50 protein-coding genes, 1 tRNA gene and 3 pseudogenes are annotated in these 52,097 nt (G+C 53.4%); 43 read left to right on the top strand and 11 right to left on the bottom strand.

Going from position 1 to position 52,097, the window contains the following annotated elements:
• On the bottom strand, positions 1-1,361 hold a 1,361-nt coding region (locus PPOP_RS18480), incomplete at its 3' end, for a hypothetical protein (protein WP_148278016.1).
• A 45-nt stretch (positions 1,362-1,406) separates the two neighbouring features.
• On the opposite strand from PPOP_RS18480, the gene PPOP_RS18485 reads away from it, so the two are divergent.
• From PPOP_RS18485 to PPOP_RS18570, 20 genes and pseudogenes are all read left to right on the top strand, one after another.
• Complete coding sequence (locus PPOP_RS18485; RefSeq protein ID WP_042230073.1) at positions 1,407-1,736, top strand: WIAG-tail domain; 330 nt, start codon at positions 1,407-1,409, stop codon at positions 1,734-1,736.
• 196 nt (positions 1,737-1,932) lie between these two features.
• Positions 1,933-2,228, top strand: a pseudogene (locus tag PPOP_RS26230) (IS1182 family transposase); the annotation flags it as partial.
• A gap of 320 nt (positions 2,229-2,548) precedes the next feature.
• On the top strand, positions 2,549-3,349 hold the full coding sequence (locus PPOP_RS18490) for a glycosyltransferase family 2 protein (RefSeq protein ID WP_199899004.1): 801 nt from the start codon (positions 2,549-2,551) through the stop codon (positions 3,347-3,349).
• Between the two features lie 127 nt (positions 3,350-3,476).
• On the top strand, positions 3,477-4,553 hold the full coding sequence (locus PPOP_RS18495) for a glycosyltransferase family 2 protein (RefSeq protein ID WP_042230075.1): 1,077 nt from the start codon (positions 3,477-3,479) through the stop codon (positions 4,551-4,553).
• 113 nt (positions 4,554-4,666) lie between these two features.
• On the top strand, positions 4,667-5,398 hold the full coding sequence (locus PPOP_RS18500; protein WP_006288210.1) for a sugar phosphate nucleotidyltransferase: 732 nt from the start codon (positions 4,667-4,669) through the stop codon (positions 5,396-5,398).
• Positions 5,395-6,387 carry a dTDP-glucose 4,6-dehydratase gene (rfbB, locus tag PPOP_RS18505; RefSeq protein WP_006288212.1) on the top strand — a complete coding sequence of 331 codons (993 nt, stop codon included), beginning with the start codon at positions 5,395-5,397 and terminating at the stop codon, positions 6,385-6,387. The genes PPOP_RS18500 and rfbB overlap by 4 nt, the downstream gene beginning before the upstream one ends.
• Positions 6,388-6,457: 70 nt before the next feature.
• Positions 6,458-7,504, top strand: a complete 1,047-nt coding sequence (locus tag PPOP_RS18510) for a GT-D fold domain-containing glycosyltransferase (protein WP_052516661.1) — start codon at positions 6,458-6,460, stop codon at positions 7,502-7,504.
• 24 nt (positions 7,505-7,528) lie between these two features.
• Positions 7,529-8,896 (top strand): glycosyltransferase family 2 protein, encoded by a 1,368-nt coding sequence (locus PPOP_RS18515; protein WP_006288214.1) that lies wholly within the window; start codon positions 7,529-7,531, stop codon positions 8,894-8,896.
• A 161-nt stretch (positions 8,897-9,057) separates the two neighbouring features.
• Complete coding sequence (locus PPOP_RS18520; protein WP_006288215.1) at positions 9,058-9,345, top strand: hypothetical protein; 288 nt, start codon at positions 9,058-9,060, stop codon at positions 9,343-9,345.
• Between the two features lie 20 nt (positions 9,346-9,365).
• Positions 9,366-9,716 (top strand): alpha-helical endospore appendage domain-containing protein, encoded by a 351-nt coding sequence (locus tag PPOP_RS18525; protein ID WP_006288216.1) that lies wholly within the window; start codon positions 9,366-9,368, stop codon positions 9,714-9,716.
• Positions 9,717-9,722: 6 nt separating this feature from the next.
• Complete coding sequence (locus PPOP_RS18530) at positions 9,723-10,022, top strand: hypothetical protein (RefSeq protein WP_006288217.1); 300 nt, start codon at positions 9,723-9,725, stop codon at positions 10,020-10,022.
• A 5-nt stretch (positions 10,023-10,027) separates the two neighbouring features.
• Positions 10,028-10,297 carry a hypothetical protein gene (locus PPOP_RS21390; RefSeq protein WP_234399901.1) on the top strand — a complete coding sequence of 90 codons (270 nt, stop codon included), beginning with the start codon at positions 10,028-10,030 and terminating at the stop codon, positions 10,295-10,297.
• Positions 10,298-10,515: 218 nt separating this feature from the next.
• The gene (locus tag PPOP_RS18535) at positions 10,516-11,655 is read left to right on the top strand and encodes a CgeB family protein (protein WP_006288218.1); all 1,140 of its coding nucleotides are present in this window, start codon (positions 10,516-10,518) and stop codon (positions 11,653-11,655) included.
• Positions 11,656-11,747: 92 nt separating this feature from the next.
• Complete coding sequence (locus PPOP_RS18540; RefSeq protein ID WP_234399902.1) at positions 11,748-13,274, top strand: glycosyltransferase family 4 protein; 1,527 nt, start codon at positions 11,748-11,750, stop codon at positions 13,272-13,274.
• 149 nt (positions 13,275-13,423) lie between these two features.
• Positions 13,424-14,581, top strand: a complete 1,158-nt coding sequence (locus tag PPOP_RS18545) for an ABC transporter ATP-binding protein (protein ID WP_006288220.1) — start codon at positions 13,424-13,426, stop codon at positions 14,579-14,581.
• On the top strand, positions 14,574-15,287 hold the full coding sequence (locus tag PPOP_RS18550) for an ABC transporter permease (protein WP_006288221.1): 714 nt from the start codon (positions 14,574-14,576) through the stop codon (positions 15,285-15,287). The genes PPOP_RS18545 and PPOP_RS18550 overlap by 8 nt, the downstream gene beginning before the upstream one ends.
• 4 nt (positions 15,288-15,291) lie before the next feature.
• Positions 15,292-16,677 (top strand): GldG family protein, encoded by a 1,386-nt coding sequence (locus PPOP_RS18555; RefSeq protein ID WP_006288222.1) that lies wholly within the window; start codon positions 15,292-15,294, stop codon positions 16,675-16,677.
• A complete protein-coding gene (locus PPOP_RS18560) occupies positions 16,674-17,666 on the top strand; it encodes a DUF4340 domain-containing protein (RefSeq protein WP_006288223.1) in 993 nt (330 codons plus the stop codon). The genes PPOP_RS18555 and PPOP_RS18560 overlap by 4 nt, the downstream gene beginning before the upstream one ends.
• A 252-nt stretch (positions 17,667-17,918) precedes the next feature.
• Positions 17,919-19,040, top strand: a complete 1,122-nt coding sequence (locus tag PPOP_RS19675) for a YhcN/YlaJ family sporulation lipoprotein (protein WP_006288224.1) — start codon at positions 17,919-17,921, stop codon at positions 19,038-19,040.
• Positions 19,041-19,275: 235 nt separating this feature from the next.
• On the top strand, positions 19,276-19,500 hold the full coding sequence (locus tag PPOP_RS18570; protein ID WP_006288225.1) for a helix-turn-helix domain-containing protein: 225 nt from the start codon (positions 19,276-19,278) through the stop codon (positions 19,498-19,500).
• Between the two features lie 330 nt (positions 19,501-19,830).
• Here PPOP_RS18570 and nagA read toward each other — a convergent pair whose 3' ends face one another.
• The 4 genes from nagA to PPOP_RS18590 all read right to left on the bottom strand — a co-directional run bounded on the left by nagA (position 19,831) and on the right by PPOP_RS18590 (position 23,605).
• Positions 19,831-21,015 (bottom strand): N-acetylglucosamine-6-phosphate deacetylase, encoded by a 1,185-nt coding sequence (gene nagA / locus PPOP_RS18575; protein ID WP_006288230.1) that lies wholly within the window; start codon positions 21,013-21,015, stop codon positions 19,831-19,833.
• Positions 21,008-21,736 carry a glucosamine-6-phosphate deaminase gene (gene nagB / locus PPOP_RS18580; RefSeq protein ID WP_006288232.1) on the bottom strand — a complete coding sequence of 243 codons (729 nt, stop codon included), beginning with the start codon at positions 21,734-21,736 and terminating at the stop codon, positions 21,008-21,010. The genes nagA and nagB overlap by 8 nt, the downstream gene beginning before the upstream one ends.
• Positions 21,737-21,746: 10 nt before the next feature.
• A complete protein-coding gene (locus PPOP_RS18585) occupies positions 21,747-22,604 on the bottom strand; it encodes a MurR/RpiR family transcriptional regulator (protein ID WP_042230079.1) in 858 nt (285 codons plus the stop codon).
• Between the two features lie 143 nt (positions 22,605-22,747).
• Entirely contained in the window at positions 22,748-23,605 is an 858-nt protein-coding gene (locus PPOP_RS18590; RefSeq protein ID WP_006288237.1) for an AraC family transcriptional regulator, read from the bottom strand.
• Between the two features lie 206 nt (positions 23,606-23,811).
• Here PPOP_RS18590 and PPOP_RS18595 point away from each other — a divergent pair, with 206 nt between their 5' ends.
• From PPOP_RS18595 to PPOP_RS18615, 6 genes and pseudogenes are all read left to right on the top strand, one after another.
• Entirely contained in the window at positions 23,812-24,570 is a 759-nt protein-coding gene (locus PPOP_RS18595) for a sugar phosphate isomerase/epimerase family protein (RefSeq protein ID WP_006288239.1), read from the top strand.
• Between the two features lie 106 nt (positions 24,571-24,676).
• A complete protein-coding gene (locus tag PPOP_RS18600) occupies positions 24,677-25,759 on the top strand; it encodes a Gfo/Idh/MocA family protein (protein WP_042230082.1) in 1,083 nt (360 codons plus the stop codon).
• A gap of 59 nt (positions 25,760-25,818) precedes the next feature.
• Positions 25,819-26,787, top strand: coding sequence for a sugar phosphate isomerase/epimerase family protein (locus tag PPOP_RS18605; protein WP_006288242.1), 969 nt, complete (start codon positions 25,819-25,821; stop codon positions 26,785-26,787).
• 123 nt (positions 26,788-26,910) lie between these two features.
• Positions 26,911-27,140: pseudogene (locus PPOP_RS21395) on the top strand (ThuA domain-containing protein); the annotation flags it as partial.
• 236 nt (positions 27,141-27,376) lie between these two features.
• Positions 27,377-28,111, top strand: a complete 735-nt coding sequence (locus tag PPOP_RS18610) for a class I SAM-dependent methyltransferase (RefSeq protein WP_042230084.1) — start codon at positions 27,377-27,379, stop codon at positions 28,109-28,111.
• Positions 28,112-28,238: 127 nt separating this feature from the next.
• The gene (locus PPOP_RS18615) at positions 28,239-29,255 is read left to right on the top strand and encodes an MBL fold metallo-hydrolase (protein ID WP_006288248.1); all 1,017 of its coding nucleotides are present in this window, start codon (positions 28,239-28,241) and stop codon (positions 29,253-29,255) included.
• A gap of 125 nt (positions 29,256-29,380) precedes the next feature.
• Here the strand turns inward: PPOP_RS18615 and PPOP_RS18620 are convergent, their stop codons facing one another.
• Entirely contained in the window at positions 29,381-29,947 is a 567-nt protein-coding gene (locus PPOP_RS18620) for a phosphatidylglycerophosphatase A family protein (protein ID WP_006288253.1), read from the bottom strand.
• 239 nt (positions 29,948-30,186) lie between these two features.
• Between PPOP_RS18620 and PPOP_RS18625 the strand changes: the two genes are divergently transcribed.
• The 4 genes and pseudogenes from PPOP_RS18625 to PPOP_RS21400 all read left to right on the top strand — a co-directional run.
• Entirely contained in the window at positions 30,187-31,257 is a 1,071-nt protein-coding gene (locus PPOP_RS18625; RefSeq protein ID WP_042230086.1) for a GerMN domain-containing protein, read from the top strand.
• A gap of 85 nt (positions 31,258-31,342) precedes the next feature.
• On the top strand, positions 31,343-32,116 hold the full coding sequence (gene rph / locus PPOP_RS18630) for a ribonuclease PH (RefSeq protein ID WP_042230088.1): 774 nt from the start codon (positions 31,343-31,345) through the stop codon (positions 32,114-32,116).
• Positions 32,113-32,772: an XTP/dITP diphosphatase gene (locus PPOP_RS18635; RefSeq protein WP_006288256.1), complete on the top strand. Its 660-nt coding sequence runs from the start codon at positions 32,113-32,115 to the stop codon at positions 32,770-32,772. Before rph ends, PPOP_RS18635 begins: the two co-directional genes overlap by 4 nt.
• Positions 32,773-32,827: 55 nt before the next feature.
• Positions 32,828-33,043 (top strand): annotated as a pseudogene (locus PPOP_RS21400) (PLP-dependent transferase); the annotation flags it as partial.
• Between the two features lie 43 nt (positions 33,044-33,086).
• Here the strand turns inward: PPOP_RS21400 and asnB are convergent.
• Positions 33,087-34,934, bottom strand: coding sequence for an asparagine synthase (glutamine-hydrolyzing) (gene asnB / locus PPOP_RS18640; protein WP_042230091.1), 1,848 nt, complete (start codon positions 34,932-34,934; stop codon positions 33,087-33,089).
• 197 nt (positions 34,935-35,131) lie between these two features.
• Between asnB and PPOP_RS25265 the strand changes: the two genes are divergently transcribed.
• The 3 genes from PPOP_RS25265 to PPOP_RS23605 all read left to right on the top strand — a co-directional run bounded on the left by PPOP_RS25265 (position 35,132) and on the right by PPOP_RS23605 (position 35,892).
• Entirely contained in the window at positions 35,132-35,257 is a 126-nt protein-coding gene (locus PPOP_RS25265; protein ID WP_267879092.1) for a hypothetical protein, read from the top strand.
• Positions 35,258-35,327: 70 nt separating this feature from the next.
• Positions 35,328-35,675, top strand: coding sequence for a hypothetical protein (locus tag PPOP_RS18645; RefSeq protein WP_006288259.1), 348 nt, complete (start codon positions 35,328-35,330; stop codon positions 35,673-35,675).
• A 76-nt stretch (positions 35,676-35,751) separates the two neighbouring features.
• Complete coding sequence (locus PPOP_RS23605) at positions 35,752-35,892, top strand: hypothetical protein (protein ID WP_006288260.1); 141 nt, start codon at positions 35,752-35,754, stop codon at positions 35,890-35,892.
• A gap of 153 nt (positions 35,893-36,045) precedes the next feature.
• Here the strand turns inward: PPOP_RS23605 and PPOP_RS18650 are convergent, their stop codons facing one another.
• Both PPOP_RS18650 and PPOP_RS18655 read right to left on the bottom strand, forming a co-directional pair.
• Complete coding sequence (locus PPOP_RS18650) at positions 36,046-36,786, bottom strand: hypothetical protein (RefSeq protein ID WP_042230094.1); 741 nt, start codon at positions 36,784-36,786, stop codon at positions 36,046-36,048.
• Between the two features lie 585 nt (positions 36,787-37,371).
• Positions 37,372-37,448 (bottom strand) — tRNA-Arg (locus tag PPOP_RS18655).
• Between the two features lie 468 nt (positions 37,449-37,916).
• On the opposite strand from PPOP_RS18655, the gene PPOP_RS18660 reads away from it, so the two are divergent.
• The 5 genes from PPOP_RS18660 (at position 37,917) to ispG (ending at position 43,682) form a co-directional block, all read left to right on the top strand.
• Positions 37,917-38,855 carry a hypothetical protein gene (locus PPOP_RS18660; protein ID WP_006288263.1) on the top strand — a complete coding sequence of 313 codons (939 nt, stop codon included), beginning with the start codon at positions 37,917-37,919 and terminating at the stop codon, positions 38,853-38,855.
• Positions 38,856-39,061: 206 nt separating this feature from the next.
• Positions 39,062-40,345 carry a trigger factor gene (gene tig, locus PPOP_RS18665; protein ID WP_006288264.1) on the top strand — a complete coding sequence of 428 codons (1,284 nt, stop codon included), beginning with the start codon at positions 39,062-39,064 and terminating at the stop codon, positions 40,343-40,345.
• Between the two features lie 341 nt (positions 40,346-40,686).
• The gene (gene clpP, locus PPOP_RS18670) at positions 40,687-41,283 is read left to right on the top strand and encodes an ATP-dependent Clp endopeptidase proteolytic subunit ClpP (protein WP_006288266.1); all 597 of its coding nucleotides are present in this window, start codon (positions 40,687-40,689) and stop codon (positions 41,281-41,283) included.
• 12 nt (positions 41,284-41,295) lie between these two features.
• Positions 41,296-42,543 (top strand): ATP-dependent protease ATP-binding subunit ClpX, encoded by a 1,248-nt coding sequence (gene clpX, locus PPOP_RS18675; RefSeq protein WP_006288267.1) that lies wholly within the window; start codon positions 41,296-41,298, stop codon positions 42,541-42,543.
• A 41-nt stretch (positions 42,544-42,584) separates the two neighbouring features.
• Positions 42,585-43,682, top strand: a complete 1,098-nt coding sequence (ispG, locus tag PPOP_RS18680; protein WP_042230096.1) for a flavodoxin-dependent (E)-4-hydroxy-3-methylbut-2-enyl-diphosphate synthase — start codon at positions 42,585-42,587, stop codon at positions 43,680-43,682.
• Positions 43,683-43,744: 62 nt separating this feature from the next.
• Here ispG and PPOP_RS18685 read toward each other — a convergent pair whose 3' ends face one another.
• Both PPOP_RS18685 and PPOP_RS25390 read right to left on the bottom strand, forming a co-directional pair.
• Positions 43,745-44,158 carry a bactofilin family protein gene (locus tag PPOP_RS18685; RefSeq protein ID WP_042230099.1) on the bottom strand — a complete coding sequence of 138 codons (414 nt, stop codon included), beginning with the start codon at positions 44,156-44,158 and terminating at the stop codon, positions 43,745-43,747.
• A gap of 36 nt (positions 44,159-44,194) precedes the next feature.
• A complete protein-coding gene (locus tag PPOP_RS25390) occupies positions 44,195-45,211 on the bottom strand; it encodes a M23 family metallopeptidase (RefSeq protein ID WP_042230101.1) in 1,017 nt (338 codons plus the stop codon).
• Positions 45,212-45,493: 282 nt separating this feature from the next.
• On the opposite strand from PPOP_RS25390, the gene lonB reads away from it, so the two are divergent.
• From lonB to PPOP_RS18715, 5 genes are all read left to right on the top strand, one after another.
• Complete coding sequence (gene lonB / locus PPOP_RS18695) at positions 45,494-47,224, top strand: ATP-dependent protease LonB (RefSeq protein WP_042230103.1); 1,731 nt, start codon at positions 45,494-45,496, stop codon at positions 47,222-47,224.
• Between the two features lie 89 nt (positions 47,225-47,313).
• Positions 47,314-49,650, top strand: a complete 2,337-nt coding sequence (gene lon / locus PPOP_RS18700; protein WP_042230107.1) for an endopeptidase La — start codon at positions 47,314-47,316, stop codon at positions 49,648-49,650.
• Positions 49,651-49,993: 343 nt separating this feature from the next.
• Positions 49,994-50,650, top strand: coding sequence for a hypothetical protein (locus tag PPOP_RS18705; protein WP_042230109.1), 657 nt, complete (start codon positions 49,994-49,996; stop codon positions 50,648-50,650).
• 135 nt (positions 50,651-50,785) lie between these two features.
• Positions 50,786-51,370 (top strand): hypothetical protein, encoded by a 585-nt coding sequence (locus PPOP_RS18710; protein ID WP_006288274.1) that lies wholly within the window; start codon positions 50,786-50,788, stop codon positions 51,368-51,370.
• A 57-nt stretch (positions 51,371-51,427) separates the two neighbouring features.
• Positions 51,428-51,826, top strand: coding sequence for a hypothetical protein (locus PPOP_RS18715; protein ID WP_006288275.1), 399 nt, complete (start codon positions 51,428-51,430; stop codon positions 51,824-51,826).
• Positions 51,827-52,097: the final 271 nt, after the last annotated feature.

A 52,097-nucleotide genomic window follows, 5' to 3' on the forward strand; every position in this document is an offset into this window, starting at 1 on the left:
CGGGCCTCCATATAGGCGAAGGAGAAGTAGCCGGCCACCATCTCGGAGCAGGAGAAGTTACAGGTCGTCATATAGGCGAAGGAGAAGTAGCCGGTCATCATATCGGAGCAGGAGAAGTTACAGGTCGTCATATCGGCGAAGGAGAAGTAGCCGGCCATCATATCGGAGCAGGCGAAGTTACAGGTCGTCATATAGGCGAAGGAGAAGTAGCCGGCCACCATCTCGGAGCAGGAGAAGTTACAGGTCGTCATATCGGCGAAGGAGAAGTAGCCGGCCATCATCTCGGAGCAGGAGAAGTTACAGGTCGTCATATAGGCGAAGGCGAGGTCACCGGCCACCATCTCGGAGCAGGAGGAGTTACAGGTCGTCATATAGGCGAAGGCGAGGTCACCGGCCACCATCTCGGAGCAGGAGAAGTTACAGGTCGTCATATAGGCGAAGGAGAAGTAGCCGGCCATCATATTGGAACGGGCGAAGTAACGGGCCGCCATATTGGGGAAGGCGAGGTCACCGGCCACCATCTCGGAGCAGGAGGAATTACAGGTCGTCATATAGGCGAAGGCGAGGTCACCGGCCACCATCTCGGAGCAGGAGAAGTTACAGGTCGTCATATAGGCGAAGGCGAGGTCACCGGCCATCATATCGGAGCAGGCGAAGTAACGGGCCTCCATATAGGCGAAGGAGAAGTAGCCGGCCACCATCTCGGAGCAGGAGAAGTTACAGGTCGTCATATAGGCGAAGGAGAAGTAGCCGGTCATCATATCGGAGCAGGCGAAGTAACGGGCCTCCATATAGGCGAAGGAGAAGTAGCCGGCCACCATCTCGGAGCAGGAGAAGTTACAGGTCGTCATATAGGCGAAGGAGAAGTAGCCGGTCATCATCTCGGAGCAGGCGAAGTAACGGGCCTCCATATAGGCGAAGGAGAAGTAGCCGGCCATCATCTCGGAGCAGGAGAAGTTACAGGTCGTCATATAGGCGAAGGAGAAGTAGCCGGCCATCATCTCGGAGCAGGAGAAGTTACAGGTCGTCATATCGGCGAAGGAGAAGTAGCCGGCCATCATCTCGGAGCAGGAGAAGTTACAGGTCGTCATATCGGCGAAGGAGAAGTAGCCGGTCATCATCTCGGAGCAGGCGAAGTTACAGGCCGTCATATCGGCGAAGGAGAAGTAGCCGGTCATCATCTCGGAGCAGGCGAAGTTACAGGTCGTCATATCGGCGAAGGAGAAGTAGCCGGCCATCATCTCGGAGCAGGCGAAGTTACAGGTCGTCATATCGGCGAAGGAGAAGTAGCCGGTCATCATATCGGAGCAGGCGAAGTTACAGGTCGTCATATCGGCGAAGGCGAGGTAGCCGGACAACATATCGCAGCGGGGAGCATCCGGGCCGAGCATTTGGAAGAGGGAGTCTTGAGTTCGATCGTGCTCCAGCCCAGAACGGTTACACCGGAGTCCTGTTCCTTCGTTCCAGTGCGCACTTCGATGCCGCGCGCCGGAGCGCTGCAGCAATTCGGGATGAGCGCATTTCTGTTTCAGGGGGAGACTGACCGGGTAGACGTCCGCATTGCCTTCGACGAGCCGTTCCCGAATAATCAATATGTTCTTGTCGCGATGACCAACCACCCGGAATGCCAAGCGGTGATGAAATCGCAATCAACGCACAGCGCCGTTCTGGAAATACATCGTAAGGATCCGCAGTCACAGCCATTCGGTTGCGTATCCTGGATTGCAATTGGCTAGTTTGTGGCCGATACCCCGGTGAAGCAAGGAAGGGGCTGTCCCAAAAGTCATTGAAAATGACGAGGGGCACCCTTTTCTCAAAAATGAAAAACAAAAAGAAATCGTTCTTTCGTAAAATGGAAATACGACCCACCAGCTACGAAAGGAACGATTTCTTTGTACATTCCATATAATAGCTACCATCCTAAAATGCTCACGAAATTCATCATCTACACTTATACACAGCGTATTTATGCGAATGAAGGAAGACCACATGAAAATGGACAGCTCCAGCCCGGTTATCATGTACAGATTGGCACCGAAAATTAGGTTATCGTCGGATACCGTTTACATCAGCGTCCGACGGACACACGTTGCATGTAGCCTTATGTAGAGAAAGTCATCAAGAAAAACCAAAGAAATGAAAACGCCGTCAGCAAGATAGATAATTGGGAATACAATGAACAAACGGATACATGGACGTGTCCCGGTGGACAAACCCTCGTCTTCCGGTAGGAGAGGAGGATGCAGACGCTTCCTGCTTCGAGGCCTATCGAAAGTAAGTCTCGAGGTCGGGTAGCTTTCCCTTGCCCACAATTTGCTCAAGTGGGAAGTTAATGTAAACCATAACTCGACCTTTTATCGAATCTAACGGTCATCCCACAGGGAATAAAAACTACTTATAAGCCCCCCCCTTTTTGCACACCTCAGGCGATCCGCCGGGTTATGGAAGGAAGCGGCCCGAATGTGCACATGAGCCGTTGCACTCTGGACTATGCCTCATACAATGGGATGTAAATACATGTGCAATTTGCCCGGGAGGGAGAAGTGCAATGGCTCATTCCAAAAGATATCGTTCTGCGCGAACGCGTACCCGCCGGCAGGTACGAATCCATAGTTCTTCCGATCCCTTTGTGTCGGTCATCATCCCGGTTATGAATGAACGGCGGACACTGTCCCGTGTCATTGAACGGGCGGCACGGGTGCATCCAACCACTGAGGTCATTGTGGTAGCGAACGGAACGACCGACGGCTCAGACCGCATCGCGGCAGAGATGGGAGCCCGCGTTCTTCGTTATGCGATCCCGCTTGGACACGATAAGGGCAGAGCCGTTGGAGCCGAAGCTGCGGCGGGACGCATTCTGCTGTTCATCGACGGCGATATCGTGCTACCTGCGTCGGAATTGCACCCGTTTGTCCATGCGGTGAACAATGGCGTCGATGTCGCTCTCAATAATTATCAGGGGCCTGTCTGGAAGCATGATGTACACGGAGTGGTCCTGGCCAAGCACGCATTAAATGTCATGCTGTCCCGGCAGGATTTGGGGGGATCTTCCCTGACTGCCGTTCCGCATGCATTAAGCCGTCGGGCGCTTGAACTGATCGGTGCCGACGCGCTGTCCGTCCCGCCGCTTGCGCATGCGATGGCCGTCGTATACGGGTTGGATATCCGCGCAGTGCATACGATTGACGTCGGCCGCATGAATCGGATACGTGTAGGGGGGGGAGGCGAGGATCCACTGGAGCCGCTGATATGCCAAGATCATTTGCAGGCGATTCGCTGGCTGATGGAACAACGGGGCCCTCGGGGCGGCCACTCGGATTTGACCAGACAACGGGAGCGGGTGACATAATGCCATGAGAAGGAAGCGATCCTTCCGTAGAACAAGGAACATTATCCAGGGGCTGCACCGTTCAGCACGTCGACGTCAGTCGAGCCGGGGAGGAAGAGAGGGCTACCGACGCCTGCAGGCTGGCCGCATGATAAGACGCAGCCGGCTTCGGAAACGCGGACATAAGCAGCTCCCGCATTGGAAGCGTCAGCAATATGAGCCGAAGGCAAGACGAGCATGGCTCCATGAAGCCCATGATGCGGGAAGGCGGCATGGCGACGAATATGCCGCATTGGGCGTACAAGATTCGTACAAGGACATCGTCCGCTTCATGCAAAGCCGGTTCACTGAGTTCCTTACGCCATACCGGCTTGCTCCCTTATCCTACTCAGAAGTTAAGGATTTGGCGGAAGCGTACAGAGCTGGATTTACGATAAGAAGGTATCAGAATGGAAGGGAAGCCGTACTGATTCCGACGACCAGGCCGGTCGATGCAATCGTGTGTGCCCAAAATGAAGAAGATAGCATCGCAGGAGTGTTGAAGGAGCTCGGGCGCCTTCCGCTGTCACGCACCATCGTCGTGGTGAACGGCTCCTCGGACGGCAGCTTGCAGGCGGTACAGGACATTTCGGAGGACGCCTGCATCATTCACTACCCGGAAGCGCTTGGTCATGACGTTGGCCGCGCTATCGGGGCGAGTCTGTCTCAAGCGGAGATTCTGTTGTTCGTGGATGCCGATATCCCGATTGCCGCTGAGGAGCTCGGCGCTTTTATATGGGAATGCGACAATGGCGTCGATGTGGCTCTCAACGACATCAGTCCGTTCCTGGGCCCCTTCTTCAACCGCGATGGAATTACGCACTGCAAGGAGTGGCTGAACCGCAGCCTAGGCCGCGCCGACTTGCATGCCAATTCGTTGACCGCTGTCCCTCATGCCATTACCCGCCGTGCGCTGGATACCGTAGGCGTACAGAATTTGATCGTTCCTCCCAAATTCCAGACGCTTGCCTTGGTCCGGGGCTTGCACACGAAAGCGGTGCATGCGGTCGACGTTATCGGAAGGAATCGGATACGCCGTACGAATGTAGGCGTATCGAATCCGGTTGCCGAGCTTATCATCGGGGATCATATGGAGGCATTTCATTCCTTATGGGAGGAAAATGCGTTATTCTTCAGCAAGAGGCACCAACGCGAGAGGATTGCCGAGAGGAGGAACGGAGGATGATATCTATTTTCCGCTCGTCAGATGATGCATTAGCCTTTTTGGAATGTATTCATGTAGGCCATGTCGCACACAGGGCGGCCGCTTCCTCAACTTGGCTATAAGGAGGGAATCGAGTGAAAGGAATTATTTTGGCGGGAGGCACAGGCACCCGTCTATATCCGTTGACGAAGCTGATAAATAAGCACCTGCTGCCCGTTGGCCGGCATCCGATGGCCAGCTATGGCCTCGAACGTCTGCGTTCGGCGGGCATTACGGATATTATAATGGTTATCGGGAAAATGTCAGCATCCTTGTTTACAGACTATTACGGGAGCGGGCAGTCCTACGGCGTTCATCTGACCTTTATCATCCAGGAGGAAGCGGGCGGCATCGCCCAAGCGCTCTCGTTGGCGAAGCCGTATATTGCTCCAGGCGAGAAATTCGTCGTACTGCTCGGCGATAATTTGTTCCGCGACGATCTGGCTCCGTATGCAGCGGCATTCGGCGATCAGAGACCCGGATATGCATGCGTTCTGTTGCGAGAAGTGCCGGACCTCAAGCGATACGGAGTGCCTGTCTTCGACAGCGCCAATCCGAAGCGGATCGTCCGAATTGAAGAGAAGCCGGAGCATCCGTCATCATCGTATTGCGTCACGGGCATTTACATGTATGATACCAGTGTCTTTCAACATATTGAGGCCATTGTACCATCCGAGCGCGGGGAACTGGAGATTACGGATGTCAACAACCGGTACGCGGCCGCAGGCAAGCTGCACTACGATGTATTTCGATCGTGGTGGACGGATGCGGGCACGTTCGAGTCGCTGCATGAAGCAGCTCAAGAGTTGAAGGAGGCCAGGTTATGAACCGGCTTCTCGTAACCGGAGGCATGGGGTTCATTGGCAGTAATTTCATCCTCTATATACTGGCCCGACGCCCGGAAATCCATATTACGAATCTGGATGCGCTCACTTATGCGGGCAATCCGGATAATTTGCAGCATATTGCCGATAGCGGAGCCTACCGCTTCGTACGGGCGGATATAACGGATGCGGCGGCTGTGGAACAGATTATGGAGGAGGGAGCATTCGATGCGATCGTGCACTTTGCAGCCGAATCCCATGTCGATCGCAGCATTTCTGGTCCGGAGTCATTCGTCTGCACGAATGTGCTGGGCACGTTCCGATTGCTGGAATCGGCACGGCGTCACAGCATTTCCCGCTTTATTCACGTATCGACCGACGAAGTGTACGGATCGATAGGATCGACCGGCTTTTTTACGGAAGACTCCCCGCTCCTACCGAACAGCCCCTATTCCGCCAGCAAGGCTGGATCGGATATGCTAGCACGTTCCTATGCCCGCACGTATGGCATGCCTGTCATTATTACCCGCTGCTCGAACAATTACGGTCCGCGCCAATTTCCGGAGAAGCTATTCCCTACGATAATAACGCAAGCGATTCAAGATCGGCCAATTCCCGTGTATGGGGATGGTTCCCATGTGCGAGACTGGCTCTACGTCGATGATCATTGCGCAGCCATTGACGCAGCGCTGCGTCATGGGCAGCCGGGCGAGGTCTACAATATTGGCGGCCATCAAGAGCGCACGAATCTGGAGGTTGTCCGGATGGTGTTGAACGAGCTGGGGAAGCCGGAGTCGCTGATTGCCTTCGTCTCCGATCGCCCGGGTCATGATCTGCGTTATGCGATCGATCCTGGCAAGACCGAACGCGAGCTCGGCTGGAGTCCAACCGTAAGCTTGGCCGAAGGGATGAAGCAGACGATTTCCTGGTATGTGAACAACCGCGCCTGGTGGGAACGTGTGCTGTCCGGATCGTATTTGCACGGAAGATAGTCTGATCCCCCGAAGCCGGCACGCTGTCTCATTCGCCATGCAGATGAAGCTAGGAAGGGAAGGGACACGAATGGCAAAAATTACGGTTTATCGTCGGCGCATTTCCCGTGTGCGGAAGCTGCGGGCTAGCCGTAAGGGACACCTGTCCCGAAGAGCAGCACGTTTGTATCACAAGCGTCAGCAGCGGTACGGGGAGCGATCCGTACGGAAAATCAAGCGCAAGCGTCAGCCGTCTGCTGCTCCGATTGTCGACAGTCTGCAGGAGACAGAGCCAGATATGGAGACCGAACGGCGGCTTAGTTATGAGGACGGGTTTCGCAAAGGCAAGTATGAGGGAGGGGAACGAATCCTGGCCCGGCTCCTTCCCGGCACGACCCTTCTTCCAGATATGACGGTGGAGCACGTTTTATCTTTGGGAGTGGAACAGGTTCGCCATTTGCTGAAGCCGCTGATAGGAGTTGCCGAGGTGTTCCAGGAGTTGGAATCGGCACTGCAGGAGAGGACTCCGTGCTCGCTCGTGCGGCTGGGAGACGGCGAACTGATGGCATTGGCGCATGATCTCGTTCTGAGCGCGGAATTAGTTCGGAGGGAGGGCACATTCCTCGAATATTCGGGCATGAATATTCCAGATCACGTCCATCGGGATCAATTGGCGGAGGCAGTACGCAAAGCATCGATTATCGGCGTGCCGGTTGCCCTGGAACCGAACTTCAAGGGGCTGCTGTTCCCCGTCTTTCAGGCGTATGGAATCCAGATCGCGCCACGTCGATTTACTTTATCTACCATTAATTACTTGTTGGCCGAAGAAGGCTATTTGCCCCGGCTGATCCAAGGCAGGCGCGTGCTCGTCATCGGCAATACGGCCCATTCGCTTGCCACGATTCTTGCAGGCAAAGGAGCTGTCATTGCTGGCGCGATCTCCCCGGTTAATGGCATGACTGACATTCCGATCGTTCTGCAGGAGGCCGCCGAGCATGATTATGATTTGGCCGTTGTTGCTGCAGGCATTCCTGCAGTCATTCTGGTTCAGCGCCTTGCCGAACAGTCTGGCAAGGTCGCCATTGATTTCGGACATTTGGCGAATCTCATCGTAAATGGCAATATCCAATTAACTTAATTCGAATGAAGGAGGTGCGCCGGGATGCCACAATTGCGTTCCCGTCGTCACATTCGCCACGTGCGTGCAGGTAAGCGGCCCGCTTCCATGCAGGCTGCATCCAGACGGAGCGAACAACAACGATACGATCAGGGTTATGCCTGTGGCTATGCGGAAGGGTTGCGTCTCGGGCAGTCTCAATACGGAGTTCCCTTCGACGGCACGAGTATCATCATCCCGACGTATAACAAGGCCGAGTTGCTAGAGCAGTGTATTGCCAGCATTGAGGCCCATACGCCGCTCCCTCATGAAATCATTGTCATCGACAACGCCTCGACAGACGGCACCGGGGCCTATCTCCACCGGAATACCGGAAAGCTTCGCTTCCATATCCATGAGCATAACCGCGGCTTCTCCGGAGCGGTCAATACGGGGCTGATGATGGCGAAGGGACAGACGATCTGCATATTGAACAACGATATCCTCGCAACTCCGAACTGGCTCAGGAACCTTCTTAACTGCCTCCAGAGCGAGGACAATATCGGAATAGTCGGGCCAGTGACGAATTTCATTAGCGGAGAACAGCAGATTGAAGTTCCTTACCAAAGCATTGAGGATATGTATTCGTTCGCGGCAGCACATAATGTGCCGAATGCGGGAAAATGGCAAGGAACGGATCGGATTGTCGGGTTTTGCCTCGTATTCCGCCGGGATTTGTTCGAGACGACCGGATATTTCGACGAAGGCTTCGAGATTGGCAATTTCGAAGATGAAGATTATGCGCTGCGTGTGCGCCTGAATGGACGCAAGCTCGTGATTGCACGGGATGCGTTTATCCACCATTACGGCAGCGTAACGATGAAGGAGCTTGGGGATCAGTTTATGGCTGTCAATGATAAAAACGCAGCATTTTTCCGTGACAAATGGGGAAATTCATTCAACATGGTGCAGCGTGCGAGAGAGACGAACAGCGGCTCGAACCTTAGCCGGTCCCATGATTTCTACCCGACGCATGTCGCGGTCACCGGATTGACAGATACGGTCTATTGGGTCGAGCACGGCACGAAATACCCGCTTGTCGGCCACATCGGCGTCCCGATCGTATCCATCTCGCAAATCGATCTGCGGGGCTGGCCGACAGGGCCGGCCATGGATGCGGGGGCTGCCCGCGATAAGTGGCACGGCCAATCCGAGCCGAACGGGGGGATTGCAGACGGAGCCGTCTTCACGACCGAAGCGGGAAAATGGTATCAGCGTCAAGGAACAGAATACCGCGAAATCATCAGCGAGCACGCCCTTCGCAGATGGCAGATGGAGAACCGGGTGCAGCCGCGAACGGACAAAGAGAGACGCGAACTGAAAGAGGGGCTTCCGATTATTCCGGCGCCGATGATAACTGCGTATCATTTGTAATCCATGACCGTCCAGGTGGTGCAGGCTGCAGAAATGGCTGCGCCTGAGGGCAGTTTTGGGCGAATAGCCCGTGTGCGTACGCCTGTGGCCCGCATATGTTAACCTAAGGAAGCGGAGTTAACACCTGTGCGCGATCCGCATTTTGCCGGGGAGGAAGAAGCATGGATAACGTCGTGGACGAAATTATTGTTCACATGTCCCATACGCATCAGCATATGGCCCGCGTTCTGGACGCGGAACGTCAGGTTGCGGTTCGTATGGCACAGCTCATTCACGCCCTGCCGGACGTTAATCCCGATTTTGCCGGCCTGAGCGGACTGAAGGAGCAATCCGCTGCGTTAACGAAAAATATCGTCTCTTACCTGAACGGAATCGCGGAGTTGGAGGAGGCGTTAGCCGAGCAGCTTGAGCATGTTATCAAAGAATTGAACGATGATGGCGAAGAATGAATGGATAGGGGGGAGACGGGTTGAGCAGAGAGCACTCCTATCATCTAATATTAGATGCTATAGCCAAGATGCAGTGGAATGTTGCCATGATTTTAGAAGCAAAAGCAGTAGAAGCAGAAAAAACGCGAAATTGGATGCTGAATCATTTAACGGAGGCCGCCTTTATCAACCATAAGGAGCAAATCAGCGATCCGTTGGAGATTCATGACCAAATTGTTGAAGTCCTTGACGGATTGACCAAAATCCAGCTCAGTCTTGCCCGGAACATGAAAGCCATCCTTTACCGAGGAGAATCGGGCTCGATGGGAGGTGGGCTAGAAGACGGGCTAGGAGACGGATCTTTCAGCGGAGAATTTGATTTGGGGAGATAAACTGTCATGATGCATAGATCGCAGGAGGATGAAGTCAAGCTTGAAATGATCCAGGCCATCGTCCGCAGCCAGTCTGCCCTGGCCCGGATGTTGGATCACCTTGCGGATGTGACCGAGCACGCGGAAGGATCCGTCAAAGGAATCAAAGAGGATATCCGGCTGCTGTCGAACTATCAGCTGGCGCTATGCGGCATGATCACCGGCTGGTGTTCCCGTCATAAGACAACCGGAACTCCTGCAACGCCCTGGTTCAATCCAGCTTATTTCGACAGAGCCATACTTGATCCGAGGAGTACAGGAGGGTGAATCTATTGAAAAAGAGTTCACGCACAAGTAGACTGAGGCGCAAGAGCGTACGCAGCGGACCCATTCGTGCCCGCAAAGGATCGCATCGGGGTCTATCCCGGCGCTCCCGCAAGCTGCGGAGACGGGGGCTGCGAATCGTCCGCCAGAGAAGAAGAGCCTCTCCACAATCCATTAAGCAGGCCTATGACGAATCTTATCAAGCAGGGTTCAGTGCCGGCTTTGCCAAAGGCTTCGAGGATGGTCACCAGTTGGCATATTCTGAACAAACTGGATAAGGCTTAGAACAGTCAGATGCTTGCCGCAAGCGGCGGCCGCTGGCTGTTTTTGTCTGTCCGGAAGCCCTTTTTAACTATGGATGGATAACCGTCCATGATGCACCTGACGGAGCGGCATATGATGAATGGATGCTAGACCATCGATGGAGCATTTGCGAGGCCATGTCTACCGGATCGCAGTACTCCAACAAGAACGAATGTAAAAAAGGAGCGATTCCATGCGTACATCACGCTCACGCAGGCAGCAAGCCCGAATTCATATGAATCATCAATTCCGAGACAACGCCCGTCATCAAGGACGCATCGCAGGGTTCAATAATGGATTCCAGGAAGGCTATTTACGCGGACGGGCGGATGTCATTATGAACACGCCGAGGGATCCGATACCGATGCGGCCGCTCCATATCTACTATGTGACAACCGGTAAAGGATATCCTTATTCTCCGCTGGATGAAGGCATGCGTACCACATGGCAGGAACTGGTCAGCCAAGTGTCTGTATTCGGGCCGCGAGATGGTGTTGCTGCTGTGGCCGGCCAGCAGCGGCCCGATTTGGTTTTTGCCCTGGACGGCATGGAACTTCCGTTGGAGCAAGTCGATGCCTTACGGGCACTTGGGATCCCGACCGCCTTATGGATTACGGATGATCCCTATTATACTGACATGATGAGTTCCATCGTGATGCATTATGACTATGTTTTCACCTTGGAAGCGAACAACGTCGAGTATTACCGGTCGCTTGGGGCCAACGTATATTTTTTACCGTTCGGCGTCTTTCCCGGCCAATTCCGGCCCATTCGAAGCCCAGCCAAGGTGCGGAGGGAGATCAGCTTCATCGGATCCGCCTATTGGAACCGGGTGCGGGTGATAGAGTCGATTCTGCCTGAGCTGATGAAGCGAGGTTTAGTCTTATCCGGCTTATGGTGGGATCGGCTGCCTCAATATCATCAATACGCCCATCAGATCGAATTGAACCGCTGGATGGACCCATACGAGACGTCGGATACGTACAATGGCAGCAAGATCGTAATTAATCTGCACCGCAGTCATAACGACGAGTCGGTCAACCAGAACCAGATCAATATTACGGCTGCTTCCCCGAACCCCCGCACGTTCGAAATCTGTGCCTGCGCAACGCTGCAGCTGACCGACGTGCGATCGGACCTCTCCAAATTCTATACGCCCGGCGTGGAGATAGAGACCTATGCCTCTACAGAAGAGATGCTGTCCAAAATCGACTATTTTTTAAGCCATGAACAAGATCGGCGGGAAATTGCGCTCCGCGCTTTGGCCCGGACGATGCGCGAACATACGTATGCGCACCGCTTGAACCAGGTGCTTGTGACCATATTCGGCTAGTGCGGCACGATCGGAGTATGCAATTCCATTGCTTCTGGAGGTGAAGGCATCCGTATCTTCTTAGAGGAACGGGCCGCACAATGAGACCGACTATGATGTTGTTTTCGCATATATGCAACCAAGATTATATTACCGGAGCAGAGAAGCATCTTTTTTTTCTCGCTCAAGAGCTAAGCACCTGGTATGAATGCATTTTGGTCGTACCGCAGGAAGGGCGTTTATCCGTGTTGGCCTGGGCTGCCGGCATCCGCAGTGAGATTGTGGCCTGCCCGCTCATGTACTCTATCGTCCGGCCATCCGCTGATCTCCCGGAAGAACTGGAACGATGGAAGCAGACTCCCGAATTCGGGGCTATCGTCAACCTGCTGGGGCATACGCAGCCGGATATCGTCTTGACGAATACGGCGGTCCACCCGCTTCCCGCAGCCGCAGCCGTATCCCTGGGGATTCCTACCCTGTGGATCATTAATGAGACCATCGACGACAACCCGTATACTGCCCTCGCGGCGGCACTTATCAGCTCGCATGCCGACGGCATAATCGGCACGTCCGAGACGACGCTTCAACCCATCCGCCCCGAGGCGGGAGATACCCCGCTCTATTTGCTGCCTCCATCCTGGCACCCGAACGCGCTTCGGCCTCGATCCTGGCCCCGCTTCCGCCGCAGCAAAAGAAAAGAACTGGGTATAGGGGCGGGAAATGTGCTGATCGGATATATAGCGGCTGCCATCTATCCCGAAAAAGGGCTGGACCATTTTGTCCGGATGGCCCTTCAAGTGGCGGCTCAGCGGCCGTTCGCCCGCTTCGTCATCCTCGGGGAAACGTCGGACCACGGTTACTATGAAGACTGTCTCGGCATAATTACGAATTCTCCTTATGCCGACCGGTTCCGGTTCATTCCATTCGAGGCATCGGTGCAGCATGTTTATCCGGCGCTGGATATTGTCGTGGTGCCTAGCTTGCTGCCGGAAGGCTTCGGATTAACGGCGCTGGAAGGAATGATATTCGGCAAGGCGGTGATTGCGTATGCGTCGGGCGGATTGGCGGAGATACAAGCGTCGGTGGGGAACTCCGCTTATTCGATAGAGACCGGGAACGAGGAGCGATTAATCCAGGTCCTTCTTGACGCGACCCGCAGCCCTTCGGTTTGGAAAAAGGCGGGCATTCGCAATGGGAAGAACGCCGTTCGGGTGTATGGTCATGCCGTGTTCCGCGATCGGCTGAAGAAGTTGCTTATTAGCCATGTCCTTCACCATCGGCCACAGTACCAAGTCATCCAAGGGGATGCGCCCGATGTGTTCGTCGCCGATCCGGATAGCGGTATGTACCGCCGCATTTCTCCCAGCATGCCGGAACATGCATCGCTGCTGCCCCAGGCTCGGCGGATTCCCGCCGACATCCTGCATGGCGTCACTTCTGAAGGCTCTCCGGATGACAACTTGCGGAGGCGCTTATCCCGCCACCGGCATCTGTGCGGCAGGAGGAGGACGAAGCGGGGCCGGCGCCTGCGCCGCCGGAAGAGCCATTGGCGCTGGGCGATTCGAGCACGGAGACGGAAGAAGAAGGGGATCCGTCGCTCCCGGATGCGCCGTAGTAAGCGGCTTCGAAAAAAACGATAATCGTTCACAAGATGGACATATTATTTTAAGTATTGCTTCATTTCCGTTTAATCTTACTTTAGATATAGTGGCTTATAATCGAAGAGAGACTGCGGCGCGCCGCCGGCAGGCGGTGCGTCCGTTATCGCAAATGAAACGGGAGGTCTACGATGTTAGAAGTGAACAACGTCAGCAAATGGTATGATAACCGCCGGGGCGTGGAGGATCTTCAATTCGCTATCGAGCAGGGCGAGATAGTCGGCTTCCTGGGGTCCAACGGGGCAGGCAAGACGACGACGATGCGCATGATTACCGGATATTTGAACCCGACTCGCGGGAGCATCTCGATCGGAGGCTTGACGATGGAGGAGCATGGTGCCCAGGCAAGAAGCAAAATCGGCTACTTGCCCGAAACGCCGCCCCTCTACCCTGAGATGTCGGTGAAGGCGTATTTATCGTTTATCGCCGATCTGCGGGGAGTCCCTGTACGGGAGCAGAAACAGCGCATCGCGGAAATGCTGGACAAGCTGGGGCTGCGCGGAAGAGAAAAGCAGATGATTCGCAGCCTGTCCAAAGGATACAAGCAGCGGCTCGGCTTGGCGCAAGCAATTATGCATAAGCCCGATCTGCTTGTGCTCGACGAGCCGACGTCCGGGCTGGATCCGAACCAGATTATCGAGATACGCGAGCTGATCCGCGAATTGGGAGAGCAGCATACCGTTCTGCTCAGCACTCATATTTTGCCTGAGGTGAATACGTTGTGCAATCGGGTCCTCATCATCCATCAGGGCCGCCTTGTGCTGGATGAACAACAGGATCGACTTGGGTTAGTGATGGGGCAGGCCTCGTCGCTGCAACTGGAAGTGAAGGGACGGGAGTCCGAGATCATCTCCATTTTGACAGCCCTTCCTGAGGTAGCGTCCGTTGATGTCCTTGCTGAGGCCACAGAGCTTGCAGCCGGGAACGGGACGGAGCAGGAGAGAGAGTCTGACGATGAAGAGACTGAATTCCGTGCCGGCCAATTCTCCGGCAGTCCAGCCGCGAAGGCGGGGGCAGCACCCGGCATTGCGTCGGAACATGTGGGCGCGGATGATGCTGGCGACGCAATAGAAGCAGAGAAAGAGCGGACCGGAGCGCCTCAGTTGGATCCCGGCGTCCAGATCGTTGCACTTCGGGTCATTTCGGCGGAACAGACGGATGCGCGGGAGTCTATTTTTTTCGCACTTGCGAAGGCGGGATATCCGATTCTAGAGATGAATCGCGATGCGACCAGCCTTGAGGACGTGTTTATTCGGCTTACGACCGAGGAGGAGGTGCAAGATGCGTAAATTTCGAGCGATCTTTCGCAAGGAAATGCAAGCATATTTCACCTCGCCTGCCTCTTATGTAGCGTTTGCCGTCTATGTGCTTATTTCCAGCATGATGTTTTATTTGAATTTCGTGATGTTTCAGCCTAGTATTATCGATTTCCGGCTCGTCTCGGGCAACGCGGTGTTCATGTATATCTTCGTCATTCCGCTGTTGACAATGCGGCTGCTGGCGGACGAATTCCGCCAAGGCACGGATGAGCTGCTGTTGACCTCACCGGCCCGGTTGAGCCACATTGTGCTCGGCAAATACGCGGCGGCGCTTGTCGTCATGGTGCTGCTGGTCTGTCTCAGCCTGCTGTACCCGCTTATCATGTCGTTTTTCGGTCCGCTGGATTGGTCGGTGCTGCTTACTTCGGTTCTCGGGATGCTGCTGTTAAGCGCAACAATGGCCGCCGTCGGCTTGTTCGCCTCCAGTCTGTCGCAGCACCAGATGATGGGGGCGATTGCGGGCGTGGTCATGCTGCTTGCCTTCTGGCTGCTCGATTTGCCCGCATCCACCTCCTCGGAATGGGGAAGCTGGATTGCGCCTTTTGCCATGAATCTGCGTCTGGAATCATTCATTAAGGGTGTGATCAGCGGGGCGGACGTACTCTTTTTTGTGACGCTATCCGCTGTATTTATCGTGCTAAGTCTTCAAGTGCTGGATAGAAAGCGGTGGAGGTAACATGATGATGAAAACATGGCTGCGTCGTGGAAATGCGGCAATGATCTCGGCCGCGGCAGTAGGGATTTTTGTGCTGATTACTTATATTTTCCAATCTTTCTCGGGATGGCAATGGGACGTGACGAAGAACAAATCCTTCACACTGTCGGAGCAGACGTTATCGGTGCTGGCTTCCATCGAGAATCCGATCGCCATCAAGCTGTTCACGACCCCGAACGATAGTGAAGTGCTGGTGCGCGAGGTTGCCGACATGGCGGAAGAATATGCGAAGCGCAACCGGAATATTTCCTTTAAGCGGTATGATCTACTGAAGGAGCCTTCGCTTGCGGAGCAGTACAAGCTGACGGCAAGCTCGATTGTATTCGAGCAGGGAACCCAGCGGAAAACGGTTGGCTTAATTGAAATGTTTCAAGCCGGACAGGAGTATTCGTATCAGTTCAGCGGCGAAGAAAACATGACACAGGCGCTGCGAAGCCTGGCGTCAGATAAAAAGTCAAAGGCGTACGTTCTAAGCGGCCATCAGGAAATGGCGCTGGCGCAAATGAATGTGCTGCAGACAAGCTTGGAAGAAGACAATGTGGAGCTTGAGGAGCTGAATCTGTTACAGAAGGGCAGCATTCCTGAGGATGCGGATCTCATTATGCTTATCGGCATTAAGCAGGATTTGAGCGAGAAGGAAGCGGAACTGTTGCAAAAGTATGTGGAAGGCAAAGGAAAGCTGTACCTTGCGCTCGGGTTCAATGAAAAGATGGCCACGGAATGGCCGAATATACAGGGGCTGCTGAAGTCTCTTGGCGTCGAAAGCACGAACTCGGTCGCCGTAGATTCGTCCGAAGGCTTGCTGTACGATCCGTTCACGATGATGCCCGATTACAACGAGCATGAGATGACAGAGAAGCTTATCCAGTACCGGATGATGATGACCCTGTCGTTAAGCATTCCGCTTAAGATTAGCGAGAATGAGGCGTTTGAAGCGCAAGAAATTCTGCACACGACGGAACAAGCGTATGGTGAGACGGATATCCCGCGCTTGGTTCAAGAAGGAAGCGAACGGGATGACTTGGATATCGCAGGTCCGCTGACACTCGGAGCGGTCGTCCAGTCGAAGGACGGACAGCCGAAAGCTGTCGTAATCGGCGGTTCCAGCTATATGGCAGATGCTTATATTTATACCCAAGGCAATCGCGACTTCGCGTTGAACAGCATCCACTGGCTGGAGGAAAATCAGGATGAGGTTACGATCCGGCCGCGCGAGAAGGCCGCCTACCAGCTTGCGTATTTAACCCCGGTTCAGGGAAAAACGATTTTGTGGGTGACCGTCATCGGATTCCCGGCCATGCTGCTTCTCATTGGAGCTGGACTGTGGTGGAGAAGGAGACATGCGTCATGAAGAAGCTGATGCCGGCTGCTCTGCTGCTTATGGTCTTCGGCATTCTGTACTGGTATGCATCGTCGAATCATTTCTTTATCGATACGGACAAGGAAGCGGAAGCTGCGCCTGTCCTCGTAAAGGCGGCAGCCGAACAAGTGGACGCTATTGAATTGGATATCGAAGGCAAGCCGTTGAAGCTGGTTAAAGGTAAGGAAGATTGGAAGGTGCAGGGGAACGAGGATTATCCGCTAAGCTCTTATGCGGTGTCCGATTGGATTACGACATTTACCGGCGTTGCGGGACAGTCCGTGGTGGAAGAGGAGGCAGCGGATATGGCCAAGTACGGCCTTGATCATCCCCTTGCGGTATACTCCATTAGGGAAGGCGGGAACGTCCGCCGGATTGAGATCGGAGGGAATACCCCGGTTCCCGGTACGGTCTATGCTCGGGCAGATGAAGGGAAGACGGTCTATCAAGTGTCTGAATCCGACTTATCGGGCCTAAAGCGCTCTGCCTTTGACTTTGCCCGGAAGGAACCGTTGACGTTCGCGCTGGAGGAAGTTCGGGAATTCGAGTGGTCATGGGAAGGACGGACCTATGATCTGAAAAAGGAACCAACAGAGGGAAATTCGGCCGATGAAGCGGAGAATTGGAGCCTGAACGGCAACAAGGTGACGCAAGAAAAAGCGGCTTCGCTTATCAATGCTTTCCGCTTCCTGATTATTGATCGCGAGCCGGAACGGGCAGACGCCTTATCGGAATTCGGAGCGAAGCAGGCCTGGTCGCTGACGATTACGCTGCAGCCGGAGGCAATTGACCCAGGACAGCCGGAAGAGAAAGCGGTGAAGAAGCGATATGGCGGCTACATGAAAGAGGAGTATATATGGTTAATGTCGGAAGGGGAGACATGGGCCTATCCGGTAGATGAGTCATCCTTCAATGAAGCCATTCAGACGTGGCAGGATGATGGTGGCATACAGGATGAATCGCAATCCAATCAGAAGTAAAATCGGACACGGCAGCCGTTCGCGGGCAGCCGTGTCTTCTTATTGAACTTAGAGCCGCTGGTATTCGGGAAAAAGCACGAAAAGGCCATTTTGCCGCTGTGAATGATGCGATCCGGTCTTGCTGCGGAATTTTGCAAAGTACAGAAAGGAGTGGCAGGGGCGGTAAAACCTATCGGGATAACATCCCTTCCTCGGCGCATGCTAAGTGTGGTGATAATCCAATTGAAATCATCTACACAAGGAGGAAAAGCGATGCGTAAAAAGATGGTCTTGCTTACGCTGACAGCGGCATTGGTTATGTCTATGGGGTTAACAGGGTGCACGACGAATACCGATAACGTGACAACGAGAGGCGCCAAAAACAACATGCGTACCCGTACCGCTCAAGATGGAATCAATCCGCTTGGCATGAACCGGAATTTGGATACGAACGCGAACAAATATCACGGCTACCGCTACGGCACACGAGGCTATGGAGTAGATGGAGTTCGCGGCTATGGAGTAGACGGCATCGGTACTCGCGGTTATGGAGTAGGCGGCACCGGTACTCGCGGTTATGGAGTAGGCGGCACCGGTACTCGTGGCTATGGCGTAGGCGGCACCGGTACTCACGGTTATGGCGTAGGCGGGACCGGCACTCACGGTTATGGCGTAGGTGGGACCGGCACTCACAGCTATGGTGTTGATGGCATCGGTACTCGTGGCTACGGCGTAGATGGCATGCGCGGCTATGGAATTGACGGACTCACGCATGGCTATGGCACCCATGGCTATGGAACACATAATTATGGCATGACGGGCTATGGAGTTGACGGCACTCGTCTGCACGGTTACGGCACCGGTACTCACTCCATGACCAATATGCAGATGAACAAGAAGATCTCTAATCAAATTGCCCGCATGAAGGGAGTCAAATCGGCGAACGTCATGTTGACTAACAATAATGCGTATGTGGCCGTATCGACTGACGGACATATGAAGACAAAAGGAACGGGAAAGGGAGCTCATCACCTAAAAACCAAGGCAACCCATCACCGCGGAACCGGAAATCTGAGTGCACGATCGAAGACCTATGCGCATAATATGGACACAAGCAGTGATGTGTCTTCGGACCTGAAGCAACGCATTGCCGAGATTGTCAAGAAAGACGCTCCGCAATGTCAACAAGTATATGTGTCATCCAACCCTGATTTCGTCCAACGGATGAATGAATTCATGAAGAGCTCGGCAGCAGGCCATCCGTTATCTGGATTTTCCCGGGAATTCGAAGACATGGTTCATCGTATTTTTCCAACTCAAGAAGCAGGAAGAACAACTCAAATGAACGTCAGCCATCCGAAGCAATTGCACAAAATGGCTCCAGGCTTGAGATAACCAACGGGAAGGAACCGCGTTCTGTGCTATTGGCAGAGAGACGCGGTCCTTTTCGCTACATACGGATTATCGTGCAGCATTTGGTCCGAATCTATGCAAAAATGACGAGTAACGCAGAGGATAGGCCCATTTTTACGCAGCACCGCACCAAGTGAGAACGCCCTTCATAATATAACTTTGACTGTATCCCTTAACCTTGTTAAATAACAAAAATTCGGGCAAGGAGGGGTGACACTTGAAGGGTAGCGATCACAAAAGCAAATTCCTGTTAACAAACCGTGAACGCGAAGTCTTTGAATTGCTTGTTCAAGACAAAACGACCCGTGATATCGCGCAACTGCTGTTCATTAGCGAGAAGACAGTCCGAAACCACATCTCCAACGTGATGCAAAAATTAAATGTGAAAGGTCGGTCGCAAGCGGTCGTCGAACTGATCAAGCTTGGGGAGTTAAAAATCTGATGATAAGTCCATCGCCCTGACCATTGTAAACTTCTGCTCCCGCGGCAGAACGCAACCCAAGGACAGAAGTTCTTGAATGAGCAAGTCGTTATGGCTTGCATTCAATAGATCACAGCGTCGTCTGCCGGCTGCCCGCATACAGGGTCTGGCAGTTAGACGCTAATTTTTTTTCCATATCCCATTTTCGAGCAGTTGTTCTTGACATTCGACGATTCTTACTAACTCCGACTCCGGATACCTATTCCGCTTCGTTTTCGCTCAGCACAACGAGCAGGAAGACCCATGCTCTAGGAGCCCGGGCCTTGATAATAGCGTGAATTTGATGCAGGGTTAGGCTTGCTGCATATGACCGCGTCCCTTGATCCAGACTCGCCGGATATTCAGATCGCGGTCGGTCCAGATGAGATCGGCCTGCTTGCCGACCTCGATGCTGCCGGTAACGTCATCAATGCGAAGCTGCTTCGCCGGATTGATGCTCGCGAGACGGGACGCTTCCACGATGGACAGGCCTACCTGCTCGATGACGAAGCGAACGGCGCCGATCATCGTCAGTGTGCTGCCTGCCAGCGAATTGCCTTCCGTCAGTCGGGCCACTCCGTCCTTCATAGTAACCGGAAGGCCCCCCAGTTCGTAAACCCCGTTCGGCATGCCTGCGGCAGACATCGCGTCGGTGATGAGCACGAGCTTGCCTGGCGCTTTGGAGCGAGCGAGCAGCTTGATGCATGCAGGATGCACGTGATGGCCGTCCGCAATGACTTCGGCCGTAATGCGATCGTCGGTCAGGGCCGCACCGGCGACGCCCGGATTGCGGTGGTGGACTGGGGTCATCGCATTGAATGTATGCACCGCTTGATTCAGGCCGGCATTGACCGCCTCGGTCACCTGCTCGAACGTCGCGTCAGTATGGGCGGCCGCCACGTTGATACCGTGAGCCCGCGACCAGCGGATCGCTTCGATGGCATGCTGCCGCTCCGGAGCGAGGCTCAACTGCTTTATGACGCCCGGATGGTTCTTATCCCATGTTTCCAGCCATTCGATTTGCGGATCGAGCATGTAGGCTTCGTTCTGGGCCCCTTTGTACTTCGGATTGACGAACGGCCCTTCGAGGTGGAGGCCCGCCAGCTGCGCATAAGGCATGTCCTGCTTCATATAGGCGTCGACGGCTGCGACGACCTTGTCCAACGCTTCGCGGGACTGCGTCATGGATGTGCCGAGCATCGCCGTCGTGCCATGCTCCATATGGAAGCGCGTAATCGTATCATATGCTTCCGCTGTCGCGTCCATGAAGTCGGCGCCGAAGCCGCCGTGCACGTGCACATCGATAAATCCTGGCAGCAAATACCCGCCTTCGGCATCAATGGCCTCGTCAAGCCATACGCTATTTTTGTCCAACAGTTGTCCGGGTGTCCCGATGAAGACAATGCATCCTTCCTCTACGTGGACGACGCCATCCACCAGGATGCCGTTCGGCGTCACGACGCAAGCTTGCTTCACCGTAAACGTTGACTTATTCATGGAAATGTTTTGCCGCCTCCTTGTTGAGTAATACGACGACGTTCGGGTGGGTTTGAAGCAGAGAAGCCGGAATATCCGTCGTAATTGGGCCGGTCAGCGCGCGGTGAACGATATCCGCCTTGTCCGCGCCGCGGACGACGAGCATAATCATCTTCGCCTTCAGGATGGAGCCAACGCCCATCGTAATCGCCTGCGTAGGAACCTCGTCAATTGAGTTGAAAAAACGCTTGTTCGCCTGGCGCGTCTCTTCCTTAAGCGTGACGACATGGGTTCCGCTATGCAGGTGGTGATCAGGCTCGTTGAAGCCGATATGGCCGTTATGTCCCAGGCCCAGCAACTGCAGGTCGATGGAGGCGTTGGAGAGCATCTCGTCGTAGCGCTTGCTCTCCGCCTGCAGATCGGCTACGTTGCCGTCGGGCACATGGGTGTTCGCCTTTTCAATGTCAATGTGATCAAATAATTGCTTGTTCATGAACGTGCGGTATGTCTCCGAATGATCGGAAGGCAGACCGACATATTCATCCAGATTGTACGAGGTGACCTGCTTGAAGCTGACATATCTTCTCCTGCAGAGCCGGATCAGCTCTTTGTAGATGCCGATCGGCGTGCTTCCCGTAGCCAGGCCGAGCACGGCATGAGGCTTCGTCTGTACGAGGCTCGCAATAATGCCGGCCCCGTTCTGGTTCAATTCTTCATTGGTCTCGAACGTCAAAATGTTCATTCTGTTGTTGTTACCTCCCTTTAGCTTTACGATACTTCCGAACCATCCGGTACGAGTGTTCCAGCATCGGAATGCGCCCGTGGAACTGTTCGCTCGTCATGCCCGCGAACAGAATGTCGATGATATGGAGCTGCGCGATGCGCGAGGCCATATCGCCGCGGCGGATGCCCTCCTCCAGTGAGGAGGAGAAAAGACGAATGTCTGCCAGCGAGGCGAGACGGTTCGCTCCGACCTTCGTCAAGGAAATGGTGATCGCTCCCTGCTCCTTCGCGCATAGCAACGCCTCAATCGTCTCCGGCGTCTCGCCGGAATAGGAGATGGCGAAGGCGACATCCCCCGGTCCGAGCCGGGAAGCCGAAGTAATCTGCATATGCGGGTCGGAGAAGCAGGATGCCTGTTTGCCGATGCGAATGAGCTTCTGATAAAAATCCAACGCCACGATTCCGGAAGTGGCCATGCCGTAAAGATCAGTTTGTCGGGCGTGAAGAAGCGCCTGTAGGGTCTGCCCTAACGTCTCCAGATCCAATAATCCGGTCGTATCGGAGATCGAACGGATATGGTTGGTCTCGATAGCAGCAATGATGTCTGGCAGCGGATTACCTGCAATGATGTCTTGATAGGTGAACGGAACGCTCTGTTGAGCCAGGTCGGCAGCGAGCTTTGTCTTGAAATCGGGATATCCCCGGAAGAGGAGCGATTTGCAGAATCTTGTTACCGTCGCGGGCGAGGTGCCTGATTGTTCGGCCAGATCCGTAATGCCCATCGTCACTACATTTCCCGGAAATTGCAAAATGTAATCGGCTACCTTCCGCTCCTGTGGGTGATATTCTTCGAATTTTTGTCGGATCGCCTGCAATATGGTGGACAAACCAATCATCCTTTTACGGTCAGATAGAATGAAAAAAATTTTTATAGATTTATGATCTGACATGAAAATTTTTTCTCTATTATCATAGTCAATCGGCGTGGGGATTACAAGCGAGCGAAAGGAAATACACAAATATATCGTCCCTAAGATTCGGGGGTGAGCTGGCGCTGATCCCGGAATTGGCGCGGGGACAAGCCCATCCGGTTCTTGAAGGTGCGGTAGAAATAGGTGTAGCTCTGGAAGCCGCATATCTCGGCAATTTGCTCCAGCGGCATATAGCCGTGCAGTATTTGTTCGCAGGCGAGCGTAATCCGAACCTGGATCGCGTAATCCATAATTGATTGCTGGAAGACCTCCTTGAATACATGGGACGCCCGCGATACGCTCAGTTGAATGGAATCGGCGGCGTCCTGGAGCGAGAACGGCTCGGTCGCATGCACTTCGACATATTGCTTGATGCTGTGGGCAAGCTGCGCCGTCCGGTTCATGTTCAGGAAGGACGGATGTGTCCGTTCCGTCAGTGTCCGCCCGAGCATGCCGAAGAAGGCGAAGGTGAGATGCTTGACAATATCGTTCACCCTAATCGAGCCGAAGAGGCGCTGCTCCTGCATAATCGCGCGCCAGAGCGACAACAGATGATCGTCGATGCCGATGGCGGACTTCCCGGGTCGTTCCAGCTTCGCCCACCATTGTTCGACCCAGGGGCCGTTAAGAATCATATAATAGTCCAGACTGTGCACTTTGCGAAGCGGATCGGATGCGTCTGGATTGCGATAGCCAATCTTCAGATCATAATACTCGCCCGGGGCGAGCATCAGGAGATCGCCGGGCTTCAACTCCCGGTACCCTCCATCCAGCCAGGCGTGGCCGCTGCCCTCCAGTTGGATGCGGACCAGGTAGTGCTTCAGCTCGGGAATGACGAGCGTCATCGCTTTACTGTGCCGGGCATGTCCGGCGAACAGTAAGGAGATGTCCCGCTGCGGCTCACTGGACTGAGACATGTGAATCCCCCTATTTGCATGTTGTCGTACATTGATTATATCAGACAATAGCAAGATTGTTCATATAAAGATGATATCCTTCATTCACAGGAAGGATACAATGTGCCACAATGAATGAAGTCCGATGTAAACCTTTTCAGAGGAATGCTTGGCGAATACAATAAGGCAGCCCGTTCAATAATGAATATAAAAGAGGTGCTTGGTCCATGAAAATCGGAGTGCAGCTTTACACGGTGAGAGACGAGGCCGAAAGGAACTTCATCGGCACGCTGGAAAAAATTGTGGAGATGGGCTACGAAGGCGTTGAATTTGCCGGCTATGGGGGATTGAAGCCGCAAGAACTGGCGGACGCGCTTAAGCGGCTGAATCTTGCTGCCGCTGGTTCCCATGTCAGCATCGAGCAACTGGTCGACCATCTCGACGAGCAGATCGAGATGAGCACGGCGATTGGCAATCGGTACATGGCATGCCCTGGGATTCAGGAATCACGGTACAACTCTCTCGAAGCGCTGCTGCATACGGCAGAGCAACTGGCGAATGCATCCGGCCGGCTCGCCGAGCATGGAATTAAGCTCGGCTATCATAACCATGATTTCGAGTTTACGAGGAAACTTGGAAACGATACGGTATTCGACACATTGTTCCGGCTAGTTCCTGCGGAGAAGCTCTTCACGGAGATCGATGTCTGCTGGGTGCAGTATGCCGGGTACGACCCGCTTAGCGTCATCGCAAGTTACAAGGGACGAATTCCGTTGATCCATTACAAAGATCTGCGGCGTGATGACCAGGGACGCCCGCTTACCGTCGAATTGGGAGAAGGCGAGCTCGATCTGGTCTCCATCGCTGGCGCATCGAAGGAAGCCGGCGCGGAGTGGCTTATTGTCGAGCAGGATGAATGCCAGCGTCCGAGCCTGGAGAGCATCCGCAACAGCAGACAATGGATCAAGAACAATCTGGGCTACTAAGACTATCGTATACAAAGTTCAATCATCTATGCAAATGGCAATGCCGACGAACGTAAACCGAACATACCTGCATTAAATTGAACATATCTAGAGGAGGAGAATGAATATGTCTAACATCTACAAGATCGCAATGATCGGCTGCGGGGGAATCGCGAACGGCAAGCATATGCCAAGCCTCAAGAAGCTGGATAATGTGCAGATGGTGGCCTTCTGCGATCTTATTCCGGTGCGTGCGGAAGAAGCCAAGGCGAAATACGGCACGGAAGACGCGCTAGTATACACCGACTACAAGGAGCTGCTGAAGGACGGCAGCATCGACATCGTTCACGTCTGTACGCCGAACGACTCCCACGCGGAGATTACGATTGCCGCTCTGGAGAGCGGCAAGCACGTTATGAGCGAGAAGCCGATGGCGAAGACGGCGGCGGATGCGCGCCGTATGGTGGAGGCTGTGAAGCGCACGGGCAAGAAGCTGACGGTCGGCTACAATAACCGCTTCCGCTCGGACAGTCAATATTTGAAGAAGCTGTGCGAGGACGGAACGTTGGGCGACATTTATTATGCCAAAGCTCATGCGATTCGCCGCCGCGCCGTTCCAACCTGGGGCGTGTTCCTCGACGAAGAGAAGCAAGGCGGAGGCCCGCTCATCGATATTGGCACGCATGCGCTTGATTTGACGCTGTGGATGATGAACAACTACGAGCCCAAAATTGTGCTCGGCTCTTCCTTCCACAAGCTCGGAAGCCGTCTGAACGCAGCCAACGCTTGGGGCTCCTGGGATCCGGAGAAATTCAAGGTCGAAGATTCCGCCTTCGGCATGATCGTCATGAAAAATGGCGCCACGATCGTACTGGAATCGAGCTGGGCACTGAACGTTGCGCAGTCCGGAGAAGCGAAGTGCACGCTGTGCGGCACTGAAGCCGGAGCCGACATGTGGAACGGTCTCAACATCAACGGCGAGAAGTACGGCCGTCTGTATGACCAAACGATCGAATTGACCGCCGGCGGCGTCGACTTCTATGATGGAGAGGCCGAGAACGCTCCAGAACTGGAGATGCGTCTCTGGATCGAGGCGATCGAGCAGGACAAGACGCCTGTCGTTACGCCGGAGCAGGCCTGTGTTGTCTCGGAAATTTTGGAGGCCATTTACGAATCTTCCCGTACGGGCAAAGCTATCTATTTCGAGTAAGCCATAGATTGGACAGCCGAGACATTCATGAGGATCCGAATCCTGAAGGAGGCAGCGACGTGAAACTAGGCGTATTTTTGGTACTGTATGGACAATTATCACTGGAAGAGGCGCTTGATACGGTAGCGGTCAAAGGGGTCGAAGCGGTAGAAATCGGAACAGGAGGCTACCCAGGCAACAAGCATTGCAATCCGCACGAGCTGCTGGCTGACGAAGCGAAGCGGCGGGCATTCAAGGAAGCGGTCGAGTCTCGGGGGTTGATTATCAGCGCGCTGAGCTGCCACGGCAACCCGCTCCACCCGCAGAAGGATATCGCCCAGGCAAATCATGACGATTTCATGGCGACGATCGATCTGGCGGCAGAGCTGGGCGTGCCGGTCGTCAACGGCTTCTCCGGATGTCCGGGCGATCACGAGGGTGCAAAGTATCCGAACTGGCCGGTAGCGCCCTGGCCGAATGATTACCAGGAGATTCTGGAGTGGCAATGGAATGAGAAGATCATTCCTTACTGGAAAGAAGTTGGCAATTATGCCCAGGATCTGGGCGTCAAGATCGGATTAGAGCTGCATGGCGGGTTCTCCGTGCATTCCCCAGGGACGATGCTTCGCCTGCGCGAAGCGACCTGCGAAGCGATTGGCGCCAACCTGGATCCGAGCCATATGTGGTGGCAGGGCATTGATCCAGTGCAGGCGGTCCGCATTCTCGGCAAGGAAAATGCGATTCATCACTTCCATGCGAAGGATACGACCATCGATCCGATCAATGTCAACAAGCATGGGGTTACGGATATGCAGTCGTATACGATGATGCTCGATCGGGCATGGCAGTTCCGTACCGTAGGTTATGGGCATGATGTGAAGACGTGGGCGGATATCGTCAGCGCGCTTCGTCTCGTCGGTTACGATGATGTCGTCAGCATCGAGCATGAAGACGGCTTAATGTCCATCGACGAAGGCTTCACCAAAGCGGTGCAAAACCTACAGCCACTGTTGATGAAAGAGCCGCTAGGCGAGATGTGGTGGGTGTAAGCCGCCGAAGCAGGCAGCGCAACGAAGTACTCCTAACATACAAGTTGGAAGACGCGATCCGAGAAGCCCCTCATTAACCCGACGCATGGCGGGCGTTGTGGGACGTGAAAGGAGCATACAACGATGACACAGCGACGCAAAGTAACGATTTGGAATGAATACCGGCATGAGCAGAACAACCCCAAAGTCGGCGAAGTTTACCCGCTGTTCTAATCTGGTGGGGGCATATGGCCCACCACGAGGTGGATGACGCCATCGTGGCGCACGTGCATCAGCGGGTGCTGCACGGCATGGGGCTTATCGTTCTGCACTCGGGCCATTTTTCCAAAATCTTTAAAATGCTGATGGGAACAGGCGCCTACGAAGAGGGCTTATCCGAATAACGGCAATGCGAAGCCGCTGGAACCGATGGACTGAATCACAGGACGAGACCATTTTGGTACGCCAATGAATGCCTTGGGCAAAGAGAAGAACGAGTTCCGTTCTTTCGGCCCAAGGCTTTTTGCTGATTCGGGCGAGTGGCTGCCACACCTATGCAAAAGCGGTTGCAGCCGTTACAATGAGGTAGAGAATAGATGAGGTGATTGTAGTGATAGAATGGTATGAACGAAGCTTCGGTCGCGATTATTTGCGCGTATACCGCCACCGGGATTTTCAGGGTGCGGTGCAGGAAGTGCACGGAATGATGGAGTGGCTTCAGTTGCCGACGTCCGCATCGATACTCGATTTGTGCTGTGGCATGGGCAGGCATGCGCTCGCTCTAGCGGAAGCGGGATACCGGGTAACCGGGGTCGATTTGTCCGAAGTGCTGCTGGAAGAGGCTAAGGCCCACGACACTAGCGGCCAGGTGAAGTTTCTCTACGGCGATATGAGAGAGCTGCCTGTAGACGGGCCGTTTGATGTGGTCGTGAATTTATTTACGTCTTTCGGCTATTTTACAGACAATGAGGACAATGCCCGCGTCTTCCAGGAGATCCATCGCGTCTTGAAGCCGGAGGGCCGCTTTATCGTCGATTTCCTGAATCCGTCCTATGTCCGGCAGCATCTGGTGCCGCATTCGGAACGGGTGGACAGCGGGACGCGTATCGAGGAGCGCCGCCGTATCGAGAAAGGCTTCGTCAAGAAGGCGATAACGCTCACGGATGAGTCCGGCGGGGAGCCGCGTCAATATGAAGAACGTATCCGGCTATATGAATTGGCGGAATTCCGGAATATGATGGATAAGGCCGGGCTTGTCATCGATCAGGTCCATGGCGGCTATGACGGCGCCGCCTATGACGAAGGACGGTCCAAGCGCATGATTGTGGTTGGACACCGGCCATAGCGAGCCGCTCGGCCGCGCCCGGCGTCTTGCCGATGGCAATGGTCCCTTTGGATAGGGGCTTCTGCTGTATGTTTCCGCAGCGCGCTGCCAGAAGCAGTCTCCGGGTAGGAAAGCGAGGGATACATAAATGAACGATATCCGTCAGTCGCAGAAGGAAGCGGCTCGTCCGATCCAGATTTACCGACCGGCTGAGGGCGTGCTGCAGGCACGTATTCCGGTTCCTTTCTCTCTTCGCTGGGTGAACAGCTATATATTGACAGGGCCCGAAGGGTATACGATTGTGGACCCTGGCTTGGGAACCAGGGAGGCGGAAGCCTGCTGGGCAGCTCTGCTGAGTAAGCTGGACGGGCCTGTCGCCCGCATTGTCTTGACCCATTACCATCCGGATCATCTCGGGATGGCCGGCCGGCTGCAGCGGCAGATGGACATCCCGGTCTCGATCTCGGAGACCGGCTGGGAGCATGCGCTGCGCATGTGGAGGCCGGGCCAGCGGATGTCCGAAGCGATGATGGCTTTATTTGCGCAGCATGGTGTTCCGGCCTCGATCGTCGCGGCCACCGGGCCGCATATGGATAGCTTTCTTCCGCTCGTCGCGCCGCTGCCTGAGGTGGAGTTCCTCCGCGACGGTGAGCAGGCCGCGTTCGGCGGCCGGATCTGGGACGTGCTGGAGACGGACGGGCATGCCCCGGGGCATCTCAGCTTCTATCATGCCGCCAGCGGCTTGATGCTGGCAGGGGATCATGTGCTGCCGCAGATTTCGCCGAATGTGAGCTATTTGCCGGGGAGCGACCCGGAGCCGCTCCAATCCTATTTGCGGGGCCTTGCGAGGCTGAGGAGCTTCCAGGTGGATCTGGCACTGCCGGGGCACCGCCATCCGTTCCGCCATTATGCGGCCCGCATCAATGAACTGCTGAGCCACCATGAGGAGCGGCTGGCAGCCATTGCAGCGCTGCTTGCGAAGGAAGCGCGCTCCGCTTACGACGTATGCACAGGATACTTCGGCAATCCGGATCGCCTTACCATCCATCAATTCCGCTTCGCGATGGGAGAAGCGCTCGCGCATCTGTTGGAGCTGGAGCGGCGGGGACAGGCGCGGCGAACTCCGCCGTCCGCATCGGCGCCCATCCGCTTCCACTCTCGCTGACAAAATAGCCCCCCGTTCCGGGATATACCGAGAACGGGGGGCTGCCGTTAAGCCCGGTTCTGACAACCGGGCTCCGTTCGCGTGCGCAGCGCTCCTAAAAGGCTCGTACGCCTGAAAACAGTGGGCTATTGCAGCGCCTTCATCTCTTCTTCACGCTCAGCCTGCTTGCGGTGCGCAATGCGGCTGCTGGCCGCAGCGGCGATGGCTCCGACGATATCATCCAGATAGGTATGGATCTCGCCATCGCTTTTGTCGTTCAGCTTTTTCAGAATGCCCGGCTTCATTTTGTCTACATATCCGAAATTGGTGAATCCGATGCTGCCGTACACGTTCACGATAGACAAGGCCAGTACTTCATCGACGCCGTACAGGCCCTCGTCATTCTCTATCATTTCCTGCAGGGCCGGAATGAGCTTGCCCTCCTCCGCCAAAATATCGAGTTGGATGCCGGTCAGCACGGCATTCTGCACTTCCCGCTTCAGAAGCACCTGCTCGACATTATATTTGGAATATTCTATCGTCAGTTCCGGGTAGTACTGCTGCTGCAAAAACATGACCAGTTCGGCAATCTGGTCTACCGTAATCCCCCGCTTCTCGAGCCATTCGCGAGTGGCGTTCTCGACTTTCTCACTGTCCAGACTATAAGGCTTTTTTGCCTCGGCGGGCATGTTCACATCTTTCGGTTGATCCATCGCTGAGCACCTCTTTTTTTGTTCATTTCCATAGCGTGCAGATTCGACACAACACTTATGTATTCGACACTGTTCATCCATAACCTTCTTTTTCACCATGAATAACACCGGCAAATGCCTGCCAGCGAATTCAGGCGCAATAACTTGTCATGAAGCGGACAGCCTGCTCGTATACATAAGACAAACGGGGGGGAGACTTCACCGTCTCCTGCAAGATCTTGAAGGAGGTTGTATCGCTCATGAGGCGGACAAGTGGTTGGCGGCAAGGAAGTCTGGCTGTAATACTGACACTCCCTTTTCTATTGAGTGCCTGTGGAGGCGGCGACGGGGCCATTGACAGGCCTCCGCCTGATATTGAAGCGAAGATGATGGCGGAAGCGGAAGGCAGAGCGGGTTCCCCCGGCACTGGTCTGACTGGGCAGGAGGATGCGCAGACGGACGCCAACCTGATGGTTTATCTGTGGGATCGGAACGGATATCTGGCTCCCATCTCTTACCAATGGGAGGCGGAGGATACGAAGGGTCTCGCGCAAGCCTCGCTTGAGTTGCTCGTGAAGCAGGGTCTGCACAGCGCCAAGCTTCCTGCCGGATTCGAAGCGGTACTGCCCCAAGGGACAGGCATTACAAATGTGACGTTGAAGCCGGATCAGAAGCTGGCGATTGTGGAACTGTCGAAGGAGTTCACCAATTATGACCCGGCAGAGGAACGGGGGATACTGGAAGCGATAACGTGGACGCTGACCTCGCTGCCGGACGTAGAGAACGTTCAACTGTGGATGGATTCGCATAAATTGAACGAAATGCCGAAAAACGGCATGCCACTGGATATCCCGTTGAACCGGCAGCTCGGAATCAATGTAGAGAAATCGGATTCGGTCAATTATTTGCGCTCCATGCCGGTGACCCTATATTTCTCAAGCTACAGCGAGGGGGGCAAGTCCTACTTCGTGCCCGTCACCCGCCTTGTTGAACCGTCGGACAATCCGATCGAAGCGACACTGGAGCAAATGATCGCCGGGCCGCTCAATCCGAAGACGCTGGAGCGGGTTGCTTCAGAGGAGACGACCGTCAGCGTGATTGCCCAGGAAGGCGATACGCTGACCGTCGATCTGGCCGATACGATGTTCGAGGCGGGCGAGCCGGTGCCGGCTGAGTTGTTGAAGGCCGTTGTTCTGTCGCTGACCGAGCGGGAGGGCATTGCCAAGGTGAGAATCAAGATGAACGGCAACGCGGATATTCAGGGGACCGATAAGAAAAACTATTCGGAGCCAGTGGCGCGCCCGGTCATTAATCCGGCCTGGAAAGGGTAGAACAGGTGATTTTCGCCAAGGTCTTTGATAAAATAAGAAAATGTTCCCTATCGGGCGACAGAGCAATGTCAGGAGGCATAAATTCATGAGAAGCAACGGACGACAGGCGGATGAGCTCCGCCCGATTACGATTCGGACGAATATGAATAAATTCGCGGAGGGCTCGGTCCTCATCGAAGTTGGCGACACGAGGGTCATGTGCACGGCGTCGATTGACGAGAAGGTTCCCCCGTTCATGAAAGGGCAGGGGAAGGGCTGGATTACGGCCGAATACTCGATGTTGCCCCGGGCGACACAGGTCCGCAATCAGCGGGAATCGGCCCGCGGCAAGCTGACGGGACGCACGATGGAGATACAGCGGCTGATTGGGCGCGCACTCCGCTCGGTCGTCGATCTGCATGCGTTGGGCGAACGCACCATCACGCTCGATTGCGATGTGCTGCAGGCGGACGGAGGCACGCGTACGACGTCGATTACCGGATCGTTCGTTGCAATGACGATGGCGGTCAACAAGATTGCAACCCAGCACAATCTGTCCAAGTTCCCGATTACCGATTTTTTGGGCTCGGTCAGCGTAGGCATCCTGCAAGGGAAGACGCTTCTCGACTTGAACTATGATGAGGATTCGACGGCCAAGGTCGATATGAACGTGGTCATGACCGGCAGCGGCAAGTTCGTGGAGGTGCAGGGCACAGGCGAGGATAGCCCATTCTCGCGTCAAGAGCTGAATGATCTGCTTGCTGTGGCGGAAAAGGGCATATTGGATATCGTCAAGCTGCAGAAAGAAGCGCTTGGACCGATCGCCAATAAAATTACCGCTCAAGCGCAAGCAGCCGGAGGAGAGACAGCGAAGGCATGAGTACAGGGGAAGCAATGATACCGCAGCAAGATACGATGATTATCGCGACACAGAACCAAGGCAAGCTGAAGGAATTTCGGCTTGCCTTCCAATCGATCGGCAAGCGTGTGTTAAGCATGGCCGATTACCCGCATCTTCCCGACATCGAGGAAAATGGCGACACGTTTACGGCCAATGCGCTGAAGAAGGCGAAGACGATGGCCGAGGCGCTGAATCTGCCGGTGCTGGCCGATGATTCCGGCCTGTGTGTCGAGCGGCTGGACGGGGCGCCGGGCGTCTACTCCGCCCGATACGCGGGTAGGCATGGGGATGACCAAGCCAACAATGCGAAGCTGCTGGCGGAGCTCGGGAAGCTTCCTTCGCTGGAAGCGGATGCTCCGGCCGGATGCCGCATTCTGAGTCCGGCCCGGTTCGTATGCGTCCTCGTCTTGTATGATCCGGCGCGGCAGTCCTTCGCCGAGGTCGCCGGCACCGTTGACGGCTATATTATCGACCAGCCTCGGGGCAATCATGGATTCGGCTATGATCCCCTCTTCTATCTCCCGGAGCTGGGGCGCACGATGGCCGAGCTGATACCGGAGGAGAAGGAGCGCATCAGCCATCGCGGCGCAGCCATCCGCCTGATGCTGGATAAGCTGCGCTACGGGATAGCCTGACGTTTGCAGCTAGGGACCAGCGGATATTTCGGATCGCATCGCTTGCTGCGATGCTGGCGGAACGTACAATCTGTTCTCGACGACGCTGAAGAAGCTCGGTATTCACGTCCGCTTCGTCGATCCGAGCGCTCCGGATCATTTCCGCAAGGCGATTACCGACAAGACGAAGGCGTTATTCGCCGAGAGCATCGGCAAAGCCAATCCGAATAAGCTGGATTCGGGCGATATAAAGACACACGCCGCGGGCGCGAGCCCGTTCGGCGTGTGTCTTTGTATGTTGCCGGGGAGCGAGAAGGCTGACGATAGACGTGCCGTTACCAGGCGACCCTTATGTTGTATTCGCGCAGCCAACTGTCCACTTGAAGCAAATAAGCAAACAATTGCGGGCCAGACATCAGCTGTCCGAACCAAGGAAGATGAGAGCTTGCTTCTTCGGATGCGGCGATTTCGCGGATTCGGTCCGCTTGAATAAACTGATGTAGCGGCGATGCCGGATCGTCGAGCCGCGCCAGTGCTTGGTGACGCACCGTCTGTAAGTAATTCGGATTATGTGTTTTCGGAAACGGACTTTTTTTCCGGTACAGCACATCGTCCGGCAGAACCCCCTCCAGCGCTTTGCGGAGGAGCCCTTTTTCCCGGCCGCCATACATCTTGATGCTCCATGGAATATTGTAGACGTACTCTACAAGCCGATGATCCGTATACGGGACGCGCACCTCCAGCCCCACTCCCATGCTCATCCGGTCCTTGCGGTCGAGCAGGGTCGGCATGAAGCGGGTAATATTGAGATAAGACATCACCCGCATCTTGGCAGCCTGCGCCACTTCTCCCGGCAGGGGGGGCGCTTCCCGCACTGCGTCGGCATATCGGTCCGCGACATATTCTTCGGCGTGAATCTGCTTCGCGACCTCTGGATGAAGGAGGCTGGCGCGGAACGGAGTCGCCAGCGCCCAAGGGAAGGTATCGGCGTTCAATGCATCTTCCCTGTGGAACCACGGATAGCCGCCGAACACTTCATCCGCCGCTTCACCGGACAAGGCTACGGTGGCGCCTTTCTTAATCTCCTCACAGAAGAGCAGCAGGGAGCCGTCGATTTCGGCCATTCCGGGCATATCGCGTACCCGCATCGCTTGCTGCAGCGAGTTGAACAGCTCCGGTGTATCGAACTGTATCCAATGGTGGGCCGTGCCGAGCGACTCGACCATGCGTTCAATCCATGGTGCGTCGGCATTGGGTTGAAACGCATGAGCTTTGAAAAATTTATCATTATCTACATAATCGACGGAATACGTATGAAGTCGGCCTAATCCGTGGCGTTCATAGTGGCGGACGGTCAAGGCCGTCAGCGCGCTGGAATCCAGGCCTCCAGAGAGGAAGGTGCAGACAGGCACGTCGGAGACGAGCTGGCGTTCCACGATGTCCTCCAGCAGCTCGCGGACCCGCTGCGCCGTCTCCTCGGCGGTTCCTTCATGCGGCATGCTCTGCAGCGTCCAGTACGCCTGAATGCGGACGCCGTCGCGGTCATAGCAGAGCGCATGCCCCGGGCGAAGCTCTGCCAGATCACGATATACCCCGTGTCCGGGTGTCCGGGCAGGGCCAATCATCCATACTTCAGCGACGCCTTCCGTGCTGAGCACGGCCTCAATATCCGGGTGGGCGAGCATCGTCTTAGGCTCCGACCCGAACAGGAGGAATCCATTCCCCCGAGCGTAGAACAGCGGCTTCACCCCGAGCCGATCCCGGGCCATGAACAGACGCTGCTCCGCCTCATCCCATATCGCGAACGCGAAAATGCCGTTCATCCGCTCTACGCAGCTGTCCTTCCATTCCTGATAAGCGACAAGCAGCACTTCCGTATCGCATTGGGTCCGGAAGCGGTAGCCGCGGCTGGCCAGTTCTTCTCTCAGTTCCTTCGAATTGTATAATTCCCCGTTATACGTAATGGCATAGGTCCCTTGTTCGGTGTAGCGAATCATCGGCTGAGCGCCATTTTCCGGATCAATGACGGACAATCTGCAGTGGCCAAGCGCACATGGACCGGAGATCCATGTTCCCTTGGCATCCGGTCCGCGTGCGGATAACGTTTCCGTCATATGCTCCAGGATGCCTGAATACTGCGTCAAGTCCCTTTTCCAATCGATCCATCCAGTAATTCCACACATGTAACGTTCATCCTCTCCGCATCAATCTCTCCCCGGAAGAATGATGAACCGGGTTCATCGGAAGATTGAGATAATAACATGGTTATGCGAAAAACAGCATAAGATGTATGTCCATCGGGAGAAGATAAAGAAAAACTCCAGAACATTGCTGGCGGTCATTGCGGCAGGAGGAGCTGGAGCAAGAAAGGGGGATAGCGGTGGAACGACGCACAATGTACGTGTCGGTCCAGCGGCGCACCATAGCTCAGACCCGGAAGCCGAAAGCTATCCAGGTGGATGCCAATGAGGAGGAGATTCAGCAGCTTCAGGGCTTGATGGATTAGAAACGGTGGATACGAAGCGGTTCATCGAGCAGCTACTTGATTCAGTTTAGAAACGACAGGAGGAAGCACGATGACATGGAAAGCGACCAAATTCCGGCGTCCGGTCGAAATTGACGGCCGCCTGTGCGCCGAGATCGGCATGATTCCGGCGGATGAGAACGCCACACCGGTGCTTGCTTATATCGCGCCCGTGCGCAACGGGGGCTATGAGCTGGTCCGGGCCGTGCAGAGCGATGCGGACGATAAGACGGATGGGTATGACAATCCGATGCATACTGCCTCTGAAGAATTCGCGGCCGAGGATTTCGGGACCGATACGCTGGGCGCGGCAGTGAACGGCAAGGAGTTGCTGCTGGATGCCGCCCTCGGCTCAGCGGAGGTCAGGGATGCCGTCGACCATCTGTTCCAGATGGAGTAACCGAACCCATTTACGGAGCGGGCGAACAGGAACATCCGGTTCGAGGGCGAGAACTGGAGAGGGAGGTGACAAGAAGATGGCAGGTTCCAAGGATAACAAAGGCAATAAGTATAATCAGCAGCCGAATCATGCCGATGCGGTAATCAATGCCAACCCGAAGCATCCGGCTCAGAAAAACCCGTGGGATGACAGCGGCAGAAAATCCGGCTACGAATAAAGATCATGTGCGCCCGGGACCCCAGCATGCAAGACGTGTGGACCCGGGCGTTCATTTTCCAAGAGTGATCGCTCCCAGCAGCAAACATGCTCCCGATACCAGTAGATCGTTATGTCGTCCTGAGCGGTGGCGGGCTTATTCTCCTTGAATTGTTTAGGAACACGTTTTACAAGGGCCCTCAATTAACGGGATACTCTGAACAAGCATGGTACCCTCAATATTTTCCGTCATAACTTTACCAACTCCACGAACAAATATTTCAGTCGTAAGTTCGCCTGCGAATATCACTTTTCGTTTGACCTTGGATAGTACAGTTATTCTTGGAGGAACCGGTTTCCAGGTATGTCCAACTGTAACGCCCAATAAAGCGCTTCTAGCCGTGGTCTTTGTGATTGTCCCTACTCTTGGTACGTAGTCAATGGTAACATATCCTTTAATCCAAAAAATCTTATTGTCATAAATAGTCTTTTCAAATGTCTCTGTTGCTAAATCAGTACTTCTCTTTGATATACGGGATGATTGCCCGGCTGCTTGGGCAGCCAACGTATGTATGCCGCCATGATGTATTTCAACCGTTCTATTCTGTGCCGATTGTTTTTGATCGTTCAAGAACGCCAATAAAGCGGCAAGTTCGTCTGGCGTTTGCACATAATAAACATATTCGTTCGCTTTTTCTTCACTTGTCATAGGTCTAACCTTCTTTCCAAATACAGCATATACTTGATCAAATGTTTGAAATTTCCCTTTATATCTTGTAAGATAAGTTGAAGGAACAACACTTTCCAAAGAATATTTCGTGTTTGGCATAGATGCATGTTCGGCAAATACGGAAGCTGATAACGAAAAACAAAGCGTAGTTGCAAGCAACAAGGACATCATTTTTTTGCTCCTCATCTTCTGAATTTCTCCTCTCATATGGTTTTTTTAGGAATTAACACCTAAAATATAACATTAAGTCTCTAGGATTGCCAACAAAAATTTCAAAAAAAGAGGGAATATTATGAATTTAATTACTCTCATCTTACCGTTTCTAGGATTAGCCTTCATTGGCTATGTTATTTATTTATTTATTTATCTCATTCACAAGGTACTCAAAAAACTAAAATAAGAGATAGCGCATGGCACAAACGTTGGCGCAAAATTTGTCCTTCCAACGGTGAGTGTTTGATTTCATATCCATAGAGATGGTTTGACGATGTAATAAATCGAGGGCGCTCTCCATATCGTAATCCAGCGGCGTGCGGCGGTTGCGCGTTTTCCTCTTATCGTTTGTTTTCTACTTCTCGGACCAGACACACGAAAAAACCTCCTACTTCATCTGTAGGAGGCTCGTTATATACCGCGTGGTGACCGACGGTGCCTAATCGAAGAGGTTCAACGTTCACCTCTTGTTAGTGGCGCAGACCGTTGGTCTATCGCTATGCCAACCGTTACATTCAATGTCTGACAATCGTTGATATAACGGTTTTTTTCGTAAACTGGCGTCCCAGGAGGGATTCGAACCCCCGACCGACGGCTTAGAAGGCCGTTGCTCTATCCAGCTGAGCTACTGGGACAAAAGAAAATAAACTGATTTTGCAACATTTATGATTCTAACAAAAATTCTCTTACCTTGCAACCATCAAACTGAAAAATTGAGAAAAAAATATGAATGAAGGCATATGCGATAACTAACTAAAATCCGTAACGATTTAGCCACATGATACGTATATAAGTAGACAGAACATTTGGAGAAGTCTTCACATGCGCCATATCTGTGCCGATGTTTACTCCCAGTATGTTTTGGCGCCAGCCGATTTGCACAGGCTGTTCATAAAGGGAAACGGGAAGGGGAAGTCTGAATAGAGTATCCGGCGGTATCCGGAATGCCCGTTGATTCCCGGTAGGGGGAGAACTGCACGGAGATATGGTATAATAGCTTATCGGCATGACGGATGCCGCCGCTCCCGTAATCCCGGATAACTCATACATAAGATCGATGGATGGCGATAGTAGTCGGCTTGATATAGAAAGAAGGTGCTTGCATGACGGACGATCAGATCCTGCCGGAAAAAAACAATGTCGTTCTGTTTCCGAAAACGCATGATTATTACCAAATCGAATTGACACGCATGCTGGAGTCCGAGCGTTACGGAGAAGCGATCGCGCTGCTCCGCTTCCTGTTGCAATGCGAAGGAGAGGATGATCAGATTAGAACGGAATGGAGCGCGCTGATGCACTGGTTAATAACGGCGTTTCCGGAAGCAGAGCGGGTTGCTGAAGAAGGCTTCCCAGAGTCGGGGCCTTGGGCCGAGAAAGTCGAGGACAGCGGAGAGACGGAACGGGAAATGCTTAAGCAGCAGATCCAGCAGAAGCTTCGAGCAGACAGTCAGTATATCGCAAGGCTCCTTGCCTCGCTGACCGAAGGCGATATGGATGATCGCAAGCTTCTTGTCCTGGAGCATCTGGCGGCAGCCGAGGATGATTCTATTGATCCTTCGCTACTTCGGATGCTGGAGCATGATCCGCTTCATCCGCTCTTGCAATTCAGCATTTTGCAGACGCTGAGGCGGCGGGGTATCGAAGGGGAGGTGTTTTTTACCCGCGGCCAGGAGCGCGTCGTCGTCGATATTGAAGCAACACCGCTCGATCTGGAGTCATACCCTCCGAATGCGGTTGCCCCGGCGGAGCGGGTGAACGAATCCGCGGCGGTGCGGGAGCCGTCGCTCGCCTATTTCGCATCCGAGATGTGGCAGCAATTCCTTAAGCTGATATACGGCACTTCGATGTACCGCAGCCTCTGCGAAGGGGATGAACGGGAAGCGGATGCGTGGGCGGCCGCGCTGCACCGGATCGTCGCCCGGCTGCTCCATATCGAAGAGGAGGAAGCGGAGGTCAAGACGATCTACGGACTGACCGGGGAGCTGCGGATAAGCTACGAGCGGGCGCTGCGGGCGATTACGCGATCACTGAGCGGGGAATAAGACACCTGATTCGGCGATTCGGCGGAGAATTTCATGTGGCGGCTGCGTTTTTATAAGAAGCTTGGGAAACATATCGTGGTACATAGGAAATGGCTGTAAGCATCGCCTTGAAAAACTTTTTGTAGTCGGCTATACTATAGTGGTTATTCTGGACGTATAATGGTACACTCTAGCCATGTGATTTTTTTTGGAGGGGAAGGCATAAAATGAAAGCAACCTGGGAAAAAATAGAGAAGAACGTTGGAGTATTGGAAGTGGAGGTCGACGCGGAGCGCGTGACGGCAGCGCTGGACCAAGCGTTTAGAAAAGTGTCCAAGCGAGTGAGCGTTCCTGGTTTCCGTAAAGGAAGAGTTCCTCGTCCGATTTTTGAAGCGAAATTTGGCGTGGAAAGCCTGTACCAGGACGCCATTGACATTATGCTTTCAGAGGCGTATACCCAAGCGGTAAAAGAAACCGACATCAAGCCGGTCGATCAGCCGGAAATCGAAGTGGAGCAAATCGGCAAAGGGCAAACGTTCAAATTCAAAGCGAAAGTAACCGTGAAGCCGGAAGTACAGCTTGGCGAGTACAAAGGCCTTGAAGTGGAAAAACAATCGGTAGAAGTGACAGAAGAAGAACTTGACGCTGAGTTGAAGCGCATGCAGGAACGCCAAGCAGAGCTGATCATCGTTGATGAGGATGTTGCCGCCAAAGGCGACAGCGTCGTTATTGACTTTGAAGGCTTTGTAGACGGGGAAGCATTCGAAGGCGGCAAGGCGGAGCGTTACACGCTTGAGTTGGGCTCCAGCAGCTTCATTCCAGGCTTCGAGGAGCAACTGATCGGCATGGGAACAGGCGATTTCAAGGATGTCGAAGTGACATTCCCTGAGGACTACCATGCAGAGAACCTGGCCGGCAAGCCAGCCGTATTCAAAGTAAAAGTGCATGAAATCAAGCGCAAGCAGTTGCCTGCACTTGACGATGAGTTCGCTAAAGACGTAAGTGAGTTCGACACGCTTGATGAATATAAGGCTGATCTGAAGCAGCAGCTTCTATCCCGCAAGGAAAAAGAAGTGGAAGGCGCACGCGAAGCGGCTGTCGTGGAAAAAGCGGCAGGGAACGCTGAAGTGGACATTCCGCGCGCGATGATCGAGAGCGAAATCCAGCATATGGTGAAGGATCTGGACAACCGCCTGCGGATGCAGGGCATGGACATCGATATGTTTCTGACGCTGTCCGGTCAGACGATTGCGGATCTGCGCGAGCAAATGCAAAAGGAAGCAGACAAGCGTGTAAAGAACAATCTCGTTCTGGAGCAAATCGCCAAGGAAGAGAACCTGTCCATCTCGGACGAAGAACTGTCTGCTGAATTGGATAAGATGGCCGGAACTTACAAGCGTACTGCTGAAGAAATTCGCGACATCCTTACCAAGAACGGTACGCTCGACAACCTGCGTGAAGAAGCATTGATCCGCAAGACGGTTGCATTTTTGGAACAAAACAGCAAATAAACGAATCATATACGATGGCGCAGCAATTTGCTGCTAACAGGATAAGGCACGCATGTTTATTTTTAGCGTGCCTTATTTTTTCTACTGTCGCTCTGTCTCTCTGTCTCTCCCATCATCGCTTCTTGGCATGCACGTAACGTTCCACTGTTCCTTATCGAGTGGTACATATTTAGAGGCAGTCTGACGCATGATGAACATAAGCTGTGCGGGTACATATACGGTTGCCGGGAATAGGCCCCGCTGCCATACATACACTAGTGGTAACTGCTGTGGAAATGACATCTTGTTCAGAAAATGATAATATAGAAATGTGTAGCTTTGTAAAGAAAAGAGGCGGTACCATGAATTTAATCCCGATGGTCATCGAACAGACAAATCGCGGCGAACGCTCTTACGATATTTACTCGCGCCTGTTGAAGGATCGCATTATTTTTCTGGGAAGCGCCATTGACGATGATGTGGCCAATAGTGTCATCGCGCAGATGCTTTTCCTCCAGGCAGACGATCCAGAGAAGGATATTCATCTCTATATCAATTCTCCGGGCGGTTCCGTTACGGCGGGAATGGCGATTTACGATACGATGCAGCACATTAAGCCGGATATATCCACCATCTGCGTCGGTTTGGCGGCCAGCATGGGCTCGCTACTGCTGACGGCAGGAGCGCCAGGCAAGCGCATCGCGCTGCCGAATAGCGAGATTATGATTCACCAGCCTCTGGGAGGCGTCCGCGGGCAAGCGTCCGACATCAAGATCCATGCCGACTGGATTATTAAGACCAGGCAGAAGCTGAACCAGATCTATGTAGATCGAACCGGGCAACCGTATAAAAAAATCGAACGAGATACCGACCGCGACTACTTCATGAGTGCGGATGAAGCGAAGGCATATGGTCTTGTAGACAGCGTTCTGCATCCGGGTACTCCGGGTTTGAAGTAAAGGGGGATAGGAATGTTCAAATTTAACGAGGAGAAGGGCCAATTGAAGTGTTCTTTTTGTGGCAAGTCTCAGGAGCAAGTGCGCAAGCTGGTCGCGGGACCAGGCGTATATATATGTGACGAGTGCATCGAGCTGTGCACGGAGATCGTGGAGGAAGAGCTCGGTCACGAGGAAGAGGTCGATCTGAAAGACATTCCGAAGCCGAAGGAGATCCGCGCGATTCTGGATCAATATGTCATTGGCCAGGATCAGGCGAAGAAATCGTTATCGGTTGCTGTGTACAATCACTACAAACGAATCAACAGCCAGAACAAAACCGAGGATGTGGAGCTACAGAAGAGCAACATACTGCTAGTCGGACCAACCGGATCCGGGAAGACCCTGCTTGCGCAGACGATGGCCAAAATTTTGAATGTGCCGTTTGCGATTGCGGATGCGACGTCGCTGACCGAAGCCGGTTATGTCGGCGAAGATGTCGAGAACATTTTACTGAAGCTGATTCAGGCTGCGGACTATGATGTTGAGAAGGCGGAGCGGGGCATCATTTATATCGACGAGATTGACAAGGTGGCGCGCAAGTCCGAGAACCCTTCGATCACGAGAGATGTGTCCGGGGAAGGCGTACAGCAGGCGCTCCTCAAGATTTTGGAAGGAACGGTTGCCTCAGTGCCTCCTCAAGGCGGACGCAAGCATCCGCATCAAGAGTTCATCCAGATCGACACGACGAATATTCTGTTCATTTGCGGCGGCGCGTTTGACGGGCTGGAGCAAATTATTAAGCGCCGTGTCGGCAAGAAGATTATTGGCTTCAATGCAGACGGCATTCAGAAGGATCTGAAGGCGGGCGAATACTTGACGTTGACGCTTCCGGAAGATCTGCTCAAATTCGGTCTCATTCCGGAATTCGTCGGCCGCTTGCCGGTCATCTCGACCTTGGAGCCATTGGATGAGAATACACTGGTCCGCATCTTGAGCGAGCCGAAGAATGCGTTGACGAAGCAGTATCAGAAGTTGCTGGAGATGGACAACGTGAAGCTCGAATTCGAGCCGAGCGCGCTGGAAGCGATTGCTCTGGAAGCGATCAAGCGGAAAACGGGGGCACGCGGACTCCGTGCCATTATCGAAGGCATCATGCTCGACGTCATGTACGAAGTGCCGTCGCGGGATGATATTACGACCTGCGTCATTACAGAGCAAGTCGTGCGCGAACGAATGATTCCGGAACTGTCGACGGATAAGAAGCAGGAGGAAAGCGCCTAATCGGCGCTTTTCCGTCCGTTTCCGGCATGGGAGAGAATGATATGTATTTGCGATATCAGACAAGACCTGTACAAGTAGGCAACGTAACGATTGGCGGTAGCAATGACGTCATCATCCAAAGCATGTGCACCACGAAGACGGCGGATGTTGAGGCAACCGCAGCCGAGATTCACCGGCTGGAAGAAGCGGGATGTCAGCTCGTGCGCGTCACGGTGAACAATGAAGAAGCGGCGGAAGCGATTAAGGAGATCAAGAAGCAGATCTCGATTCCGCTTGTCGCCGATATTCACTTCGACTATCGTCTGGCGTTGAAGGCGATTGAGAACGGGATCGACAAGGTCCGCATCAATCCGGGCAATATCGGCCGACGTCACAAAGTCGAAGCCGTCGTCAAAGCATGCAAAGAACGGGGAATTCCGATCCGGATTGGCGTCAATGCTGGTTCATTGGAACATCATTTGTTGGAGAAATACGGGTATCCAACGCCTGAAGCGATGGTCGAGAGCGCACTGTTTCATATCGGAATTTTGGAAGAACTGGATTTTCACGATATTATCGTATCGCTCAAGGCTTCGGATGTGCCGTTGGCTATTGCCGCTTACACGAAGGCTGCGGAAGTCATTCCTTATCCCCTTCATCTGGGAATTACGGAAGCTGGAACACTCTTCTCCGGAACGATCAAGAGCGCTGCCGGTCTCGGCGCGCTGCTCTCGCTGGGCATCGGCTCTACCGTTCGCGTCAGCCTCAGCGCTGATCCGGTTGAGGAAGTGAAGGTTGTCCGCGAATTGCTTAAATCGTTCGGACTTATCTCGAATGCGGCGACGCTGGTCTCTTGTCCGACCTGTGGACGTCTGGACATCGATCTGTTCTCGATTGCCAATGAAGTCGAAGAATATATATCGAAGATTAAGGTACCGATCAAAGTATCGGTGCTTGGATGCGCCGTCAACGGGCCGGGTGAGGCTCGCGAGGCGGATATCGGCATTGCCGGCGCGCGCGGCGAGGGATTGTTATTCCGGTACGGTGAGATGATCCGCAAAGTGCCTGAATCGGAAATGGTCGCGGAATTGAAAAAGGAAATCGATCAAATTGTCGCAGAGTACGAGCGGACCGGTCAGATTCCGGGGCGCAAGCATTAAGCAAATCTATGGATAGAGAAGCCGGGGCATTGTTGCGCCGGCTTCTTATTCGTATGTAAGGACTAGACGCCGTTCTCGCTGGCAGGCACCGCTGCGCTGCTGTCGTGTGGAACGGAAGCGGAGTTCTTCTTCGCTTCGCCCATAGAGCTCGTGCCATTGAATTGCCCGCCGTCCTTAATAATGAATGCGGTGCACGTTGCATTGCCGTTCAGTTGCCCGGTCGATTCGATAACAAGGGAGCCGGAGGCGGTTACATCGCCCGTCAGTGAGCCGGCGATCATGACGCTCCCTCCTTCCACGTCAGCGTATACAACGCCCGACTCTCCGATCGTAACATTGCGGCTGCAGCGGATCGAGCCGCGAATAGTGCCCTCTATCCGTAGATCGGTCTCGCAATCTACCGTTCCTTCCAATGTGGTCGCCTGACCGATTAACGTATCTGTGCCAGGCGGTCTTTTTTCATTTCTGGAAAACATGTCTCTGCTCCTCTCTTCGCTTTTTTTTATTTTTCTTTACTTTTCTCCAGAACCGACATAGATGGCGGGATCGACCGCCTCTTCGCCTTGGCGGACCTCGAAATGCAAGTGAGCGCCGGTGCTTCTGCCGGTCGAGCCCATCTTGCCGATCACCTGACCTTTACTGACCAGCTCTCCGGTACGAATGCTGCGTTCGCTGAGATGGAGGTAGCGGGTCGTTAGCGATGAACCGTGATCGATGATAAGGTAGTTGCCCTTCATCATGTCGTAATTCGAGGCGATAACTTTGCCGTCTGCTGCGGCGTAGACGGGATCCCCCATGTCCCCTCCGATATCAAGCCCGGCATGGAACGCGCTGCTTCCATGGAATGGGTCGGAGCGGCCGCCGAATCGGGACGTAATATAGGTGCTGTCCGTCGGCCAGAAGGTAGGGGTAGAATTGAGCCGCTGCTTGAATGTCTCCGCTTGCGCCAACAGAGCGGGCATCGTCGTCATCCAGCCTTTCCATGTCGCTTCCATCCGGCGTAGCTGCTGATGCGTATCAGCCACGGTATTCGATGGCGCCGTTAGCGGATGAAGGCGAAGATCGGGAGGTGCGTCATCGGACAGCGCCTGAATATATTCACCGCCGACGGGAAGTCGGCCGGCTTCGCCCAGCGAGTAGGTCTTGCCGGAGGAAGAGCCTTCCGCGGACGGTATCGCTTCACCCGAGGCGCGCAAGTAGTGCTGCAGCTGCAGTTCCCACTGCGCCACTTGATCCATTCGATCCTTCATCTGGTTCGATTCGGTCATCAGTGCCGATAATTGGCGGCGGGAGGTTGCAAGCTGCTCCTGCTTCTCCGTTATCTCCGATTCCAGCTTCGCCTGCTGCGCGCGTATGGTGTTCAACGACGCCGTCTGGGCGATGACAAGAGTTATCGCTGCCGTGATCGATACCATGATCGCGATGCCGGCAACCGTGATGAGCAGCGCTGGAATACTGAACTGAACTGCCGGTCGGTCAGCCCCGCGAATCAGCATCCATGTCCAACGCTTGCTGCGCTTCATAGCCATATTGCCATAGCCTCCTGAGATGGATATAGAAAATCGGGAAAACGGAACGCTCTCCATATAACACTCCTATTGTACATGAGGCGTAGTAAAAAGTAACCAACTTCTTGGAAAATTTTCATGATTGTTCACGATATATACGAATATTTGTCTTTCAGGGCGCTTATCATTTCTCATTCCCTCTTCAGCGGCCACTTATAATGCACCCGGCAAAGGGTAATACTACCAAGTATTGAACTTTACCGGATTTCTTGCGCCATGGGGCCGCTACGGGAGGATGAAACGATGAACGTAAGTATTATTTTGATGTTGATTAACGCGTTTTTTGCCGTTGTAATCGGGATATATTTCTGGAATCTGCTGCGGAACCAGAAGGGCAACCGGACGGCTGTCGACCGCGAATCGAAAAAGGAGATGGATAAGCTGAATAAGCTGCGCTCCATTTCGCTGACCAAGCCGTTGACGGAGAAGACGAGACCGACCTCGCTGAACGATATCGTCGGACAGCGTGACGGATTGAAGGCGCTCAAAGCCGCGCTGTGCAGCTCCAATCCCCAGCATGTCATCGTGTACGGCCCGCCCGGCGTCGGGAAGACGGCGGCGGCCCGCGTCGTGCTGGAGGAGGCAAAAAAGAATCCAAGCTCTCCATTTACGAAGGAAGCCAAATTCACGGAGATCGATGCGACGACCGCCCGGTTCGACGAGCGGGGAATCGCCGATCCGCTGATCGGTTCCGTTCATGACCCGATCTATCAGGGAGCTGGAGCGATGGGCGTCGCCGGCATTCCCCAGCCGAAGCCGGGCGCGGTTACGAAGGCGCATGGGGGCATGCTGTTCATCGATGAGATCGGCGAGCTGCATCCCATTCAGATGAACAAGCTGCTGAAGGTGCTGGAGGATCGGAAAGTGTTTCTGGAAAGCGCCTATTATCATTCGGAGGATTCCAATATTCCGACTTATATCCATGATATATTTCAAAACGGCCTTCCGGCCGATTTCCGCCTCGTCGGCGCAACGACGCGTTCACCGCAGGAGCTGCCTCCTGCGCTGCGTTCGCGTTGCATGGAGGTCTATTTCCGCCCGCTGTTGCCTGCGGAAATTGAATCGATTGCCGAGCATGCGATGCGCAAAATCGGATTTCCGCCGTCCGAAGCTGCGGTCAATATGGTGAAGCGCTATGCCACGAACGGTCGGGAAGCGGTTAACATGATCCAGCTCGCAGCGGGACTGGCGATATCGGAGGGACGCTCGGCCATTGAAGGCGCCGATGTGGAATGGGTCGCGAACAGCAGCCAGATTCCGCCGCGTCCGGACCGGAAGGTGCCTTCTGAGCCGCAGATTGGCCTGGTGAATGGGTTGGCCGTCTACGGGCCGAGCATGGGCGCGCTGCTGGAGATCGAGGTGAATGCGATTCGGGTCAAAAACGGCGCCGGCACCTATACGATTACCGGCGTTGTCGATGAAGAGGAGCTGGGTGGCGGAAGCCGAACCCTGCGCCGCAAAAGCATGGCCAAAGGCTCGGTGGAAAATGTGCTTACGGTGCTGTGCAGCCTTGGCTACGAACCGTCCAATTACAATTTGCATATCAATTTCCCAGGAGGATCGCCGGTTGACGGCCCGTCGGCCGGGGTAGCGATGGTCGTCGCTATCGCGTCCTCGATGAACCAGTGGCCGGTAGACAACAAATTGGCGATGACCGGGGAGATTAGCATCCATGGCCGGGTCAAGCCGGTTGGCGGCGTACTGGCGAAGGTGGAAGCAGCCTTCCAGGCAGGGGCGACACGCGTGCTTATCCCGAAGGAGAATTGGATGGAAATATTCACCAAGCTGGAGGGGGGGCTGCAGGTCGTTCCGATCGAGCATGTGGACGAAGCATTCGCTCACACCTTCGGCCATGTGATGGAAGAAGGGACGCATGCCGTGGCGAAGCCTTATGAACGGGCAGCGGGGGCGGCGATGCCGCTGCTTCATGCGGAAGCGTCCGAGAAAGGAGCCCATCCTGAATCGAAGGGATGAGGACAGGAAGTTGGAGTTTTGCTTGAACATTTGATAAAATATTGGTTACATGTGAATTTACAACAAGTATAACCATGGGGGTGCGATCGATGGGGCTCAAACCTATAAAAAGTCGGCGTCTGCCTCTTCTGCCGTTGAGAGGATTGCTCGTATACCCGAGCATGGTGCTTCATCTTGATGTCGGGCGTGACAAATCGGTCAAGGCGCTAGAGCAGGCCATGATGGAGGATCAGATGCTGCTGCTGTGCTCCCAGGCCGAGGTGAGCATCGAAGAGCCGTCTCAGGAAGACATCTTTCGCATTGGAACGATAGCCAAGGTGCGCCAAATGCTGCGTCTGCCGAACAGCACCATCCGGGTGCTGGTCGAAGGCGTGGAGCGTGCGGAAATCGCAGAATATGTGCCGAATGACGAATATTACGAGGTCAACGCGATTCCGCTGCATGATGAAGATCATGATCCTTCATCCGAGACGGAAGCCTTGATGCGGATGGTATTGACGCAGTTCGAGGACTATGTCCACATGTCGAAGAAAGTAACGCCGGAGACGCTGTCGGCCGTGACCGATATCGCGGAGCCGGGGCGTCTGGCCGATGTCATCGCCAGTCATCTCCCGTTGAAGATGAAGGATAAGCAGGAACTGCTTGAGACCGTCTCTGCCGCCGAGAGGTTGAACAAGCTGCTCCACATGCTGAACAACGAGAGCGAAGTGCTTGAACTGGAAAAAAAGATCAACCAGCGCGTAAAGAAGCAGATGGAGAAGACACAGAAGGAATATTATTTGCGGGAGCAGATGAAGGCGATTCAGAAGGAGCTCGGCGACAAGGAAGGGCGTGCCGGCGAGATCGAGGAGTTGCGTTCGCAGTTGGCTGAACTGGAAGCTCCCGATAAGGTGAAGGACAAAATCCAGAAGGAAATCGATCGACTGGAGAAGATGCCTTCCACTTCGGCGGAAGGATCGGTAATCCGCAACTATATTGACTGGTTATTCCTTATTCCATGGTCCAAGCGCACGGAAGACGATCTTGATCTCCACAAGGCGGAATCCATCTTGGATGAAGATCATTACGGGCTCGACAAGCCGAAGGAGCGGGTGCTGGAGTATTTGGCCGTGCAGAAGATGGTGAAGCGGATGAAGGGTCCGATCTTGTGTCTGGTCGGCCCTCCGGGTGTCGGGAAGACCTCGCTTGCCCGCTCCATCGCCAAGTCGCTCGGGCGCCAGTTCATTCGCATCTCGCTGGGCGGTGTGCGCGATGAAGCGGAAATCCGCGGCCATCGGCGCACCTATGTGGGCGCGATGCCGGGACGCATCGTGCAGGCAATGAAGAATGCAGGGACGATGAACCCGGTCCTGCTGCTGGACGAGATCGACAAGATGGCTTCCGATTTCCGCGGAGATCCGGCTTCCGCGCTGCTGGAAGTACTGGATCCGGAGCAGAACAATGCGTTCAGCGATCACTTTGTCGAACTGCCGGTCGATTTGTCTCATGTCATGTTCGTAACGACGGCCAATGCCGTACATAATATTCCGCGTCCGCTGCTGGATCGGATGGAGATGATTTCGCTTTCGGGATATACTGAACTGGAGAAACTCGAGATAGCGTCCCGCCATCTGCTGCCGAAGCAGAAGCGGGAGCATGGGTTAGAGGACGGGCAGTTGCATGTTGAAGAAGGGGGCGTGCGCCAGGTCATCCGGGAATATACCCGGGAAGCGGGCGTAAGGCAGCTGGAGCAGCAGTTAGCCGCGCTGTGCCGTAAAGCGGCGCGGATGATCGTATCGGACGGCATCACGGAAGTGACGATTCAAGCCCATGAGCTAACCGACTACTTGGGCGTTCCCAAATATCGTTATGGCCTGGCGGAGCAGTATAATCAGGTGGGGACGGTCACCGGACTCGCCTGGACCGAGGTTGGCGGTGACACGCTTCATGTCGAAGTGAGCGTCGTGCCAGGCACCGGCAAGCTGCTGCTGACCGGCAAGTTGGGTGACGTGATGAAGGAATCTGCCCAGGCGGCGTTCAGCTACATCCGTTCCAGAGCCGCTGAATTTCATCTGGAATCCGATTTCCATGAGAAGGCCGACATTCATATTCACGTGCCCGAAGGAGCGATTCCGAAGGACGGCCCGTCGGCGGGGATTACGATGGCAACGGCTCTCGTCTCGGCGCTGACGAACCGCTATGTCTCGAAGGATGTAGCGATGACCGGGGAGATTACGCTCCGCGGCCGGGTTCTCCCGATCGGCGGCTTGAAGGAGAAGTCGCTTGCCGCTTTGCGTGCCGGCATTAAGACCGTTATTTATCCCGCCGAAAATAAGCGGGACTTAAACGATATACCGGAGAGTGTCCGCCAGGAGATGACATTCATACCAGCGGCGCACATGGATGAAGTGCTGCAGCATGCCTTGCTGGAGCACAAAGTTAGTTAGCGATGAACGCCTATTTATCCTGATTGATGAATAGTCGAATATAGACGATCACACCATCACGTACCGTCCGGCACCGATCCGGACGGTATTTTTCTGAGTGACGGATGCTGCTGGAGGATTTCCAGCTTGCTTCGCTCGAGTATGCTAAGATGAGTATAGCTCATGATGGATTCTCCTTGTGTGAATGGGGTGTGAGAACTTTCATTCTACACGAATCCAGCCATGAGCCATTTGTTTTTTATTTCCAGATGGTGTCGCATTTCATTTTACAATCTATCTTAGTCATGGTATATTTAAACATGGAAACTAGAGCCAAAATTTGATGAAAAGGGAGAAATAGAAAATGAAAAAAAATAGGCGTACTGCCTCAATATTTCTTGCATTTTTGATGTTTTTCCTCACAGCATCACATACCTATGCTTCGAACGCCTACATAGACAATGACACACAAATGCAACATGCGCAACAAATGTATCATCAACAAACTTTTGATGATACTAATAGTAATGATTTGTCAAAGAGAGAGAAAAGAGTTGTACCGGCAATTCCTTGGATAGGATTAGGAGCTGCAGAACTGTTAAAATGGCTTGGTGCAACGGCTGTGCTTACAACTTTAGCTAACGAAGCTTTTACATTAGCTACAGATATAGCAGATGCATTGAGCAATAGCGATAAGGAAGAAAAACCGCAATACTTTAGAGCTGCAGTTCAATACGAATTGTATGTTGGGGGTCCATTAACATTTAGTGAAGCTAAGCAGTGGTTAAGTAAAAACAAACATACTTCGGTGTGGTCCCCAAGTAAAGAAGCGGCAAAACAATTAGCAGCATCATTTGGTGGGGAACCCGATAAACCTGAAAATCATTATGAGTCAGGGTATAGGGGAACGTATTATTATTGGCATTATCATGCTCCGGGAAGAGCAACCGGTCACATTTTTTATGGCACAGAACGTAAAGAAGGAAAAAAAAGGAACCCACATTGGAGATCTCAAGGATAGTAAGGGCAAATAAACAGAAAGTAAGCGTTTATGTTCACCTTTCTTACAAAGGGTTGCCCGTAAAATGATGGGCTAGTTCAAATTACTTATTGGCTCTAGTTTCCTAGTTTAAAAATAAGAAGGAGATGATTGTAGATGCAGCTTGATATAAATAAACTGTATGAAACATACCTGGATTTACATATCCCTAATCCGTTTACGTTAGCACAAATCGGCGAAAGATTAATAAAACAATACGCGGCAACACAAATAACCAAAGAAAAATTTATTGAATTATATGACCCTAGTTTCCCTAAAGATCCCTATGCAGATTTTCATACTGTCGCTACCGTCTATATTTTTCGTGATGAAGAAGGAATGAAAAAACTGCTTACCCTTGACTCCCCCGATGAAAAAAAATCATTTTACGAAGATATTAACATTTATCATAGCTGTAATCTTATACTTAATTCAGAAGATCAAGTCTATGTGTCAGGTGGAACCACACAAATAGGAACAAAATTATTATGTCTTGAAACAGATATCTTTTGGGGAGTGGATGAGGAAGAGGCAGTTCTAGGAAACGTAAGATTTGAAAGCTACTTAAAAGCATTATACTTAGTTGGATATATACAATTTGAAAATGATCCACTCATTGAAAAAGCTCGTCAACGATATAGGGAAGGTTACCGGTTACAAAGGTTTGGGACTCAAACCGGTAACAATACAAAATTTCTGTAAAATGGGTTCGAAGTTTTTATGTTACATGATAAAAAAAGAAGATGGAGATGATTTTATATGCAGCTTGATATAAATAAACTGTATGAAAAGTACCTGACTCTACATATCCCTAATCCGTTTACGCTAGCACAAATCGGCGCAAGATTAATAAAACAATATGCGGCAAAACAAATAACCAAACATAAATTTATTGAATGTTATGACCCTAGTTTCCCTAAAGACCCTTATGCAGATTTTCATACTGTCGTTACCGTTTATATTTTTCGTGATCAAGAAGGAATGAAAAAACTGCTTACCCTTGATTCCCCCGATGAGAAAATATCTTTTTACAAAAATATTAACAGGCCTTATAGACATGGCTGTAATCTTATACTTAATTCAGATGATTGTTTTTGGCAATCGAAAAGTGCCGAGTTTTGCAGCCAAGCAATTTTATCAATATACAGCAACAAGTAAGGTTTATGCATAGGTTTGACATGGAGCCTCTATGGGCATGATTCCCTGCGAAGGGGCGAAGCCACAGGCTTCGCAGAGACCAGTAAGCCTATCATGCCCATCACTCCATATCAAACCAGGCTACTTTTACTGCATAAGCAATTGCTGCAAAACTGAGCACATCTACCCTGCAACAAACAGATGATCAAGTATATATGTCAGGTGGCACAACACAAATAGGCACAAAATTATTATCCCTTGAAACAAAAATCTTTATGGGAATTGATGAAGA

The organism is Paenibacillus popilliae ATCC 14706, from assembly GCF_000315235.1.
GTDB classification, from domain to species: domain Bacteria; phylum Bacillota; class Bacilli; order Paenibacillales; family Paenibacillaceae; genus Paenibacillus_B; species Paenibacillus_B popilliae.

Coding starts and splice junctions, on each gene's coding strand:
- PPOP_RS18490 (WP_199899004.1), top strand. CDS start 2,549: ATGGCTCATTCCAAAAGATATCGTTCTGCGCGAACGCGTACCCGCCGG.
- PPOP_RS18495 (WP_042230075.1), top strand. CDS start 3,477: ATGATAAGACGCAGCCGGCTTCGGAAACGCGGACATAAGCAGCTCCCG.
- rfbB (WP_006288212.1), top strand. CDS start 5,395: ATGAACCGGCTTCTCGTAACCGGAGGCATGGGGTTCATTGGCAGTAAT.
- PPOP_RS18510 (WP_052516661.1), top strand. CDS start 6,458: ATGGCAAAAATTACGGTTTATCGTCGGCGCATTTCCCGTGTGCGGAAG.
- PPOP_RS18515 (WP_006288214.1), top strand. CDS start 7,529: ATGCCACAATTGCGTTCCCGTCGTCACATTCGCCACGTGCGTGCAGGT.
- PPOP_RS18520 (WP_006288215.1), top strand. CDS start 9,058: ATGGATAACGTCGTGGACGAAATTATTGTTCACATGTCCCATACGCAT.
- PPOP_RS18530 (WP_006288217.1), top strand. CDS start 9,723: ATGATGCATAGATCGCAGGAGGATGAAGTCAAGCTTGAAATGATCCAG.
- PPOP_RS18535 (WP_006288218.1), top strand. CDS start 10,516: ATGCGTACATCACGCTCACGCAGGCAGCAAGCCCGAATTCATATGAAT.
- PPOP_RS18540 (WP_234399902.1), top strand. CDS start 11,748: ATGATGTTGTTTTCGCATATATGCAACCAAGATTATATTACCGGAGCA.
- PPOP_RS18545 (WP_006288220.1), top strand. CDS start 13,424: ATGTTAGAAGTGAACAACGTCAGCAAATGGTATGATAACCGCCGGGGC.
- PPOP_RS18550 (WP_006288221.1), top strand. CDS start 14,574: ATGCGTAAATTTCGAGCGATCTTTCGCAAGGAAATGCAAGCATATTTC.
- PPOP_RS18555 (WP_006288222.1), top strand. CDS start 15,292: ATGATGAAAACATGGCTGCGTCGTGGAAATGCGGCAATGATCTCGGCC.
- PPOP_RS18560 (WP_006288223.1), top strand. CDS start 16,674: ATGAAGAAGCTGATGCCGGCTGCTCTGCTGCTTATGGTCTTCGGCATT.
- PPOP_RS19675 (WP_006288224.1), top strand. CDS start 17,919: ATGCGTAAAAAGATGGTCTTGCTTACGCTGACAGCGGCATTGGTTATG.
- nagA (WP_006288230.1), bottom strand. CDS start 21,015: ATGAATAAGTCAACGTTTACGGTGAAGCAAGCTTGCGTCGTGACGCCG.
- nagB (WP_006288232.1), bottom strand. CDS start 21,736: ATGAACATTTTGACGTTCGAGACCAATGAAGAATTGAACCAGAACGGG.
- PPOP_RS18590 (WP_006288237.1), bottom strand. CDS start 23,605: ATGTCTCAGTCCAGTGAGCCGCAGCGGGACATCTCCTTACTGTTCGCC.
- PPOP_RS18595 (WP_006288239.1), top strand. CDS start 23,812: ATGAAAATCGGAGTGCAGCTTTACACGGTGAGAGACGAGGCCGAAAGG.
- PPOP_RS18600 (WP_042230082.1), top strand. CDS start 24,677: ATGTCTAACATCTACAAGATCGCAATGATCGGCTGCGGGGGAATCGCG.
- PPOP_RS18615 (WP_006288248.1), top strand. CDS start 28,239: ATGAACGATATCCGTCAGTCGCAGAAGGAAGCGGCTCGTCCGATCCAG.
- PPOP_RS18620 (WP_006288253.1), bottom strand. CDS start 29,947: ATGGATCAACCGAAAGATGTGAACATGCCCGCCGAGGCAAAAAAGCCT.
- PPOP_RS18625 (WP_042230086.1), top strand. CDS start 30,187: ATGAGGCGGACAAGTGGTTGGCGGCAAGGAAGTCTGGCTGTAATACTG.
- rph (WP_042230088.1), top strand. CDS start 31,343: ATGAGAAGCAACGGACGACAGGCGGATGAGCTCCGCCCGATTACGATT.
- PPOP_RS18635 (WP_006288256.1), top strand. CDS start 32,113: ATGAGTACAGGGGAAGCAATGATACCGCAGCAAGATACGATGATTATC.
- asnB (WP_042230091.1), bottom strand. CDS start 34,934: ATGTGTGGAATTACTGGATGGATCGATTGGAAAAGGGACTTGACGCAG.
- PPOP_RS18645 (WP_006288259.1), top strand. CDS start 35,328: ATGACATGGAAAGCGACCAAATTCCGGCGTCCGGTCGAAATTGACGGC.
- PPOP_RS23605 (WP_006288260.1), top strand. CDS start 35,752: ATGGCAGGTTCCAAGGATAACAAAGGCAATAAGTATAATCAGCAGCCG.
- PPOP_RS18650 (WP_042230094.1), bottom strand. CDS start 36,786: ATGAGGAGCAAAAAAATGATGTCCTTGTTGCTTGCAACTACGCTTTGT.
- PPOP_RS18660 (WP_006288263.1), top strand. CDS start 37,917: ATGACGGACGATCAGATCCTGCCGGAAAAAAACAATGTCGTTCTGTTT.
- tig (WP_006288264.1), top strand. CDS start 39,062: ATGAAAGCAACCTGGGAAAAAATAGAGAAGAACGTTGGAGTATTGGAA.
- clpP (WP_006288266.1), top strand. CDS start 40,687: ATGAATTTAATCCCGATGGTCATCGAACAGACAAATCGCGGCGAACGC.
- clpX (WP_006288267.1), top strand. CDS start 41,296: ATGTTCAAATTTAACGAGGAGAAGGGCCAATTGAAGTGTTCTTTTTGT.
- ispG (WP_042230096.1), top strand. CDS start 42,585: ATGTATTTGCGATATCAGACAAGACCTGTACAAGTAGGCAACGTAACG.
- PPOP_RS18685 (WP_042230099.1), bottom strand. CDS start 44,158: ATGTTTTCCAGAAATGAAAAAAGACCGCCTGGCACAGATACGTTAATC.
- PPOP_RS25390 (WP_042230101.1), bottom strand. CDS start 45,211: ATGGCTATGAAGCGCAGCAAGCGTTGGACATGGATGCTGATTCGCGGG.
- lonB (WP_042230103.1), top strand. CDS start 45,494: ATGAACGTAAGTATTATTTTGATGTTGATTAACGCGTTTTTTGCCGTT.
- lon (WP_042230107.1), top strand. CDS start 47,314: ATGGGGCTCAAACCTATAAAAAGTCGGCGTCTGCCTCTTCTGCCGTTG.
- PPOP_RS18705 (WP_042230109.1), top strand. CDS start 49,994: ATGAAAAAAAATAGGCGTACTGCCTCAATATTTCTTGCATTTTTGATG.
- PPOP_RS18710 (WP_006288274.1), top strand. CDS start 50,786: ATGCAGCTTGATATAAATAAACTGTATGAAACATACCTGGATTTACAT.
- PPOP_RS18715 (WP_006288275.1), top strand. CDS start 51,428: ATGCAGCTTGATATAAATAAACTGTATGAAAAGTACCTGACTCTACAT.